57 protein-coding genes (1 of these 57 cut by a window edge) are annotated in these 55,321 nt (G+C 67.8%); 34 read left to right on the forward strand and 23 right to left on the reverse strand.

The features are described 5' to 3' along the window. Nucleotides 1-293 precede the first annotated feature (293 nt). From QZ814_RS09275 to QZ814_RS09290, 4 genes are all read right to left on the reverse strand, one after another. On the reverse strand, nt 294-2,261 hold the full coding sequence (locus tag QZ814_RS09275; protein ID WP_294331214.1) for a sialate O-acetylesterase: 1,968 nt from the start codon (nt 2,259-2,261) through the stop codon (nt 294-296). A 31-nt stretch (nt 2,262-2,292) separates the two neighbouring features. Continuing rightward, nucleotides 2,293-3,297, reverse strand: a complete 1,005-nt coding sequence (locus QZ814_RS09280) for a glycosyl hydrolase (RefSeq protein WP_294331216.1) — start codon at nt 3,295-3,297, stop codon at nt 2,293-2,295. Further along, a complete protein-coding gene (locus tag QZ814_RS09285; protein WP_294331218.1) occupies nt 3,294-4,520 on the reverse strand; it encodes a glycoside hydrolase family 27 protein in 1,227 nt (408 codons plus the stop codon). The genes QZ814_RS09280 and QZ814_RS09285 overlap by 4 nt, the downstream gene beginning before the upstream one ends. A 107-nt stretch (nt 4,521-4,627) precedes the next feature. Continuing rightward, complete coding sequence (locus QZ814_RS09290) at nt 4,628-7,897, reverse strand: TonB-dependent receptor (RefSeq protein WP_294331219.1); 3,270 nt, start codon at nt 7,895-7,897, stop codon at nt 4,628-4,630. A gap of 232 nt (nt 7,898-8,129) precedes the next feature. Between QZ814_RS09290 and QZ814_RS09295 the strand changes: the two genes are divergently transcribed. Beyond that, a complete protein-coding gene (locus tag QZ814_RS09295; RefSeq protein ID WP_294331381.1) occupies nt 8,130-9,617 on the forward strand; it encodes a tryptophan halogenase family protein in 1,488 nt (495 codons plus the stop codon). Further along, the gene (locus QZ814_RS09300) at nt 9,610-10,959 is read left to right on the forward strand and encodes a tryptophan 7-halogenase (RefSeq protein WP_294331220.1); all 1,350 of its coding nucleotides are present in this window, start codon (nt 9,610-9,612) and stop codon (nt 10,957-10,959) included. Before QZ814_RS09295 ends, QZ814_RS09300 begins: the two co-directional genes overlap by 8 nt. 88 nt (nt 10,960-11,047) lie before the next feature. Here QZ814_RS09300 and QZ814_RS09305 read toward each other — a convergent pair whose 3' ends face one another. Together QZ814_RS09305 and QZ814_RS09310 are read right to left on the reverse strand one after the other, a co-directional pair. Beyond that, the gene (locus tag QZ814_RS09305; RefSeq protein WP_294331222.1) at nt 11,048-12,424 is read right to left on the reverse strand and encodes a glutamate--cysteine ligase; all 1,377 of its coding nucleotides are present in this window, start codon (nt 12,422-12,424) and stop codon (nt 11,048-11,050) included. 58 nt (nt 12,425-12,482) lie between these two features. Beyond that, a complete protein-coding gene (locus tag QZ814_RS09310) occupies nt 12,483-13,223 on the reverse strand; it encodes a 16S rRNA (uracil(1498)-N(3))-methyltransferase (RefSeq protein ID WP_294331224.1) in 741 nt (246 codons plus the stop codon). Nucleotides 13,224-13,577: 354 nt separating this feature from the next. Between QZ814_RS09310 and QZ814_RS09315 the strand changes: the two genes are divergently transcribed. After that, nucleotides 13,578-14,144, forward strand: coding sequence for a carboxymuconolactone decarboxylase family protein (locus QZ814_RS09315; protein WP_294331226.1), 567 nt, complete (start codon nt 13,578-13,580; stop codon nt 14,142-14,144). Between the two features lie 12 nt (nt 14,145-14,156). Here the strand turns inward: QZ814_RS09315 and QZ814_RS09320 are convergent, their stop codons facing one another. Beyond that, nucleotides 14,157-14,909: an EF-hand domain-containing protein gene (locus QZ814_RS09320; protein WP_294331228.1), complete on the reverse strand. Its 753-nt coding sequence runs from the start codon at nt 14,907-14,909 to the stop codon at nt 14,157-14,159. A gap of 120 nt (nt 14,910-15,029) precedes the next feature. Here QZ814_RS09320 and ubiA point away from each other — a divergent pair, with 120 nt between their 5' ends. The 5 genes from ubiA (at nt 15,030) to QZ814_RS09345 (ending at nt 19,422) form a co-directional block, all read left to right on the forward strand. After that, nucleotides 15,030-15,962 carry a 4-hydroxybenzoate octaprenyltransferase gene (ubiA, locus tag QZ814_RS09325; RefSeq protein WP_294331230.1) on the forward strand — a complete coding sequence of 311 codons (933 nt, stop codon included), beginning with the start codon at nt 15,030-15,032 and terminating at the stop codon, nt 15,960-15,962. A 31-nt stretch (nt 15,963-15,993) separates the two neighbouring features. Further along, the gene (locus tag QZ814_RS09330; protein WP_294331232.1) at nt 15,994-17,340 is read left to right on the forward strand and encodes a metallopeptidase TldD-related protein; all 1,347 of its coding nucleotides are present in this window, start codon (nt 15,994-15,996) and stop codon (nt 17,338-17,340) included. Then, nucleotides 17,333-18,106, forward strand: coding sequence for a 3'(2'),5'-bisphosphate nucleotidase CysQ (locus tag QZ814_RS09335; RefSeq protein WP_294331234.1), 774 nt, complete (start codon nt 17,333-17,335; stop codon nt 18,104-18,106). The genes QZ814_RS09330 and QZ814_RS09335 overlap by 8 nt, the downstream gene beginning before the upstream one ends. A 64-nt stretch (nt 18,107-18,170) precedes the next feature. After that, nucleotides 18,171-18,902 carry a DUF3800 domain-containing protein gene (locus QZ814_RS09340; RefSeq protein WP_294331236.1) on the forward strand — a complete coding sequence of 244 codons (732 nt, stop codon included), beginning with the start codon at nt 18,171-18,173 and terminating at the stop codon, nt 18,900-18,902. A 199-nt stretch (nt 18,903-19,101) separates the two neighbouring features. Beyond that, nucleotides 19,102-19,422: a hypothetical protein gene (locus QZ814_RS09345; RefSeq protein ID WP_294331238.1), complete on the forward strand. Its 321-nt coding sequence runs from the start codon at nt 19,102-19,104 to the stop codon at nt 19,420-19,422. A 256-nt stretch (nt 19,423-19,678) separates the two neighbouring features. Here the strand turns inward: QZ814_RS09345 and QZ814_RS09350 are convergent, their stop codons facing one another. The 3 genes from QZ814_RS09350 to QZ814_RS09360 form a co-directional block, all read right to left on the reverse strand. Continuing rightward, nucleotides 19,679-20,755: a 5-(carboxyamino)imidazole ribonucleotide synthase gene (locus QZ814_RS09350; protein ID WP_294331240.1), complete on the reverse strand. Its 1,077-nt coding sequence runs from the start codon at nt 20,753-20,755 to the stop codon at nt 19,679-19,681. Further along, nucleotides 20,752-21,237 (reverse strand): 5-(carboxyamino)imidazole ribonucleotide mutase, encoded by a 486-nt coding sequence (purE, locus tag QZ814_RS09355; protein ID WP_294331241.1) that lies wholly within the window; start codon nt 21,235-21,237, stop codon nt 20,752-20,754. The genes QZ814_RS09350 and purE overlap by 4 nt, the downstream gene beginning before the upstream one ends. Before the next feature lie 62 nt (nt 21,238-21,299). Then, nucleotides 21,300-21,755, reverse strand: a complete 456-nt coding sequence (locus tag QZ814_RS09360; protein ID WP_294331243.1) for a DUF2721 domain-containing protein — start codon at nt 21,753-21,755, stop codon at nt 21,300-21,302. Between the two features lie 85 nt (nt 21,756-21,840). Here QZ814_RS09360 and QZ814_RS09365 point away from each other — a divergent pair, with 85 nt between their 5' ends. After that, the gene (locus QZ814_RS09365) at nt 21,841-22,953 is read left to right on the forward strand and encodes a GNAT family N-acetyltransferase (protein WP_294331245.1); all 1,113 of its coding nucleotides are present in this window, start codon (nt 21,841-21,843) and stop codon (nt 22,951-22,953) included. A gap of 66 nt (nt 22,954-23,019) precedes the next feature. Here QZ814_RS09365 and QZ814_RS09370 read toward each other — a convergent pair whose 3' ends face one another. The 6 genes from QZ814_RS09370 to lnt form a co-directional block, all read right to left on the reverse strand. Further along, entirely contained in the window at nt 23,020-23,700 is a 681-nt protein-coding gene (locus QZ814_RS09370) for a tRNA (guanine(46)-N(7))-methyltransferase TrmB (protein WP_294331247.1), read from the reverse strand. Nucleotides 23,701-23,749: 49 nt separating this feature from the next. Further along, a complete protein-coding gene (locus QZ814_RS09375; RefSeq protein WP_294331248.1) occupies nt 23,750-24,490 on the reverse strand; it encodes an EAL domain-containing protein in 741 nt (246 codons plus the stop codon). A gap of 157 nt (nt 24,491-24,647) precedes the next feature. Continuing rightward, nucleotides 24,648-25,409 carry an EAL domain-containing protein gene (locus QZ814_RS09380; protein WP_294331250.1) on the reverse strand — a complete coding sequence of 254 codons (762 nt, stop codon included), beginning with the start codon at nt 25,407-25,409 and terminating at the stop codon, nt 24,648-24,650. A gap of 93 nt (nt 25,410-25,502) precedes the next feature. Continuing rightward, complete coding sequence (locus QZ814_RS09385; protein WP_294331252.1) at nt 25,503-26,258, reverse strand: EAL domain-containing protein; 756 nt, start codon at nt 26,256-26,258, stop codon at nt 25,503-25,505. 150 nt (nt 26,259-26,408) lie between these two features. Beyond that, on the reverse strand, nt 26,409-27,620 hold the full coding sequence (metK, locus tag QZ814_RS09390) for a methionine adenosyltransferase (protein ID WP_294331254.1): 1,212 nt from the start codon (nt 27,618-27,620) through the stop codon (nt 26,409-26,411). A 73-nt stretch (nt 27,621-27,693) separates the two neighbouring features. Further along, entirely contained in the window at nt 27,694-29,253 is a 1,560-nt protein-coding gene (lnt, locus tag QZ814_RS09395; protein ID WP_294331256.1) for an apolipoprotein N-acyltransferase, read from the reverse strand. A gap of 126 nt (nt 29,254-29,379) precedes the next feature. Between lnt and QZ814_RS09400 the strand changes: the two genes are divergently transcribed. The 9 genes from QZ814_RS09400 to QZ814_RS09440 all read left to right on the forward strand — a co-directional run bounded on the left by QZ814_RS09400 (nt 29,380) and on the right by QZ814_RS09440 (nt 36,554). Continuing rightward, nucleotides 29,380-29,955: a NifU family protein gene (locus tag QZ814_RS09400; protein ID WP_294331258.1), complete on the forward strand. Its 576-nt coding sequence runs from the start codon at nt 29,380-29,382 to the stop codon at nt 29,953-29,955. 45 nt (nt 29,956-30,000) lie between these two features. Continuing rightward, a complete protein-coding gene (locus QZ814_RS09405; protein ID WP_294331259.1) occupies nt 30,001-30,594 on the forward strand; it encodes a malonic semialdehyde reductase in 594 nt (197 codons plus the stop codon). 32 nt (nt 30,595-30,626) lie between these two features. Then, nucleotides 30,627-31,268 carry a tRNA (adenosine(37)-N6)-threonylcarbamoyltransferase complex dimerization subunit type 1 TsaB gene (tsaB, locus tag QZ814_RS09410; RefSeq protein WP_294331261.1) on the forward strand — a complete coding sequence of 214 codons (642 nt, stop codon included), beginning with the start codon at nt 30,627-30,629 and terminating at the stop codon, nt 31,266-31,268. Next, nucleotides 31,265-31,744: a ribosomal protein S18-alanine N-acetyltransferase gene (gene rimI, locus QZ814_RS09415; protein ID WP_294331263.1), complete on the forward strand. Its 480-nt coding sequence runs from the start codon at nt 31,265-31,267 to the stop codon at nt 31,742-31,744. The genes tsaB and rimI overlap by 4 nt, the downstream gene beginning before the upstream one ends. A 110-nt stretch (nt 31,745-31,854) precedes the next feature. Then, nucleotides 31,855-32,271 carry a MucR family transcriptional regulator gene (locus QZ814_RS09420; protein WP_010543712.1) on the forward strand — a complete coding sequence of 139 codons (417 nt, stop codon included), beginning with the start codon at nt 31,855-31,857 and terminating at the stop codon, nt 32,269-32,271. A gap of 124 nt (nt 32,272-32,395) precedes the next feature. Continuing rightward, nucleotides 32,396-32,818: a Fur family transcriptional regulator gene (locus QZ814_RS09425; protein WP_010543711.1), complete on the forward strand. Its 423-nt coding sequence runs from the start codon at nt 32,396-32,398 to the stop codon at nt 32,816-32,818. Then, nucleotides 32,796-33,668, forward strand: coding sequence for a lysophospholipid acyltransferase family protein (locus QZ814_RS09430; RefSeq protein WP_294331382.1), 873 nt, complete (start codon nt 32,796-32,798; stop codon nt 33,666-33,668). The genes QZ814_RS09425 and QZ814_RS09430 overlap by 23 nt, the downstream gene beginning before the upstream one ends. A 161-nt stretch (nt 33,669-33,829) precedes the next feature. Further along, the gene (miaB, locus tag QZ814_RS09435) at nt 33,830-35,140 is read left to right on the forward strand and encodes a tRNA (N6-isopentenyl adenosine(37)-C2)-methylthiotransferase MiaB (protein ID WP_294331268.1); all 1,311 of its coding nucleotides are present in this window, start codon (nt 33,830-33,832) and stop codon (nt 35,138-35,140) included. A gap of 64 nt (nt 35,141-35,204) precedes the next feature. Continuing rightward, entirely contained in the window at nt 35,205-36,554 is a 1,350-nt protein-coding gene (locus tag QZ814_RS09440) for an alginate export family protein (RefSeq protein ID WP_294331270.1), read from the forward strand. A 43-nt stretch (nt 36,555-36,597) separates the two neighbouring features. On the opposite strand, the gene QZ814_RS09445 is transcribed toward QZ814_RS09440, so the two are convergent. Beyond that, a complete protein-coding gene (locus QZ814_RS09445) occupies nt 36,598-37,209 on the reverse strand; it encodes a PEPxxWA-CTERM sorting domain-containing protein (protein WP_294331275.1) in 612 nt (203 codons plus the stop codon). Between the two features lie 361 nt (nt 37,210-37,570). Here QZ814_RS09445 and QZ814_RS09450 point away from each other — a divergent pair, with 361 nt between their 5' ends. From QZ814_RS09450 to QZ814_RS09470, 5 genes are read left to right on the forward strand one after another with little or no spacing between them, the layout of a single operon-like run. After that, complete coding sequence (locus QZ814_RS09450; protein WP_294331278.1) at nt 37,571-38,575, forward strand: PhoH family protein; 1,005 nt, start codon at nt 37,571-37,573, stop codon at nt 38,573-38,575. A gap of 51 nt (nt 38,576-38,626) precedes the next feature. Beyond that, a complete protein-coding gene (locus QZ814_RS09455; RefSeq protein ID WP_294331281.1) occupies nt 38,627-38,878 on the forward strand; it encodes a type II toxin-antitoxin system VapB family antitoxin in 252 nt (83 codons plus the stop codon). Next, on the forward strand, nt 38,875-39,270 hold the full coding sequence (locus QZ814_RS09460; RefSeq protein WP_294331284.1) for a type II toxin-antitoxin system VapC family toxin: 396 nt from the start codon (nt 38,875-38,877) through the stop codon (nt 39,268-39,270). The genes QZ814_RS09455 and QZ814_RS09460 overlap by 4 nt, the downstream gene beginning before the upstream one ends. Next, nucleotides 39,270-39,779: an rRNA maturation RNase YbeY gene (gene ybeY, locus QZ814_RS09465; protein ID WP_294331287.1), complete on the forward strand. Its 510-nt coding sequence runs from the start codon at nt 39,270-39,272 to the stop codon at nt 39,777-39,779. Before QZ814_RS09460 ends, ybeY begins: the two co-directional genes overlap by 1 nt. A gap of 8 nt (nt 39,780-39,787) precedes the next feature. Next, nucleotides 39,788-40,699 carry a hemolysin family protein gene (locus QZ814_RS09470; RefSeq protein WP_294331292.1) on the forward strand — a complete coding sequence of 304 codons (912 nt, stop codon included), beginning with the start codon at nt 39,788-39,790 and terminating at the stop codon, nt 40,697-40,699. A gap of 134 nt (nt 40,700-40,833) precedes the next feature. Here the strand turns inward: QZ814_RS09470 and pgeF are convergent, their stop codons facing one another. From pgeF to lgt, 4 genes are read right to left on the reverse strand one after another with little or no spacing between them, the layout of a single operon-like run. After that, nucleotides 40,834-41,601 carry a peptidoglycan editing factor PgeF gene (gene pgeF / locus QZ814_RS09475; RefSeq protein ID WP_294331293.1) on the reverse strand — a complete coding sequence of 256 codons (768 nt, stop codon included), beginning with the start codon at nt 41,599-41,601 and terminating at the stop codon, nt 40,834-40,836. Continuing rightward, a complete protein-coding gene (locus QZ814_RS09480) occupies nt 41,598-42,101 on the reverse strand; it encodes a GNAT family N-acetyltransferase (protein WP_294331297.1) in 504 nt (167 codons plus the stop codon). The genes pgeF and QZ814_RS09480 overlap by 4 nt, the downstream gene beginning before the upstream one ends. After that, the gene (locus tag QZ814_RS09485; RefSeq protein ID WP_294331299.1) at nt 42,098-43,192 is read right to left on the reverse strand and encodes an SAM-dependent methyltransferase; all 1,095 of its coding nucleotides are present in this window, start codon (nt 43,190-43,192) and stop codon (nt 42,098-42,100) included. Before QZ814_RS09485 ends, QZ814_RS09480 begins: the two co-directional genes overlap by 4 nt. Nucleotides 43,193-43,202: 10 nt before the next feature. Beyond that, nucleotides 43,203-44,081: a prolipoprotein diacylglyceryl transferase gene (lgt, locus tag QZ814_RS09490; protein WP_294331303.1), complete on the reverse strand. Its 879-nt coding sequence runs from the start codon at nt 44,079-44,081 to the stop codon at nt 43,203-43,205. A 127-nt stretch (nt 44,082-44,208) separates the two neighbouring features. Here lgt and QZ814_RS09495 point away from each other — a divergent pair, with 127 nt between their 5' ends. The 4 genes from QZ814_RS09495 to QZ814_RS09510 all read left to right on the forward strand — a co-directional run bounded on the left by QZ814_RS09495 (nt 44,209) and on the right by QZ814_RS09510 (nt 49,406). Beyond that, nucleotides 44,209-46,452 carry a molybdopterin cofactor-binding domain-containing protein gene (locus QZ814_RS09495; RefSeq protein ID WP_294331306.1) on the forward strand — a complete coding sequence of 748 codons (2,244 nt, stop codon included), beginning with the start codon at nt 44,209-44,211 and terminating at the stop codon, nt 46,450-46,452. Then, complete coding sequence (gene hemH, locus QZ814_RS09500) at nt 46,449-47,456, forward strand: ferrochelatase (protein WP_294331310.1); 1,008 nt, start codon at nt 46,449-46,451, stop codon at nt 47,454-47,456. The genes QZ814_RS09495 and hemH overlap by 4 nt, the downstream gene beginning before the upstream one ends. A 34-nt stretch (nt 47,457-47,490) precedes the next feature. Then, on the forward strand, nt 47,491-48,213 hold the full coding sequence (gene phbB / locus QZ814_RS09505) for an acetoacetyl-CoA reductase (protein WP_294331314.1): 723 nt from the start codon (nt 47,491-47,493) through the stop codon (nt 48,211-48,213). Nucleotides 48,214-48,410: 197 nt separating this feature from the next. Further along, nucleotides 48,411-49,406, forward strand: coding sequence for an esterase-like activity of phytase family protein (locus QZ814_RS09510; protein WP_294331317.1), 996 nt, complete (start codon nt 48,411-48,413; stop codon nt 49,404-49,406). A gap of 69 nt (nt 49,407-49,475) precedes the next feature. Here QZ814_RS09510 and rpmB read toward each other — a convergent pair whose 3' ends face one another. Further along, nucleotides 49,476-49,775 carry a 50S ribosomal protein L28 gene (gene rpmB / locus QZ814_RS09515; protein ID WP_294331320.1) on the reverse strand — a complete coding sequence of 100 codons (300 nt, stop codon included), beginning with the start codon at nt 49,773-49,775 and terminating at the stop codon, nt 49,476-49,478. Between the two features lie 149 nt (nt 49,776-49,924). Here rpmB and QZ814_RS09520 point away from each other — a divergent pair, with 149 nt between their 5' ends. From QZ814_RS09520 to QZ814_RS09540, 5 genes are all read left to right on the forward strand, one after another. Further along, nucleotides 49,925-50,176 carry a hypothetical protein gene (locus QZ814_RS09520; RefSeq protein WP_294331322.1) on the forward strand — a complete coding sequence of 84 codons (252 nt, stop codon included), beginning with the start codon at nt 49,925-49,927 and terminating at the stop codon, nt 50,174-50,176. Beyond that, nucleotides 50,173-50,355 (forward strand): YqaE/Pmp3 family membrane protein, encoded by a 183-nt coding sequence (locus QZ814_RS09525; RefSeq protein WP_294331328.1) that lies wholly within the window; start codon nt 50,173-50,175, stop codon nt 50,353-50,355. Before QZ814_RS09520 ends, QZ814_RS09525 begins: the two co-directional genes overlap by 4 nt. A gap of 64 nt (nt 50,356-50,419) precedes the next feature. Beyond that, nucleotides 50,420-50,848, forward strand: coding sequence for a nucleoside deaminase (locus QZ814_RS09530; RefSeq protein WP_294331331.1), 429 nt, complete (start codon nt 50,420-50,422; stop codon nt 50,846-50,848). 62 nt (nt 50,849-50,910) lie between these two features. Then, nucleotides 50,911-51,414 (forward strand): hypothetical protein, encoded by a 504-nt coding sequence (locus tag QZ814_RS09535; RefSeq protein WP_294331334.1) that lies wholly within the window; start codon nt 50,911-50,913, stop codon nt 51,412-51,414. Nucleotides 51,415-51,477: 63 nt separating this feature from the next. Next, nucleotides 51,478-52,779, forward strand: a complete 1,302-nt coding sequence (locus QZ814_RS09540) for a hemolysin family protein (RefSeq protein ID WP_294331337.1) — start codon at nt 51,478-51,480, stop codon at nt 52,777-52,779. Between the two features lie 24 nt (nt 52,780-52,803). Here the strand turns inward: QZ814_RS09540 and QZ814_RS09545 are convergent, their stop codons facing one another. Continuing rightward, a complete protein-coding gene (locus tag QZ814_RS09545) occupies nt 52,804-54,609 on the reverse strand; it encodes an AcrB/AcrD/AcrF family protein (RefSeq protein WP_294331340.1) in 1,806 nt (601 codons plus the stop codon). A 61-nt stretch (nt 54,610-54,670) separates the two neighbouring features. On the opposite strand from QZ814_RS09545, the gene QZ814_RS09550 reads away from it, so the two are divergent. Together QZ814_RS09550 and QZ814_RS09555 are read left to right on the forward strand one after the other, a co-directional pair. Beyond that, entirely contained in the window at nt 54,671-55,090 is a 420-nt protein-coding gene (locus QZ814_RS09550) for a GtrA family protein (protein WP_294331343.1), read from the forward strand. 1 nt (nt 55,091) lies between these two features. Next, a protein-coding gene (locus QZ814_RS09555) for a class I SAM-dependent methyltransferase (protein WP_294331346.1) crosses the window boundary here: on the forward strand, nt 55,092-55,321 show its 5' end (the start). Its footprint extends 502 nt past the window's final position; the window shows 230 of its 732 coding nt (coding positions 1-230); its start codon is at nt 55,092-55,094; its stop codon lies beyond the right edge, outside the window.

Raw genomic sequence — 55,321 nt, forward strand, 5'->3', positions numbered from 1 at the left:
GATCGCCTCCAGCGCCACCTTCGCCTTAAAATCCGCGCTGTAGCGCTTCCTCGTCGTCTTCATTCCCGTTCGTTCCTCACGTCGAGATTAGCTTAGCAACCTGTTCAGTTTTCCGGGACCACCTCAAAGATCGGCCAACGAACCTGTGACCGTGCCCGCGGCGTGCGCAGCGGGTGCAAGCTCAGGCGCCGATCACTCGGGACGACAGCGGGGCAGCGCTGCGCTGGTGCACGCACGCCGAGGGGATCGCTCCCGTCCATAAAGGGCGGGAGCGGACAGGCAGCTTTTTCCTGTCAGGGATTCCCGTTTGCGGGCCCCAGCCCCGACACCGGAAGGTCGAACGGGACCGCCGGCAGATCGTCGCTGCTGTAGAGATTGACATAGGGCGCGTCGGACCAGGCGTAGCGGACATGCGTCACGTCGGGCGTGCCGGCACCACGCAGCACGACACGACCGCCGTCGACGCTGCCCGGCACGAAGCGGCATTGCGCAGCGCTGCAGGCTTCGAAGCCGATGGCGCTGTCGGCGCTATAGGTCCGCAGCCGTGCATCGGGGTGTCGGAACTGGACGACCAGATCGTTTCCCTGGCGGGTGACGCCGACGGCTTGCGGCCCGCCGGGCGCGATCGCCTCGCCATAGACGACGGCGCGCGCGGCGCGCGCGAGGCGCTCGCCGACCAGCAGCTTCTGGGTCGGATGGATGTCGAACCGATCGCCCAGGTCGAGCGTCACCGCGAGGCCGGCATGGCCATCCTGCGCTACCGCGACCGACTGCGCCTGCCGCAGCAACGCCCAGTCCGACTCCCCCGGCATGGACGCCGGCGTGCCATAGGAGGCGAGTTGCGCGACCAGCATCGGCAGCTGCGGCTGGCCCATATGGCCCCGCCAATCCTTGAAGAGCAGCGCCAGCAGTGCGCGATACTCGCTCGCCTCCGCCACGTTCGATTCCCCCTGATACCAGGCCGCGGCCTTGAAGCCGTAGCGGGCAATCGGCGCGATCATCGCATTGTACAGCGTCGAGAGGCTGGTGGGCACTTCCCAGGGCGGGATCGGCGGCTTCTTGTCCTTGAGCGGCGCGGCGAGCTGGTAGGACCAGAGGCCGTCAAGCGGGACCGCGGATCCGTCGTGCAGCTTCAGCAGATGGTTGGCTTCGGCACCGGTCGGTCCCTTGCCCCCGAGGATGCGGATCGCGATCACGTTGCGCCCGGCGTGAAGCGCGCCGGCCGGCACCGCATAGTCGCGCCAGAACCAGTCGATGTTGTTCGCGCCCGTCCAGCGCCCGTTGATCCACACCGTGTCGCTGCTGTCGATCGGCCCGAGCTGCAGCCGGTCCGCCGCCGCGGCCTGTGCCTCGGTAAGCGTCACCACCTTGCGCAGCCACACCACGCCATCGAACGATTCGAGGGCGGGGATGCCGGCGTCGCGCCAGCTGCCGCCCAGCTTCAGGCTCGGCCAGCCGCTATCGTCGAACGCAGCCGTCGACCACGCCTTGGTCGTCGCCCAGCGCGGGTCGTTGGCGCTCCACCAGCGTTCGGTGCGTGCCGCCTCCAGCGTGCGCGCGGCAGCTGCGTCGGTGGCGAGCGCCGCGAGCGAGCGAAGGCTCTCGGCATAATTGGGCAGCGTGCCCAGACTTTCGGGGCTGATCCAGCTCTGGATGGTGGTGCCGCCCCAGTCGGAATCGATGAAGCCCACCGGAATCTTCAGCCGCTGCTGCAGCGCCCGCGCCATGTAGAAGCACACCGCCGATGCTTCGCCCGCGCTGTCACCGTCGATCACCCGCCAGCGTAGCGGCTGACCGAGCTCCTCGAGCGGGGCAGGGGCACTCGCCTTTTCGACATGGGCGAAGCGGAGCATCGGCTGGGGTGCATGGGCAAGCCCGCCCCAGGCGCCGGTCGACAGGCGCGCGGGGAACTCCATGTTCGACTGGCCGCCGCAAAGATACACGTCCCCCAGCATCAGGTCGGAAAGCTGCTGCGTCTTCGCACCGGCCCGCACCGTGAGCGCGTAGGGGCCGCCGGCACCGCGCGCGGGCAGCCGCAGCTCCCAGCGGCCCTTGGCATCGGCCTTGGCGGTCGCGCTGTCGCTGCCGAAGCTGGCGGCGACCGTCTCGCCCGGCGGGGCATGCCCCCAGAGCAGGATCGGGCGATCGCGCTGGAGCACCGCATGATCGGTGAACACATTGGCGAGCAGCGGCGCTTCCTGCGCGGCGGCAGGGATCGGCGCGGCGGCCAGGCAGAGTCCGAAGAGCCAGGGTCGTTTCATGCGGTCCTCGCGAACGGGGTTCGAGCCCATGCTATTTGAAGCCGGGCAGTTCGTCTTTGGTCAGGTAGCGGGTCGAGGCGTAATAGGCCTTGAGCTGCTCGGGCGTGTTCTGCGACGGATCGGTCAGCCAGCGGGTGTGCCAGGTCATGAAATAGAGCCAGTCGGCGCCGGGACCCAGCGTCGCGGGGTCGGGAATCGGGCCGTTTTCGTGCAGGCAGATCGGCACGCTGTCGCCGACGATCGCCTTCACCGCCGCGAACATCGGCGCGAGATTGCCGTGATCCTCGACGTACAGGTCGGCGCCGGCGATATCGACCATGTCGCGCCCCGGCCAATAGGCAGGATCGACCTTCTGGCCGGCCCAGCCCAGCACCCAGATCAGATTGTCGAGCCGGTAGCGATCGACATAGTCGCGGTACATCAGCCGCCACAGCGCCTTGAACGCCTCCGGCCCATGCTTGCCCCACCAGAACCAGTCGCCGCTGAACTCGTGGAAGGGGCGCCACAGCACCGGCACGTCGGCGTCGCGCAGCACGGTGAGCAATTCCGCCGTATGCGCCATCTGCGCCATCATCGCGCGGTTCTGCCGCGTGCCGGGCGTCAGCGCCTTGGCAACGTCGAAATCCTTCTTGGAATTCTCGTAGCCGGTGCCGATGTCCGGCGCGCCCCAATGCCAGCAGATCGTGACCACGCCGCCCGAGCGGTGCCAGGCGGTGGCCCGGGCATTCACCCCCGCTTCGTCATGCGGCTCGATATAGTCGAAGCCGACCAGCGCGGGCTGCTTGCCGGTGACGCGCTGGATATAGTCGAGCTCGGTGCGCGGGCCGGCGGGGGAGAAATTCTGCTCCTGCTGACCCGTGAGCGTGCGGCGCCCATAGATCGACCAGAGATAGCGATACAGCGCCCGCGCCTTCGCGGAGGCGCGCGGATTGCTGAGCATGCCCTGTGCCGGCAGGGGGGCTGCACGCGCGGCAGCGGGGAGAAGCGCGGCGGCGGTGCCGGCGGCGAGCGCGGCGCGGCGGGTGAGGCCGGTCACGGCTTCAGCGTCAGCATCACGACGCCGTGCGGCGCCACCGTCGCGGCGATGCTGCCGCGGTGCTTGCCGAGATCGCGATGGGCCCACAGATCGCGCGCGGCGAGGTTGAGGCTCGAGGGATAGTCGAGCATCGCCCAATCGGCCCGGATCTCGGCGGGCGCTTCACCGCGGTTGAACAGCACCAGCGCGCGGCCGCCGCCTGCCAGCGGCTTCGACCAGACCTCATGGTCGCCCTCCTTCCACACCCGTCGGCCCTGGACGCCCAGTGCGTCCTGATCGATCGCGATCACCTCGCGGTTGGTGAGGATCTCGTGGGTGGCAGGCGTCATGTTCGCCACGTCGTTGCCGGCGATCAGCGGCGCGGCCATGATCGCCCAGAGCGCGAAGTGGCTGCGATATTCCACATCGGTCATGCCGCCATTGCCGACCTCGAGCATGTCGGGATCGTTCCAGTGGCCGGGCCCGGCATGGGGCCAGAGCGGCGCGTTCATGTCGACAATGTTGGTCAGGCCCCAGCTATAGCCGTGCTTGCCGGACCATTTGTCGGTGATGTCGCCGGTGGTGCGCCAGCTGTTGCCGATCTTCCGTGCCCACAGCCAGGGCTGGTTGCTGCCCCATTCGCACATCGAGAACAGGATCGCCCGGCCCGATGCCTTCAGCGCATCGGCCATGGTGGCATAGGCCTCCTCGGCATTGCGGGTGCCGGTCGAGCACCAGTCATATTTCAGATAGTCGACGCCCCAGCGCGCATATTGCAGCGCGTCCTGATACTCATGGCCCTGGCTGCCGGGGCGGCCGCCGCAGGTCTTGGTGCCGGCATCCGAATAGATGCCGAACTTGAGGCCCTTGGCGTGGACATAGTCGGCGAGCGCCTTGATGCCCGAGGGGAAGCGCGTGGCGTCGGCCTGGATGAAGCCGTCGGCGTCACGCGCGCCCTGCCAGCAATCGTCGATCACGACATAGGTGTAGCCGGCATCCCGCATCCCGCTGGCGACCAGCGCATCGGCGGTATCGTGGATCAGCGTCTCGCTGACGTCGCAGGCAAAGCGGTTCCAGCTGTTCCAGCCCATCTGCGGGGTGCGGGCGAGGCCGTTCGGCGTGCGCGCGGGATCCTGAGAAGCCGGCATATGGTTGGGATCGGGGGCGTCCTGCGCCGCGGCGGGCAGGGACGAGGCGAGCAGCGCGGCGGCAGCGAGGCCGGCCAGCAGCGGGGATCGGCGCATGGGCGGCACCTCCGAGAGAGCTGGTACGAGAGGAAGGCGTACGGCGCATCGGTCACGCCGACAAGAAAAAGGGCCCGGTGGCAGTGCTGCCCCCGGGCCCTTCCGGATCACATCGTCAGGCGAACGCTGATCGTGTACTGGCGATCGCTCTTGAAGTAGTTGCGCGGCGCTTCGAGGCCGTTCTTGTTGAGCAGATAGGTCGTCTTCGTCGTCGTATCGAGGAGGTTGGCCGCCTCGATGCCGATCTTGAAGGTCTTGGTGACCGTGTAGAACAGCGATGCGTCGAGCTGGCCCGCTGCCTGCGCATAGACCGGCAGGAACGGGAAGCAGCAGTCGCGATTGCTCAACAGATACTTGGACCGCCAGCTATAGGCCGCGCGGGCATAGAAGCCCTTGAGGTCGTAGAAGGCGGCGACGTTGACGTTGTGCTTCGACAGGCCGGCGAGCGGCAGATTGTCGTACAGGCCGGTCACGTCCATCACCGGCCGGTTGCCGTCGGCAGGCGTGTTCGCCGGCGGCGTGTTCGGCAGGCTGTTGGTCTCGACATAGGTATAGCTCGCCTGGAGCCCGAGGCCGCGCAGCGGACCCGGCAGGAAGTCATAGGTCTGCTGGTACGAAACCTCTGCGCCCTTCACCCGGCCGGTACCCGCTGCGTTGACCGGGCCGTTGCCGGTCACCGTGTAGGTCTGGCCGTTGTTGGTGAAGGTGCGGGTGAACGGCGAATTGTCGAGGATGATGTTGTCGAGCGTCTTGTAGAACAGCGTGCCGGTGAGCTGGCCGACGCGGGCGAAATACCACTCCGCCGTGAGGTCGAACTGGTTCGACTTGATCGGGCGCAGATACGGGTTCCGGCCGGTCATCGAGAAGCCGTAGAGGCCGGCGCGATTGCCGCCCGCCGGGGCGATGCCGACATAGTTGCGCAGATCGGCGAAGTTCGGCCGCGAGATCGCCTTGGAGGCGGCGAAGCGCATCAGGAACTTCGGCGTCAGGTCCAGCCGCACGTTGAGCGTGGGCAGCCAGTCGTCGAACTTCTGCTTGGCGACGTCCGCGATCGAGGAGCCGTTCGCAAACGCATAGGCATTGAGCGCATCCTGCAGCGGAATGGTGCAGAGCGCGGGCGTCGGATTGAACTGGCCGGGATTGGCCGCGACATAGGCGCAATATTGCGGGATCGTGCTCCAGCGCGGGGCGCGCGGCGTGCCGTCGGCGTTCACGCCGGCGCTGTCCGGCTGGAACACGGTGCTGGCGTTCGGGAAGGTCACGCCGCCATAGGCCTTGTCCTCGGTGTGCACCCAGCGCACGCCGATATTGCCGGTCAGCTTGGTCGCGCCGCCGAAGGGGGCGTCGACGCCGAAGTCGGAGCGGACATAGGCGGCATAGGTCCGCTCGCTGTTCCGGTAGATCTCGTTGTTGAGGAAATAGCCGTCCACCAGCGGGCTGCCGTCCGCGTTCTTGCGATCCTGCAGCGGCGTGTAGCTGCCGACATTGCCGCCCAGCTTCACCGCGTTGCGGACATAGGCCATCAGCTTGGTGTCGTCGGTGAGGATGTCGTTCGGGATATAGGCGGCGCTGGGCGGCTGGGTGACGGTGCCGCGCAGGAAGTTGTCGAAGGTCAGCACCGAGGTGGGGCCGGCCTGGTTCATCGACACCGCGCCCGAGGGATATGCCCAGTTGGCCGAGATCGAGCCCCAGTTGTTGTAGTCGTCCGTCCGCACGGTCTGCGAGCGATCCGAATAGCGCGCCCCCACGCGCAGCTTGCGCAGGAACGAGGTGTCGCTCACGTCATATTCGGCATCGCCCTGGAAGGCCCATTCATGGCCGTCGTTCTTCGCGCGATTGACCATCGCGTCGTTGAGGAAGATCGCGTTGCCGCTGCTGAAATAGGTCGCGGTGTTGAAGCCCGGCGTCACGAACTTGATGTCGGGGATGTCCTTGGTGCGATCGATCGAGATCTGCGCGAAGGAATTGCCGTCGACGGTGGCGTCGTAATTGTTGGTCGACGACGCGACATACTGGCCGTCGAAGTTGAAGCGCAGCCGGTCGGTCGGGCGCCACTTGACGTTGAACGAGGCGTCCTGCGTGATCGAGCGGGTAACGAAGTTCCGGTTGGTCAGGTTCAGCGTGTAGCTGTTGTCGACGAACTGCGGCAGCGCATTGGCATAAGCCGGCGTACCCGATGCGTTGACGTACCAGCCGCCCGGCGAGACCGCGCGACCGAAGGTGCCGGTCTGGGCGAGGCCGTTGCTGTCATAGGTGGGCGCGGTGGTGCCGTACGGCATCACGGTGGTGATGTCGCCGTACCAGTTGGCCGCCTCCAGCGTGTGGTCGATCCACGCTTCGCGGCTGTCGGCACGCAGATATTGCGCGGTCACCAGCAGCGAGCGATCGGCATTCTCGAACTGCGTCGCGGCGGAGATGCCGATGCGCTCGCGGTTGAAATGCTGGTCGCGGAAGCCCGGCCCGAGCGGGGTGTAGACGCTGCTCTTGCCTGCCGGCACCGGATAGGTGTCGAACAGCGTGGTTTCATAGGCGGTACCGGCGTTGATCGTATGGCCCTCGCCCGGATCCTGCTTGCCGTTGCCGTTCTTGTCGTCGTTCTGGCGCGGCAGCCAGCCCGAAAAGTAGATCGACTGGCTTTCTGAGCGGATCTGCGAATAGGTGCCGCCCAGCAGCACGCCGATGCGGCTGCCGCCCGGGGTGGTGAACTGCTTCGAGACGAGGCCGACCACGGCCGGGGCGCCGCGCTTTTCCCGGTCGCCGATGTTCATCGACGCGGAGAAATAGGCGAGGTCCTTGGTGCTGTCGAACGGCTTGCGGGCATTGATGCTCACCGTGCCGGCGATGCCGCCCTCGATCATGTCGGCAGTGAGGTTCTTGTACACCTCGATCGAGCCGACCAGTTCGGACGGCACGTCGCTGAAGCCGATCTCGCGGCCACCGCCCACGGCGAAGGTGTCGCGGCCGTTGAACTCGCTCTTCACATAGTTGAGGCCGCGGACGACCACGCCCGAGCCCTGCACCGAGAAGTGCTGCGAATCGGTGGGCGAGGCGAAGCGGCTGATCGCGACGCCGGGCACGCGCTGCAGCGCTTCGTTCACCGAGCGATCGGGCAGCGCGCCGATATCCTCGGCGGTGATCGCATCGACAACGGTGTCGGAATTGCGCTTGATGCTCTGGGCGCTTTGCAGGCTGGCGCGGATGCCGGTGACAACGATGTCGTCGCCGGTCGTCTGCGCGGGCGTGTCGGACTGTGCGGGTGCGCCGGCCGTGTCCTGCGCGACGGCCTGCATGGGCGCGAGCGCCAGCACGATCAGCGAGGCGGTGCCGGCGAGCGAAAGGATAGTGGTGCGCGAAAGGCGCGCGCGTGCGTCGATCATGGGTCCCCTCCAAATCGTCCGCTCTGGTTCGATGGCAGCGGTGTTGGCACCGGCGCTTCCAAGGCGGGTGCCCATGTTGTTGCAAAGCGTTGCCCCGGTACGCAATACAAAAACGTATTTGATTGATTTAATTAATGCCCGCAAAAGCGGCAAAATTGCGCAATTCGCGCGCAGTGTTGCGGAAATGTCATAGGGGAGGACGGCGTTGGGCGAGCCGGACAAGCGACAAGTCGTGATTGTCGGGGGCGGTACGGCGGGGTGGATGACCGCGGCGGCGCTGGTCCATCAGCTCGGCCCGCTGGTTTCGGTGCAGCTGATCGAGTCGCCGGAGATCGGCATCGTCGGCGTGGGCGAGGCGACCTTCCCGCATCTGCGCCTGTTCCTGCGCCGGCTGGGCATTGACGAGGCGGCGTTCATGGCGGCCACCAGCGCCACCTACAAGCTCGGTATCGTGTTCAACGATTTCGGCGCGTTGGGCGAAGAGTATATGCATGGTTTCGCCGGCCTGGGGGAGCCGCTCGCGGGCATACCGTTTCACCATTACTGGCTGCGGATGCACGGGAACGCGCCCGGCGCTGCGATCGGCGACTATTCCATTGCCGTGGCGGCAGCGCGTGCGCGGCGCTTTCATCCGCCCTGTGCCGAGCTGGGGGGCGATGGCGCGTTCAGCTATGCCTATCAGTTCGACGCCACCCGCTTCGCGCCCTTCCTGCGCGACTTTGCCTGCGCGCTTGGCGCCAGGCGTATCGAAGCGAAGGTGTGCCAGGTGGAGCGCGACGGCGGCAGCGGCGACGTGGTCGCGCTGCACCTCGCCGACGGATCGCGCATCCAAGGCGACCTCTTCATCGACTGTTCGGGCTTTCGCAGCCTGCTGCTCGGGCAGACGCTAGAGGAGGATTGGGAGAGCTGGAGCGACTGGTTGCCCTGCGACCGCGCGGTGGCCATGCCCTGTACCCCGCCTGCGGGCGAGATCGAGCCGTTCACGCGGGCGATTGGCATGTCGGCGGGCTGGCGCTGGCGGATCCCGCTCCAGCACCGCCTCGGCAATGGCTATGTGTTCAGCAGCACCTATCTCAGCGAGGACGCGGCCACCGCCGAGCTTGCGGCCGTGCTGGAAGGCGAGCCCTTGGCCGAGCCGCGGATCCTGAAGTTCAGCCCAGGCCGGCGGCGGCGAGCTTGGTCGCATAACGTGATCGGCATCGGGCTGGCTTCGGGCTTTCTCGAGCCGATGGAGTCGACCAGCATCTATCTGGTGCAGGTGGCGATTGACTGGCTGCTCGAGCTGTTCCCGCTGGATGGTGTCGACGCGCGGGACCAGCAGATGTTCAACGGCTTGATCGACTTCGAATATGCGCGGATCCGCGACTTCCTCATCCTCCATTACCATGCCACGCGCCGCGACGATTCGCCCTTCTGGAACCGCATGCGGACGATGGCGGTGCCGGATAGCCTGGCCGAGCGGCTGGCGTTGTGGCGTCAATCGGCCCGCGTCGCGCATTATGGCCGAGGGCCGTTCCTGGAGCCGAGCTGGGTTTCGGTGCTGCTCGGGCAGGGGGTTCGACCGCAGGGCTGGGATGCACGTGCGCAGCTGCCGGACGCGACGCGGCTGGGCAGTGCGATGGCACACCTGAAAGAGAACATCGACTGGCGCGTGGCGTCGATGCCGGGGCACGCCAGCTATTTGCAGGCAGTGACGGGAGCGGCAGCGTCCCATGGTTGAGATCAGGCCTCTTTCCCATGTCGCCGTCGTCGGGGGCGGGACGGTCGCGTCGCTCGCAGCGATCGCGCTGGCGCGATCGCTGCCGGTGAGCAGAATATCGCTCGTTCCCTGCGCGATCCCCGGCGAAGCTTTGGCCGATCATGCGGTATCGGGCGGCGCCGCCCTGCAGCGTCTGCATGCGCGCATCGGCATCGGCGATCCCTTGCTGTTTGCCCGCGCGGGCGCGACGCCCTGGCTGGCGACGCGCTATCGGGGCTTCGGCCATGTCGGCGACTTCTTCGTAGGCCACGGCGTTGCCGCGCGGGATCCGGCGGGTGGCTTCGCCGCGGAGCCCTCCCTGGCATCGCTTCTCGCAGCGCAGGAGCGTTGGCTGCTGCCGGAACAAGAGGGGAGCGGCGCGCTGGACCTATTGCTTCGGTTCGATTTGGACGCGTATCGCGCAGGCCTGCATGCCCTGGCAGAGCAAGCGGGCGTGCATGTCACCCTGCCGGCCGTGGCATCGGGTGTACCCGGCCTGCGGCTTGAGAACGGAAAGACGCTCGAGGCGGATCTTGTCGTCGACGCAACGGGCAGCGGGTGGGTTCGAGCCGGGCAGCCGCACGCGACGTGGCGGGACTGGGGGCAGGATGCGCAGCTGCAGCGGCTATGCCGCTCCTCCGCGTCGGTGGCGATGCGCGCGAGCCTGAGCGACACGGTGACGAAGGTGGGAGCAGGCTATTGGATGGAGCAACCGGGCCGCCACCAAACATCGTGGATGGCCTGTTGGGCGGATGCCCAGGACGACGCGCGCATGCAGCGTGCCCTGGAATCGGCGAGCGGCACGCGCGTCTCGGAGCCGATCGCCTTTCGGCCCGGGCGCCTGGACATGCCGTGGCAGGGGAACGTCGTGGCGATCGGGGATGCGGCGGTGCGCCTCGCCCCATTGGGCAACCTGAACCTGCACTTGGCAGCGGCACAGATCCTGCTGTTGCTGGATCTACTGCCCAGAGAGGCATCGCCCTTCGCGGAATGTGCCGAGTTCAACCGGCGGGCGGGCCTGCTTGCCGATGACGCGCAGGATTTCGTGCGCTGCCAGCAGCGGAAAGAGGGCTCGGCGTTGCTGGCGCAGCGGGTGGACCAGTTTAGCCGGCGCGGCTGGATACCCGAACTGGCGGAAGGGTGCATACCAGCCGACAATTGGGCACAGCTGCTGATCGGCTTGGGCGTCAAGCCGGGAACATTGCCCCGTCTGCAAGCACTGCCCGAGGAGGAGGTGCAGCGTGCCGCACGCGCGCGAGAAGCTACGCGAGCGAGGCTCCTATCAACGGCGCACTTATTCGGATCTGACCAATCGAATTCATGACATAGGTGCGGGGGCCGTCCACGCCATCACGTCAGTGGCGGCCTGCCGACACCCGCGGCAGCGCCGCGGGGGACCGGAAATCCGGCGCCTAGAACTTCGCCTCGCCATAGACGCGGGTGATGTCGCCCTGCCAGTCGCCATGGTAGCGATCGAGCAGGATCTGCGCCGGCACCTTGCCGGTCCGCACGATCTCGCGCAGCGGATCGAGGAAGCCGGATTCATTGTCGCCCGAGCCGTTGAGACGGCCGCGTGCCTGGAGCCCCGCGCCCGCGATGTCGAGCACCTCCCCGGCGATGTCCGCCAGCTTGCCGCCACCCGGCAGCGGCGCGTCGAGCGCCAGCTTCGGCACCGCGCTGCGCAGCGCCTCGCGGCCTTCCATCGACCAGCCCTTCACCAGATCCCAGGCGGCATCGAGCGCGCCCGAGTCGTAGAGCAGGCCCACCCACAAGGCCGGCAGCGCGCAGATGCGCCCCCAGCGGCCGCCATCGGCGCCGCGCATCTCGAGGAACTGCTTCATCCGCACTTCGGGGAAGGCGGTGGAGAGATGGTCGGCCCAGTCGTCCATCGTCGGCAACTCGCCCGGCAGCACCGACAGCTCGCCCTTGAGGAAGTCGCGGAAGCTGAGGCCCGCCGCGTCGATATATTTGCCGTCGCGGTAGACGAAGTACATCGGCACATCGAGCGCATAGTCGGCATAGCGCTCGTATCCGAAGCCGTCCTCGAACACGAAGGGCAGCATGCCGGTGCGCGCCGGATCGGTGTCCGACCAGATATGGCTGCGATAGGAGAGATAGCCGTTGGGCTTGCCCTCGGTGAAGGGCGAGTTGGCGAACAAGGCGGTCGCCAGCGGCTGCAGCGCCAGCCCGACGCGGAACTTCTTCGCCATGTCGGCTTCGCTGGCATAGTCCAGGTTGACCTGGATCGTGCAGGTCCGCAGCATCATGTCGAGGCCCATGCTGCCCACGCGCGGCATGTGGCGCAGCATGATCTCGTAGCGGCCCTTGGGCATGATCGGCAGCTCGGCGCGGGTCTTGTCCGGCCACATGCCCATGCCGAGGAAACCGATGCCCAGGCGATCGCCGACGGCCTTCACCTGCTTCAGGTGGCGGCCGGTTTCGGCGCAGGTGTCGTGAAGATTTTCCAGCGGCGCGCCGGAGAGCTCGAACTGGCCGGCCGGCTCGAGGCTGATCGCGCCGTCGGGGCCGGAGAGCGCAATGATGTGCTCGCCCTCGTAGATCGGCTTCCAGCCGAATTCGGTGAGACCGATCAGCAGCGCATGGATGCCGCCGCGCTCCTCATAGCTGGGCGCGCGGTGGCTGCCGTCCATCCAGTAGACGAACTTCTCGTGCTCGGTGCCGATGCGCCAGCGCTCCGCCGGCTTTTCGCCCTTGGCGAAATATTCCACCAGCTGGGCGCGATCCTCGATGACCGCCGCGGTCTTGGTCGAAACGGTCTTGGTGCTCATTTTCGCGCCCTTAGCGATGCCGGCGAAACGACGCCAGCGGATTTTTGTACCGGTCGGTTTACCAGTCGCCCGCGGCTCCCATCCACAGGCTCACCGCCGCCGCCGCCGCGGTCTCGGCGCGCAGGATGCGGGGGCCGAGCGCGATGCCGATGGCTTGCGGAACGGCGCGGATCGATTCGCGTTCCTCGGCGTCGAATCCGCCCTCGGGGCCGACCAGGATCGCAGCTGGGCCGGGGTGGGCGCGCATCGCTTCTAGCGCGGGCACGCCGCCGGTTTCATCCGCGAAGAACAGCGCGCGGTCCGCCGGCCAGTCGCGGAGCAGGGCGGGAAGCTTCACCGGCTCGACCAGCTCGGGCAGGGCGGTGCGGCCGCATTGCTCGGCAGCCTCGATCATGTGGCTGCGCAGCCGATCGAGGTTGAGCCGGTCGATCACGGTGCGGCGGGTGAGCACCGGCACGAGGCGGGCGACGCCCAGCTCGCACGCCTTTTCCGCCACCCAGTCGATGCGGCCCTTCTTGATCGGCGCGGCGCAGAGCCAAAGGTCCGGCACGTTCTCGTGCGGCCGGAGCTGCTCGGTGATCTCCAGCGTCAGGTCGCGCTTGCCGATATCGCGGGCGATGCCGAGCCATTCGCCGCTGCTCCCGTCGAACAGCTTCACCGCCTCGCCGGGCTTCAGCCGCATGACCGAGCCGAGATAATGCGCCTGCGGGCCGTCGATCCGGCGCAGGCCGGGCTCGAGCGGGCCCTCGACGAACAGGCGGGGGGCGGATTGCGGCGGCCAGGCGGGGGTTGCGGGCATGAAAGCGCTGTAGCCGGGGGCGGGCGGTTTCGTCCATGCACCTCGATCCGCCCCTGGAAGGCAGGGCTCTCGCTTAGGAGGGCACGGGCCAGCAGCCTCTCAAAAACCATCGTCATTCCCGCGAAGGCGGGAATCCATTGCCCTGTGCGCTGGGGAAAAGAATCTCGCCGCCAGTGCCAATGGATTCCCGCCTTCGCGGGAATGACGGCGTATTTTGCGATGTGCGATAGCCCTCCCCTTCCCGGGGGAGGATCCCTTGCCCCATCCTCGCGTACGATGGCGCGGAGCCTATCGGCTGTTGTAGCATTTGTGCAGCGCGGCACGACCGCCGCGTCCAGCCGAGGATTGCACCTTATGCGCCTGCCGCTCCTGCACCCCGATCAGCTCAGCGACACCCAGAAGCCGCTCTACGACGACATGAAGCGCGGAATCTCGTCCAACTTCAACGCCTTCGTCGCAGTGGGCGAGGACGGCAGCCTGATGGGCCCGTGGAATCCCTGGCTGCACGAGCCGCGGATCGGCGGCGCGATCTGGGAGCTGACCAAGGCGATGTCGATGGAGGCGACGCTGCCCGATCCGGCGCGGCAGATCGCGATCCTCGTCACCGGCGCGCATTTCGATGCCGCGTACGAAATCTACGCGCATGTCGCCGTGGCCGAGGAAGAGAAGATGTCGCCGGCGCGGATCTCCGCCATCTGCGCCGGGCTCAAGCCGACCGATCTGAACGAGCAGGAAAACGTCGCGTTCGACGTCGCCTATGCGCTGGTGAAGGGGGGCGTGCTGCCCGAGCCGTGCTACCGGCTTGCGGTCGATACCTTCGGGCAGCACGGCGCGAACGAGCTGATCTATCTGGTCGGCCTCTACAGCCTCGTCTCCGTGACGCTGAACGGGTTCAACGTGCCGGTGCCCGAGCGCGAGTGACGGCCGGGGGCGTCAGCCCCCGTAGCCGCCGCCCATCTGGCCACCCATGCCGCCGCCCATGCCGCCCCCGCCGCGATGGCCCCCGCCACCGCCGCGGCGGCCGCCACCTTCGCCCGGGCCGCCACCGCGCCCGCCGCGACGCTTCATCGCGCCGGGGTGGAGGTCGGGCAGCTCGGCCTTGGTGATCTTGCCGTCATGGTTGGTGTCGAGCAGGTCGAAGCGGCGCTTGGCGGCGCTCATGAACTCGATCGGCGTCACGCCGCCGTTGAGGCTCGAATCCGCTGCCGTCACCGGCTCGGGGCTGCCGAGATAGTTGAAGCGGGCCAGGCCGCTGAGCACGCGGGTGGAGCCGATCTCGGCGGCCTTCACCTGGCCGTCGTCGCCCATGGTCGGGCCGCCCATCTCGAATCCGCCGCCGCGCGCTTCCGGCGCCAGCACGGTCTCGTAATATTCGATGTCGGCGGGGTCGATCTCGCCATCGCCCTTGCGGTCGAGCACCTTGAACCAGCGCATCGCGTCGTCGCGGAACTCGTCGAGGGTCAGCGCGCCGTCATGGTTGGCGTCGGCGCCGTCGAACCAGGCATCGGCGGGAGACTTGCCATCGGGCTGCCCGCGGAACGGTTCGCCCATCGGGCTGACGAACAGGCCGCGCGGACGCGGGCCGCCGGGACCACCGGGGCCCCCCGGTCCGCCCGGCGGCGGCGGGCCGTCCTGCGCCTGCGCGCCGCTTGCCAGTACCAGCAACAATCCGGCCAACCCCAGCATCCGCATCTTCCAAACCCTCCGCCCGAAACTCGATTCGTCTCGCTAGCTAGCGATTGTCGCAGGATTGTGCCCGAAAATTTCGGCTTGGGCACGGGTGGGCGCTTGTGGCAGCAGGCGGGCATGACCGGCGCCACCCCCATCGTACCCGATACCGAACATCGCGGCCTCCTCGGCCTGCTGCCCCGCGGCTGGCGGCCCTATGCGCTGCTCGCGCGGTTCGACCGGCCGATCGGCTGGTGGCTGCTGTTTCTCCCCTGCGCCTGGGGGGCGCTGCTTTCCGGCCTGCCCGAGGGGGGCTGGTGGCGGATCGGCGCGATGCTGCTCGGCGCGATCGCGATGCGCGGCGCGGGCTGCGTCTATAATGACATCGTCGATCGCGACCTCGACGCGCAGGTGGAGCGCACCCGCAGCCGGCCGCTCCCCAGCGGCGCGGTCTCGGTGCGCGCGGCCTGGACCTGGCTCGCCGTGCTGCTGGCGATCGGCCTCGGCGTGTGGCTGGCGATGCCGCTGCCCGCCAAGCTCTGGTCGCTGGCGACGCTGCCGGTGGTCGCCGCCTATCCGTTCATGAAGCGCATCACCTGGTGGCCGCAGGCGTTCCTGGGCATCGTGTTCGGATCGGGCGCCGTCGTGGGCTTCGTCGCCGGCGATCCGCAATCCGCCTTTGCGAGCCGGATCGGCGCGCAGTGGTGGCTCTATGCCGGCACGATCCTGTGGGTGATCGGCTACGACACCATCTACGCGCTGCAGGACGTGGAGGACGATGCGATCGTCGGCGTGCGGTCTTCGGCGCGGCGGATGGGCGGGCAGGTCCGGGCCGGGGTGGGGCTGCTGTACTTCGTAGCGCTGTTCCTTTGGGGCGAGGCGCTGTGGACGGTGCGGCCCGATCCGCTGGCGCTGCTCGCGCTGCTGCCGGTGGCGGTGCATTTCATCTGGCAACTGGCCACGCTCAAGCCTGCCGACGGCGCCAATGCGTTGCGCCGCTTCCGGGCCAATCGCGACGCGGGCTTGCTGATGCTCGCCGCCTGCGCCGTGGTGGGGCTTTCCGGACTTTGATTTTGCGCCCCCGCACCCCTAGATCGCGGGGATGCTGAACAACGAACAGGCCCTGGAGCGCGCCGCCGACGCCGTGGCGCGTGCCCGCCGTGCCGGGGCCGATGCCGCCGACGCCGTCTTCTCCGCCGATCGCTCGCTTTCCGTCTCCGTCCGGATGGGCGCGCTGGAGGATGTCGAGCGCTCCGAAGCCGAGGAGCTGGACCTGCGGGTCTTCGTCGGCAAGCGCTCGGCCAGCGTCTCGACCAGCGACCTGAGCAGCGACGCGATCGCCACCCTGGTCGAGCGCGTGGTCGCGATGGCGCGCGAGGCACCCGAGGACCAATGGGCCGGGCTCGCGCCCGAGGACCGGCTGATTCACGGCACGCCCCCGCATCTCGACCTGGACGACGGCGCCGAAGTGGAGCCCGCCGCATTGAAGGCGCGCGCACTCGCCGCCGAGGAGGCCGCGCGCGCCGTGCCCGGCGTCACCAATAGCGAAGGCGCGGGGGCAGGCGCCAGCCGGGTGCAGCTCGCGCTCGCCACCAGCCATGGCTTTGCCGGCGCCTATGCCCAGTCGAGCCACGGCATCTCGGCCAGCGTGCTCGCCGGCAGCGACGGCGCGATGGAGCGCGACTATGCCCACCATTCCGCCCGCCACGCCGCAATGCTCGACTCGCCCGAGGCGATCGGGCGGCTGGCCGGCGAGCGGGCGGTGGCGCGGCTGAACCCGCGCAAGATCCCCAGCGGCGCGATGCCGGTGGTGTTCGATCGCCGGGTTTCCTCAGGGCTGCTCGGCCATCTGATCGGCGCGATTTCGGGGGCGGCGATCACCCGCAAGACCAGCTTCTTGCTCGATGCGCTGGGCACCCAGGTGTTCGCGCCGGGCGTGACGATCTGGGACGATCCCCATCGCCCGCGCGGCATCCGCTCGCGTGCCTTCGACGGCGAGGGGCTGCCGGTCAGCCGCATGCAGATCGTGCGCGAGGGGATGCTGGAGACCTGGCTGCTGGAGAGCGCCGCCGCCCGCCAGCTCGGGCTGGAGCCGACCGGCCATGCGACGCGCGGCGGCGGCGGGGCGCCCGGGGTCTCGCCGAGCAATCTCTATATGGAAGCCGGCCATGTTCCGCCCGAGACGCTGATCGGCGAGATCGACCATGGCCTGTATGTGTTCGAGCTGATCGGCCACGGCGTCAACGGCGTGACCGGCGACTATAGTCGCGGCGCGGCGGGCTTCCTGATCGAGAAGGGCGAGATCACCGTTCCCGTTTCCGAAATCACGATCGCGAGCAACCTCAAGGACATGTTCCGGGCGCTCACCCCGGCGAACGACCTCGAGTTCCGCTATGGCATCAACGCGCCGACGCTCCGTATCGACGGGATGACGATCGCCGGTGCCTGAGCTCGCCGCCGAGATCGCGGCCATCGCCGCCGAGGCGGGGCGCCATGCGATGGCGCGCTGGCAGAGCGATTTCGCGCGCTGGGAGAAGGCGCCCGGCAACCCGGTCTGCGCGGTCGACCTCGAGGTGGACGCGCTGCTCCGCGACCGGCTGGGGGCGCTGCTGCCCGATGCCGGCTGGCTTTCCGAAGAGACGGTGGACAATGCCGACCGGCTGGCGCTGTCCCGGCTCTGGGTGGTCGACCCGATCGACGGCACCCGCGATTACTTACGCGGGCGGCCGGGCTGGGCAGTCTCGATCGCGCTGGTGGAGGATGGCCAGCCGGTGATCGGCGTGCTCGACGCACCGGCACGCGGCGAGGTGTGGACGGCGCGGGCCGGGGCGGGCGCGTGGCGAAACGGCGTGGCACTGCGTGCGGCCGAACGGGCCGAGCTACCCGGCGCGCGCGTGCCGGCGGACCAGCTGCCCAAGGTCGACCGCGATCTGGTGATGGTCCCGAAGCCCAATTCGATCGCGCTGCGCATTGCGATGATCGCGGCGGGCGACGCCGACCTCGTCGCGACGCTGCGCTGGGGGCATGAATGGGACATCGCCGCCGCAGTGCTGCTCGCCCGCGAGGCGGGGGCGGCGGTGACCGATGCGCTGGGGCAGGCGCTCGGCTTCAACACGCCCGCGGGTGAGGCATACGGGGTGCTGGCGACGACGCAAGGCATCCACGCCGCAGCGGTGGCGCGGCTGGCGGATCGGGTGGAGCCGGGGAAGCGGTAGGTATCGCTATCCATTGCTACATTGCGTCGTTGCGATCGACTTCCGTCCGCTTCATAGTTGTTGAGTGCCGGAATTTAGCGACTACATTGTCTTTGCGGATGAGAGTGGAGACCACGGCCTTCAGTCGATTGATCCGCAGTTTCCCGTTTTTGCCTTGGTCTTCTGTATATTCGATAAGGGCATGTATGCTGAAAAGGTTGAGCCAGCCTTTCGCAGATTGAAGTTCAAATATTTTGGCCATGACGCTGCCATTCTGCACGAGCGTGAGATACGCAAGCAGGAGCCGCCATTCGCTTTCTTAAGACAGGATGCTGCTCTCCGGGCGGGATTCATGGCGGATGTCAGTGCGGTCATGGCCGACGCTCCGTTTCGCGCATTTTGTGCGGTGATCGACAAAATGCGCCACAAGGCGCGGTATGTGAATCCTTGGAATCCCTACGAAATTGCAATGCAATTTTGTATGGAGAGGCTCAGCGACACGCTGATGCGCGAAGGTCAGGAAGGGCGCTTGACCCATGTCCTGTTCGAAGGAAGAGGACGGGAAGAGGATCGTCAGCTGGAATTGGAATTCCGGCGGATCGCTCAAAATGGCAAGCAGTGGGGACGGCGTTCCATTGACTTCATACGAACGCCGCTCGAACCTCTTTTCGTACCCAAATCGGCCAATCTCGCAGGGCATCAGCTCAGCGATCTTATCGCAAGACCGATTGCGCTTCGTGCCCTGCGGCCAGACCAAGCGAACCGGGCTTTCGATACCATCAAGGATCGCGTGTCCGCCCTGACGATCTTTCCTTGATCAAAAAACAAAAGGGCCCCGGAAACCCGAAGCCCTTTTGTCGACCGGGAAAGCCCAATCCTTGCTCGATATGTAGGCTAAGAGCCTTGTGGATACAAGCAGCAGCCCTGCTGCCGCTTCACCTGATCGCCATGCCCCACCGGCGGACGGCCAATCCCGCCCTCTGTGCCTTCGCGGCGTAGCGTGCTAGCGACGCCCCATGTCGAAATCCCTGAGCACCAGCGGTGCCATCGATCTGGATGGCGTGACCTATGATTGGCGTCTGCAGCGCGAGCCCCATCTGTCGGACGACGAGGGCTGGAAGGGTATGACCATCGCGGTTGCCCAGCAGGGTGCCAAGCGCGAGGCCTGGCTGGAATTCCCGGCGCCGAAGCGGCTGCTCAAGGGGCTGCCGCGCGGCCGTCTCCAGCTCGACGACGCGACGATCACGCGCTGCGTCCGCTCCGCGCTGTCGGCCGGTTGGGATCCGCTGTCGCGGGGCAAGCCCGAGGTGTTCGTCGTCGATTCGGAAGGCAATTGAGCGGTTCCCGGCGCGGCGGGGCGGCTATGACCGGCGCTTGCACTTCGGCCTTTGTTCCCTACATGTTCCAAGGCCTTTTGGCTGCCGCTCTTTGACCCTGTCGGTGCATCGTCTGGCGCGCGCGTGTATGCGCGTGTGCCTAAACTTCCTAAACTTCGGGCCGGGTGCGTCGGGCACAAGAACCATCCGCCCCGTGCCGAAACCCGCGCACAGGCCTAAACTTCCTAAACTTCCAAACGTCACGCCGGGTGCGGCATCAGCCCCGCTTCACCCGCGTGACATGCCCCATCTTCCGTCCCGGCCTCGCCTGGCCCTTGCCGTAGAGGTGGAGATGGGTGCCCGGTTCCGCGAGCAGTTCGGGCCAGCGGTCCGCCTCGTCGCCGATCAGGTTTTCCATCTCGACATGGCTGCCGGTCAGCGCGGTCGAGCCCAAGGGCAGGCCGCAGATCGCGCGGACATGGTTTTCGAACTGCGAGGTCTCGGCGCCCTCGATCGTCCAGTGGCCGCTATTGTGGACGCGCGGCGCCATTTCGTTGAACACCGGGCCGTCCGGGGTCGCGAAGAACTCGCAGGTCAGCACGCCGATATGGCCGAGCGCCTCGGCGACGCGGCCGGAGAGCGCCGCGGCCTCGGTCCAGTGGCGGGCGATCTCGGCCGGGGCGGGCAAAGTGGAGCGGGCGAGAATGCCGTCCTTGTGCTCGTTCCAGGGCGGCGGATAGCTGGCCAGCGTCCCGTCCAGCCCGCGCACGGTGATGATCGAGAATTCGTGGCTGAAGGTGACGAAGCCTTCGAGGATCGCCGGGCGCTCCCCGATGGCTGCCCAGGCCGCCTCTGCCTCGGACGCGTCGTGCAGGCGCACCTGGCCCTTGCCGTCATAGCCGAGCCGCAGCGTCTTCAGGATCGACGGCGCGCCGATCCGGGCGATCGCTTCGTGCAGTTCGTCGCGGGTGGTGACCAGCGCCCAGGGCGCGGTGCGGCCGCCGAGTTCCGCCACGAACGACTTCTCGTTGGCGCGGTCCTGCGCGATCTCCAGGCTCTTGGCGCCGGGGCGGACCGGCACCTTGGCGGCGAGATGCGCGACGGGGGCGAGCGCCACATTCTCGAACTCGTAGGTGATCACGTCGGCATGGGACGCGAGCTCGTCGAGCACGATATGGCTGTGATAGTCGGCGCGGGTGAAGCTGGAGGCGGTCTGCGCCGCGATGCTCTCCTCGTCGGGGGCGAGGACATGGGTGCGATAGCCGAGATTGGCGGCCGCGATCGCGATCATCCGGCCGAGCTGGCCGCCGCCGAGGATGCCGATGGTGGAGCCCGGGGGGAGCACGTCGCTCATGCCGGTTCCTCCGCGACGCTGTCGGTCTGGGCGGTGCGCCAGGCGATCAGCTTTTCGGTCAGCGCCGTGTCCGATGTGGCCAGGATCGCGGCGCCGAGCAGCGCGGCGTTCTTGGCGCCGGCCTTGCCGATCGCCAGCGTGCCGACCGGAATGCCGCCGGGCATCTGGACGATCGAATAGAGGCTGTCGAGCCCCTTCATCGTCTTGGATTCGACCGGCACGCCCAGCACCGGCAGGTGGGTCATCGCGGCCGCCATGCCAGGGAGGTGCGCCGCGCCGCCGGCGCCGGCGATGATCACCTTCAGCCCGCGGTCCGCCGCGCCGGTGGCATAGTCATAGAGCCGCTGCGGGGTGCGGTGGGCGGAGACGACCTTGGTCTCGTGAGGGACGCCCAGCTCCTCCAGGATCGACGCGGCGTGGCGCATCGTCTCCCAATCGGAGGTGCTGCCCATGATGATGCCGATAAGAGGTGCTTGCGCCATTGCCTGCCCGACCGTGGAATGGAAGCGGGGTGTTAGTCAGGCAGGGCGCTCAGGGCAATGGGTCACGAATCGAGTTCGAGCAGTTCCTCGCGGACGTGAATCGCCTTCAGCGACATCCGCACCTCGACCAGGAAGTAGAGCAGCCCCGCGATCAGCAGCAGCATCGACAGGATGAAGGCCAGCGCCACCCAGATGCCGACGTGGAGATTGGCGAGCCGGGAGACGAACATCAGCGCCACGACCATGCAGATGGCGAGCGCGCTGGCGGTGCACAGGAAGATGGCGTTGTTGATCACCGAGATGCGGCGATCGATGATCCGCAACTCCCAGACATGCCGGTCATGCTCGGGGCCGCTGGAGCGGGGATGGAGTTCCTCGATCACCCGCGCACGGTCGACGATGCGGGCGAGGCGGCCGACCATCGTGTTGAGGAAGGCGCCGATGCCGGCGAGCAGGAACACCGGTGTGATCGCTGCCTGGATCGTTTCCGAGACGGTGGAGAGATAGGGGCCTTCCATGCGACGCTGTATGCAAGCGGGCGTGCACTGCTTGCAAGTGTGCGCTGCACCGGATGGTAAGGGGTGCGGGTGTAGCAATGCGCCGATGCGCCTGTCTGCCCGCCCCCGTCCCCGTCGATCCGCCCTTGGCGAGGAGGTCGAGCCGGGTGGGAAGACGGTCCAGCTGTCCTGCGTGCCGGACCTTGCGCCCGCGCTCGACACTGTCGCCGAACGGTCGGCCGAGACCCACCGCTTCCTGCGGTACGGCTGGTATGCCGCAGCCCTGGCGGCGTATGGCGGCACCGCAAGGACGCTGGTGGTGGGAGAGGCAGGCCTGTCCGTGGCGGCGCTGCCCCTCGTGGACAAGGGCCCCCGCTGGCTCGGCCTGGCGGAGATCCCCGGCTGCTATTGGCCGTTTCGCAGCTTTCCTGTGGCGGAAGGCGCTAGTCCGGCCGCCGCGGAGGCGTTGCTTGCGGCGCTGGCGCGCCAGGTGCGGGCGCTACGGATCGGTCCGATTTCGGACGACGATCCGGCACTGGCCTGGCTGAAGGTGCAGGCGCTGGCGCAGGGATGGACGGTCCTCGATCGCTTCGTCGCGCACTGCTACCTGCTCGATATCGGCGTGCCGGCGGCCGAGGGCGGCTGGCCACGCGGATCGACGCTGCGCAAAAATCGCTATTTCGAAAAGCATCTGGCGCGCGAAGGCAAGTTGGACTGGACCTGGGGAAGCCTTCGCTTCGACGACCTGGCGGATATCGAACGCCGTAGCTGGATCGCCAGTCGCACCGACGGCCGCGACGCCAAGTTCACTGTGGACGGTCACGGCGCCTTCTTCGGCGCGGCGGCACGCGACCCGGTAGTGGCCGGGATGATGTCCGCGGCGGTGCTGCGGATCGACGGACGGCCGATGGCCTTCTCGTTCGATCTCGTCACTGGCGCGCGCAGCTATGCGATCGCGAACAGCTATGATCCGGAACTTGCGCGGCATTCGCCGGGCAGGGTGCTCCAGTACCGCAATCTTGCCCGCGCCAGGGAGCAGGGCGTGCGACTGGTCGATTGGGGCGCGGGCGACAGCGGCTACAAGCGAACCATGGGCGCGGTGCAGGGGCCGGCGCTGCGCGACTGGATTTTCGTGCGCCCCGGTCTGGCCGGGCTGGCCGCGCGATGGCTGCGGGGCGCATGGCGCCGCTCCGGTCAGGACGAGGGCGTGTCGGCCTGAGCGGCTCGGCGCCCCCGCCGTCGACCCTCTGGTAAGGTCTCGGTTCGCTAGCTCCGCTGACCGGGTTCAGACCCGGACATAGCGAAAATACCAGACTTCATGCCCCTGGCGCCGGGCCTTGCGTTCGTAACGCGTTTCCGGCCAGTCGGCAGGGCGGGTGAGAAAGTCCTGCGCGGTCTGTGCCTGCCAGACGAAATCCTTGCGCTGGCCCATCACCATCATCGCCCAGCGGCAATAAGTGGGGTCGTCGGTGCCGAGGCGGAACTCGCTGCCGGGCTTGAGCTTGGCGGCGATCAGGTCGAGCGGGCCGTGATTGACCATGCGCCGCTTGGCGTGGCGTGCCTTGGGCCAGGGGTCGGGGTGGAGCAGATAGGCGCGGCTGAGGCTCGCATCGGGCAGCCGCTCGATCACCTCGAGCGCATCGCCCATGTGCAGGCGGACGTTCGAAAGCGCACCGTCGCGGATGTGGTTGAGCGCGCCGACCACGCCGTTGAGGAAGGGCTCGCAGCCGATAAACCCGTGGGTTGGCCGCATCGCCGCCTGACCCGCGAGATGCTCGCCGCCGCCGAAGCCGATCTCGACCTCCAGCGGGCGATCGTCGCCGAACAGTGTCTGCGCATCGAGCGGGCCGGTTTCGGGCACGCTCACCTGCGGCAGCAGCTCCTCGACAAGCGCGGACTGGCCCTGGCGGAGCTTGTGGCCCTGGCGGCGGCCATAGAGACGACGGATGGTGGTAGGATCAGCCATGGGGCGCAGCGCATAGTCGCCCGCCTGCGTGCTGGCAAATCGGGGCTTATCAGGCGGCGAGGCGGGCCGGGGCCACGGGCGCGCCCCAGCGACGTACCGGGCGGGTATAGCGGCGGACGCGCGGCTCGGTACGCAGTGCGCCCTGAAAGTGGCGAAGCCCGACGGCGATCGCGGCGGACTGCTCGGCTTCTTCGGTAGGCGCGGGTGCCGTGACAGTGACGCCCATGCCTTGCGCGAGGCGCATCACGCCTTCGACGAGGCGGGCGCGGGCGGGCGCGGTGTCGAGCCGGTGGGCGAGCGCCGGGGCCAGACGGATCAGCCGCGGCGAGCAATGCGCCAGCAGGCCGAGCGCCAGCGGACCGGCGGCGAAGTCGCCGAGGCCGACCATCATGCCGCGATCGGTGCAGGCGGCGATCATCGCGGCGGCGGCATCGCGGTCGGCGGATTCGTCGGCGCTCACTTCGACGACGACGCGGTCGAGCGGCAAACGGTGGCGCAGGGCGGCGCGGAACAGGTGGGTGAGCAGGCGCTCGGGGGCACCGGCATGGACCTGAACGGGCACGATCAGCAGCGTACCGGTATCGGCAAGCCCGGCATTCGCGGCAGCGGCGAAGGCATGCTCAAGCCGGATCGCCTCCAGTTCGGCGCGAACCGGTCGCGGCAGGATGGCGTTGACGACATGGAATGCCTGTGCGGGGGCGTGAATGGCGGCGTGCCAGGCGAACGGTTCCGCGCTTCCCTGTGCCGTCAGCGGCTGCAGATCGATGCGAAGGTTCATCGTGTTGGCCATGTTCTTTGCTCCGATACCCGATTCTTCCGAACCTGAAGAATAGGTAACCAAAGCCGTCGCTCCGGCCCATTCCGTGCATCGCCCCAGCGGATTCGCCCCGATCGGGATTCTACGAAGTTTGCCTTCGCGATTCGCCCGATTCGGAGCGATTCCCGCCTCAGGCGGCGGCGTTGAGGCGAAGTGCCGGCGCCGGCAGGGCACCGACCTGGGGCAGTGCGATCAGATCGCCCTGCATCAGCACCACCTCCAGCATGCGCAGCCGATCATGTTCTGCGCGAGTCGAGACGCCTTCGGCAATCAGCCGGATCCGACCTTTCTTGGCGACCTCCACCACCCGTTCGACCACGATTCGCTTGGCCCAGCTGCTGCACAGGCTGTGTACCAGCTCGGGGGCCAGCTTCAGCGTGTCGGGGGTGAACGCCGAGACGAGATCCAGCCCCATGTCGCCGGCGCCGAAATCATCGAAGGCGATCAGAAAGCCCAGCTTGCGATAGGCCTTCATCAGCCCCAGCATCTTGTCGCTTTCCAGATGGTCGCGGTCGCTGAACTCGAAAACGAGCTCCCGGGCGGGAAACCCCAGGCGGCGGACGATGCGCAGCATCCGATCGGCATCGGCGTCCGGGTCGGCGATGTAGCGCGGCATCACCTTGATCGCGAGGCGCGTGTGACGTTCGGTGATACCGAGTGCCATTGCCTGTTCGATCGCCGCGACGCGGCAACGCAGATCGAAGGTGGCGCGCTTGTCCTCGGGCAGCGTCTCGACGAAGGCGGCCGGGCCTTCCCCCTCCGGACCGCGGAACGTCGCCTCATAGGCGGTAACGATCAGGGTGGAGGTGTTGACGACCGGTTGGAACGCCATCGCGAACCAGTCCCGGGGTATGGGTTCCTGGCGGGGAACGGGGACGATTGGGTCGAGCACGGGGGATCTCCACGCTGGATCCCCTTGCCAGAACGCTAGTCCAGAAACCTTACCCGAGCGTTGACGCTGCTGCCGGGGCAACCCCCGATCCGGTTACGCCGCAGCGGCCGGGCGGACGATGCGCGTGGCCGGCAGTGCGCCCGGCAGGGGCGATCCAACCAGTTCCCCTTGCACGTGAAAAATACCCAGGCTGCGCAGGCGCTGGAGCACGTTTTCCTGCTCCACGCCGTCGGCGATCACCCGCATGCCGCGGTCGCGCAGCCGGGGTACCAGCTCTTCCAGCATCAGTCGGCGGGACCAGCTGGAGTCGATTCCGTTCACCAGTTCCGGATCGAGTCGCACCATCGCTGGGCGATACCGCACGCACGCGGTATAGCCGACCGGATCATGGCTGAGCCCGACAAAGGCGGTGAGGCTGCCGGCGCGGCGATGCCCTTCGACCAGATCGGCGAGATGCTGCCCGGCCAGATCGGCAAAGCCGTGAACGCCGAAGATCATCCGTTCGGGTACCAGTCCGGTGCGCCGCCCCGCCTCGGTCGCAGCGGCGAGCGACGCCAGGGCGGGCGCGGCGCCGGGCGAATAGATCGGGATCAGCAGGCGGGCGACCATCGTGCCCAGCCCCGCGGTCATCGCGCGGTACACGGCGCCCGCGGCAACCCGGCGATCGAGCTCGGCATGGCGTTCAGGGGGGATCTGGGCGAGGATCTCGTCGCCCTCTTCGCCGTCGGGGCCGCGCAGCAGCGCCTCATAGGCGAACACGCGCCCGCTGACGACGTCGTGAACCGGTCGAAACGCCAGGTGCAGACCCGGGCTCGCCGCGGGTTGCCAGTCCTCTTCGTCGAGAACCATCCGTCACTCCTCCACTGCCCCGCATTAACCATGGCGGGATCCGACTCGTCTTATAGGTCGGCGACGAAACGAGCGGACGGCGCGTGCATGAAAAAGCCCCGCGCGGCAGGTGCCGGCGGGACCTTTTCATCTTCGGATCAGGAAGACCGATCAGGCGGCGAGCGCGGCCTTCAGGTCCTCGACCAGGTCGGTGCGCTCCCACGGGAAGAAATCGCCCTCGGGCTTGCGGCCGAAATGGCCGTAGGCCGCGGTCGGCTGGTAGATCGGCTTGTTGAGGCCCAGGTGCGTGCGGATGCCGCGCGGGGTGAGGCCGCCCAGCTTCTCGATGCCCTGGATCGCCTGCTCGATCTTGTCGTCGCCGACGGTGCCGGTGCCGTGGGTGTCGACATAGAGCGACAGCGGCTTCGACACGCCGATGGCGTAGGCGAGCTGGATCGTGCAGCGCTTAGCGAGGCCGGCCGCGACGATGTTCTTGGCGAGATAGCGGGTGATGTACGCCGCCGAACGGTCGACCTTGGTCGGGTCCTTGCCGCTGAACGCGCCGCCGCCATGCGGGCTGGCGCCACCGTAGGTGTCGACGATGATCTTGCGGCCGGTCAGGCCCGCATCACCGTCCGGGCCGCCGATTTCGAACGAGCCGGTCGGGTTGATGTGGTACTCGGTCGCATCCGAGAGCAGCTCCGCGGGGAGTATCTCGGCGATCACCTTCTTGACATAGGCGTGGAGCTCGGCTTCCTTGTCGCCGGTGTCGTAGCCCGGCGCGTGCTGGGTCGAGACGACGATCGCGGTGGCGGCCACCGGCTTGCCGTTGTCGAAGCGCAGGGTGACCTGGCTCTTGGCGTCCGGCTCGAGGAACGGCGCCGCGCCCGAGTGGCGGTCGGCGGCCATGCGCTCGAGGATCTTGTGGCTGTAGTCGAGCGTCGCCGGCATCAGGTCCGGGGTCTCGTCGCAGGCGAAGCCGAACATGATGCCCTGGTCGCCGGCGCCTTCGTCCTTGTTGCCCGAAGCGTCCACGCCCTGCGCGATGTGCGCGGACTGGCCGTGCAGGTTGTTCTCGAAGCGGAAGGTCTGCCAGTGGAAGCCCGACTGCTCATAGCCGATGCGCTTCACCGTCTCGCGGACGGTCTTTTCGATCTCTTCCTGGGCGCCTGGGGCCCATTCGCCTTTCTCGTAGACGCCCTTGCAACGGATCTCGCCCGCTAGGACGACCAGCTGGGTGGTGGTCAGCGTCTCGCAGGCGATGCGGGCTTCGGGATCCTTCGACAGGAACAGGTCGACGATCGAGTCGGAAATCTGGTCGGCGACCTTGTCGGGATGGCCTTCGGAAACGGACTCGGACGTGAAGAGATAGTTGGAACGCATGTAAATTCCTCAGGTTGGGAAGGATCGCCGGGCCGTTGCCATGCCCATATAAAGCTTTCCTTATATGTGCTCCCTAGCGGGCCCACCGCCGATTGGCAATCGCGAACAATCCGCAGAGCGCCGCGACGAGCAGCACCATTCCGTTGCCGAACTTGGAGAACAGCGTGGGTGCCAGCGCGTGCGGCATCGGCAGGCGGATGGCGCCGGCCTGCCCTGCCGGCACGGTGCCGAGCAGGCGGCCATGCCCGTCGATCAGCGCCGAGATGCCGGTGGGGGTGGCGCGCAGGATCGGCAGGCCTTCCTCGATCGCACGGAGGCGTGCCTGGGCGAGATGCTGCGGCGGCCCCCAGCGGCCGAACCAGGCGTCGTTCGACGGGTTGAACAGGAAGTCCGGCCGGTGTGCCTCATCGACGATCTGGCCGGAGAAGATGATCTCGTAGCAGATCTGGATCCCGGCATTGCCGAAGCCGGCGACCGGCAGGGCGCGGGGTCCGGGGCCGGAGAGATAGTCGACATCGCCCATCACCAGCCGGGCAAGGCCCAGCGGCGCGAGCAGCGTGCGCATCGGCAGATATTCGCCGTACGGCACCAGATGCGCCTTGTCGTAGCGGCCGCCGAGCATGCCGTCGGGGTCCAGCGCCCAGACCGAGTTGCCGGCGCCCCGCAGCCGGTCGTTGCGATCGAACTCGAGCGCGTTGCCGCCGATCAGGGCGCGGTCCCATGGGCCCAGAACGGCTGCGATGCGCGCGCGGACCAGGCGTGGATCCTGCCGGTACCACGGCGCGGGATAGCCATCCTCCACGAAGTAGTCGACCATACCCTCGGGCCACACGACCAGGCGCGGCAGCATGCCGGGCTTGCCGCTCAGGTCGAGCATGCGGGTGAGGAGGAACTCCGCATAGTCGGGGCGGCTCACGGCGTCCTGGCCGATATTGGGTTGGACGATCACCACCTCGGTGCCGCTTGCGGTGCTGAGACAGCGGATCCGGTCGCAGCGGTCCGACCAGCCGAGGTTGAGCGCGAGCAGCGCCAGCGCCGCGACGAGCAGCGGCCGGTATTGACGCTGTGCGGCCAGATAGAGGGTGCCAGCGATAGCGATCGTCACGCCGGAGAGCGCGTAGGTGCCGATCAGCGTCGCGAGGTTCCGGACGCCCGGCACCGGCACCCACAGTACTGCGAGCGGGTTCCATGGATAGCCGGTGAACACCCAGCCGCGCAGCCACTCGGTGACGATCCAGGCGGCGCCGGCGGCGAAGACATAGCCGAGGTCCGGCTCGATCCAGCCGGACCTGGCCTTCACCTTGCGCGCGAACAGCCAGGCCGCGCCCATCGCCACTGCCGGATAGAGGGCGAGGTACAGCGCGAGCAGCACGACGGCGAGATAGCCGAGCGCGGGGGGCATCTTGTCCTGAAAGTCGAAGGCGTGCTGTATCCAGTTGTCGCCAACCGTGAAATGGCCGAGCCCGAACAGCCAGCCGCGCAGCAGCGCGCGCGGCAGTGTTGGCGCCGCATAGACGAGCGCGAACAGGCCGGCGAAGCAGAGCAGGGCGAGCGGCCACCATTCGAGCGGCGCGAACCCGGTGGCGGAGACGAGGCCGAGGACCAGCGAAGCGAGCAACGGACGGCTAAACATCGCCGGCGGCCTACACGATGCACGCGGCAAGGGGGAGGGGCTTGAGAAGTGCCGTCTCTCCGCAGCAACGCAGCGTTTCCCTTGCGCCCGCTTGATCCCGCGCAAGGACGCGCCCATGTGAGCGCCATGCTGATCGAGACCGAAGCCACGCCCAACCCCGCAACGCTCAAGTTCCTGCCCGGCAGGATCGTGATGGAAGCGGGTACCCGCGACTTCGCCAGCCCCGAAGAGGCCGAGGCGTCGCCGCTCGCCACCGCGCTGTTCGCGCTGGGCGACGTGACCGGCGTGTTCTTCGGCCGCGACTTCATCTCGGTTACCGTGGCACCCGGCGTCGAATGGTCGGTGCTCAAGCCCGACGTGCTCGGCATCCTGCTCGATCATTTCTCGGCCAACATGCCGCTGTTCATGGCGGGGTCGGCCGCCGGCTTCAGCGTGCCGCCGGAAAGCGCCGATTTCGGCGACAATCCCGAGGATGCCGATATCGTCGCGCAGATCCGCGAGCTGATCGACACCCGTATCCGCCCGGCGGTCGCCAATGACGGCGGCGACATCGTCTACCGCGGCTTCAACGAGGGCAAGGTCTATCTGCAGATGCAGGGCGCCTGCTCGGGCTGCCCGTCCTCGACTGCGACGCTGAAGGGCGGCATCGAGCAGTTGCTCAAATATTACGTTCCCGAAGTGACCGAAGTGCGCGCGATCTAACGCGCACGTCGTCCAACCCTTCCCAGCACGAAAGGACTGCAGCCCATGGGCCAGCCGCTCAACGACGTCGCCCTCGACACGATCTTCCGCACCGCGCGCAGCTATAACGGCTACACCGATCAGGCGGTGACGCAGGCCGATATCGAGGCGATCTACGATCTGCTGAAGATGGGCCCGACCTCGGTCAACCAGCAGTCGGCGCGGTTCGTCTGGGTGCTGAGCCAGGACGGCAAGGACAAGCTTGCCAGCTTCGCCAGCGGCAGCAATGCCGAGAAGATCCGCATGGCGCCGGCCAGCGTGATCATCGGCTACGACATCAATTTCCACGAGCATCTGCCCGAGCTGTTCCCGCACGCGCCCGAAGCCAAGAACTGGTTCCCGACCGAAGAAGGGCGCCGCGAGCAGGCATTCCGAAACTCCTCGCTGCAGGGCGCCTATTTCATCATCGCGGCGCGCGCACTGGGCTTCGATACCGGCCCGATGTCGGGCTTCGACAACGGCAAGGTCGACGAGGCGTTCTTCGGCGACCAGCCAAACGTGAAGTCGAACTTCATCTCGACGCTGGGGGTCGGCGATCCCTCGACGATCTTCGCGCGGTCGCCGCGTCCGGCGTTCGATCAGTTCAACACGGTGATTTGACCTGTCCCCGATTCTTTGGCTAGCGCGGGGCGATGGCTGACGCCCCGCGACTTCTTGTGATCGAAACCGCCACCGCCGCCTGCTCGGTGGCGTTGCTGGCGGGCGGCTCCGTGCTGGCAGAGCGGCACGAAATCGTCGGCCGCGGCCATGCCGAGCGGCTGGTGCCGATGATCGGCGAACTGCCGGGCGGAGGGCGTGCCGATGCGATCCTGGTCGATGTCGGCCCGGGCAGCTTCACCGGCGTGCGCGTGGGACTCGCCGCCGCGCGCGGCCTGGCGATCGGCTGGGGCGTACCGGTGCACGGTTATTCTTCGCTCGCGCTGATCGCTGCGGCTGGTTTCGCCTCCGATCCGGACCTGGATCGGCTTTCCGTCGTGCTCGAAGGCGGCCACGGCGAAGTATTCGTCCAGCATTTTGCTGCCCCGCTGCTCGATACCGGACCGCTTGCCTCCTTGCGTCCCGAGGCGGCGCTTGCCGGCCTCGATGGGCGGACGGCGACCGGCAGCGGGGTGCGGCACCTGGCCGCGCTTTGCGAGGGGCTGGACCTGCGCGAGGCGCTGCCGCGCGCCGCCGATGCGGTGCTGCTGCCACCGGATTTCACCAAGCTGCCGCCGCGCCCGCTCTATGGCCGCGGCCCGGACGCCAAGACGCTCGCGGAGCGCGGGCTCGCATGAACGCTGCCGCACCCCAGCCGATCGAACTGCGCGAAGGTGGGGTGCAGGATCTTCCGTCGGTCTGCCGCATCATGCAGGCAGCCTTCGATCCCGCCTTCGGGGAGGCCTGGACCCAGCCGCAATGTATGGGGATGATGGCGCTTACCGGCGTATGGCTGCTGGTCGCCAGCATCGACGGGCGTGACTGCGGCTTTGCCATGGCGCGCGCGATGCTCGACGAGGCGGAGCTGCTGTTGCTGGCAACCGACCCCGGCGCACAGGGGCGCGGCGTCGGCGGTGCCTTGTTGCGAGCGGTCATTGCGGAATCGCGCAATCGTCGCGCTACCAAGCTGCATCTCGAAGTCCGCCAAGGCAATGCTGCCATTCGACTCTACCACCGTGTCGGCTTTGAAAAGGCAGGGGAACGGCGTGGCTATTATCGCGGTACTAACGGTCAGACGTTCAATGCTCTCACTTTGGCACGCGCACTGGGATAAAATTTGATCGACTTGCGACTTGATCTCTTGCCAACCGTTGTGCTTCGGACGATAGAGCGAGTCAGGTGACAGCAAACAATAGTCACCGTTAATGGGTCGAAAGGAATATCATGGAAGCTTCATCTGAAATTCAGGAAACGTTGATCGCGCTGACCGCTGATATTGTCGCTGCGCACGTCAGCAACAACAGCGTCGCGGTTTCGGACCTTCCGCAGCTGATTTCGAACGTCCACGGCGCGCTCAGCGGTCTCGGCACCGTGCAGCCGGAGCCGGAAGTGAAGCAGGAGCCCGCCGTTTCGGTGCGCGCTTCGGTGAAGCCGGACTATATCGTCTGCCTCGAAGACGGTAAGAAGCTCAAGATGCTGAAGCGCCACCTGATGACGCACTATCAGATGACTCCGGAACAGTATCGCGCCAAGTGGAACCTGCCGGCCGACTATCCGATGGTCGCCCCGAACTATGCCGAGCAGCGCCGCAGCCTGGCGAAGAAGATCGGTCTCGGCACGAAGCGCCGCAAGACCCGCTGATCCGTCCACCCCAGGACAGCAAATCGAACGCCGGCCCGGACCCCGTCCGCGGCCGGCGTTTTCGTGTTGCGGGATCCGGAGGCTTGCTCTTTTCCGCTGACGCTTATGGCGCTACAGCGGTGTCATGGCTCGCAAGATCGATCTCGAAGCGCTCTGTCACGAAAAGGGGCTGCGCATCACCGAACAGCGCAAGGTGATCGCGCGCGTATTGTCCGACGCGGACGATCATCCCGACGTGGAAAAGGTGTATGAGCGCGCCGCCGCGATCGATCCAGGCATCTCGATCGCCACCGTCTATCGCACCGTCCGCCTGTTCGAGGAGGCCGGCATCCTCGATCGCCACGATTTCGGCGACGGTCGGGCCCGCTACGAGCCGGCGCCCGAGGCGCATCACGATCACCTGATCGATGTCGAGAGCGGCAAGGTCATCGAGTTCGTCGATCCCGAGCTGGAACTGCTGCAGAAGCAGATCGCCGAGCGGCTGGGCTTCCGCCTCGTCGACCACCGCATGGAACTGTATGGGGTTGCGCTCGACCGCAAGAACTGAGCGCGCCCGGCGGCGCCGCGAGGAGGCGACCCAGGGGCTGCCCACGCGGCTGACCGGCACCGAGCTGGTCCGCCTGTGGTTTCGCGTCGCGCGGCTGGCGCTGGCGCTGCTGGTGCACGTGCCGCTCCATTATCTGTTCCGCCTGGTGCGGCTGCCCTCGCCCTGGCCGCGGCTGTTCCTGGCCAGCGCGGCGCGGATTGCCGGCGCGAAGGTCAAGCGTGTCGGCACACCGCTGAAGCGGGACGTGTTCTACGTCTCCAATCACATCAGCTGGATCGATATCCTCGCCCTCGGGGGCGCAAGCGGCACCGCGTTCGTGGCCAAGGCCGAGATCGCCGCGTCGCCGCTGGTCGGCTGGCTCGCGGGGCTCAATCGCACCGTCTATGTGAAGCGCGAGAACCGCATGGGCGTCGCCGAGCAGATCAACCAGCTGCGCGATGCACTGGCCGAGACCTGGGCGGTCACCATTTTCCCGGAGGGCACGACGACCGACGGCAAGTCGCTGCTGCCGTTCAAGACGCCGATGCTGCGTGTGCTGGAGCCGCCGCCGCCGGGCGTGATGGTGCAGCCGGTGATGCTCGATTACGGCGCAGCGGGCGAGGACATTGGCTGGATCGGGCAGGAGCGGGGGCTCAACAATGCCAAGCGGGTGCTGGCGCGCAGGGAGCGCTTCCGGCTGCGCGTCCATTTCCTCGAGCCGTTCGACCCCCGCGATTTCCCCGGCCGCAAGGCGATCGCGGCGGAAAGCCGGCGGCGGATCGAGGAAGCGCTGGTCCGCACGCTCGGCCAGCCGCTGCGGCCGTTCCGGTTTGCCGATGAGCCGATCGGGTACAGGACGCCGGCGCCCTGATACCGGTCATCCCAGCGAACGCTGGGATCTCCCACAGCCGCGCTGTACCGGCGTCGCCTGGCCTCGAAGAGACCTCAGCTTTCGCTGGGGTCACGGCAATGGGCTAGGCAGAAGCCAAGGCCTGTTTCTCGCCACCATTTCCGCGTATAGGCGCGCCGATCATGACCACCCCCAAGACCTATCACGTCAAGTCGTACGGCTGCCAGATGAACGTCTATGACGGCGAGCGCATGGGCGAGCTGATGGCCGCCCAGGGACTCGTCGCCGCCGAGGCGGACCAGGCCGATCTCGTCGTTCTCAACACCTGCCACATCCGCGAAAAGGCGACCGAGAAGGTCTATTCCGAGATCGGCCGCCTCAAGCTGCGCGAGGCCGGTAAGCCGATGATCGCGGTTGCGGGCTGTGTCGCCCAGGCCGAGGGCGAGGAAATCGCCCGCCGCGCCAAGGTGGACGTGGTGGTCGGCCCGCAGGCCTATCACAACCTTCCCGATCTGGTCGCCAAGGCCGCGCAGGGCCAGCTCGGGCTCGACACCGACATGCCGATCGCCAGCAAGTTCGGCAAGCTGCCCATGCGCCGCAAGGTGGGCGCGAGCGCGTTCCTCACCGTGCAGGAAGGCTGCGACAAGTTCTGCACCTATTGCGTCGTGCCCTATACCCGCGGCGCCGAAGTGAGCCGCCCCTATGCGGCGATCGTCGACGAGGCGAAGGCGCTGGTCGATGCCGGTGCGCGGGAGATCACGCTGCTCGGCCAGAACGTCAATGCCTGGGGCGATGACGACGGTCGCGGCCTGCACGACCTGATCATCGCGCTCGATCGTATCGAGGGGCTGGCCCGCATCCGCTACACCACCAGCCACCCCAACGACATGGCCGAGGGGCTGATCGAGGCGCATGCCTCGGTGCCCAAGCTGATGCCGTTCCTCCACCTGCCGGTGCAGGCGGGCAGCGACCGCATCCTCAAGGCGATGAACCGCAGCCACACCCGCGATTCCTATCTGCGCATCCTCGAGCGCGTTCGTGCCGCGCGGCCGGACATCGCGCTGTCGGGCGACTTCATCGTCGCTTTCCCCGGCGAGACCGAGGCCGAGTTCGAGGAGACGCTGCAGCTGGTCGAGGCGGTCGGCTATGCCCAGTGCTTCAGCTTCAAATATTCGCCGCGCCCCGGCACGCCGGCGGCCGAGCTGGTCGACCAGTATCTGCCGGCCGAGGTTGCCGACGAGCGGCTGCAGCGGCTGCAGGCGGCCCTTGCCCGCGATTCGCAGGCGTTCAATGCGGCCAGCGTCGGCCGCCGTTGTTCGGTGTTGATCGAGCGCGTCGGCCGCCGTCCCGGCCAGATGATCGGCAAGTCGCCCTGGTTGCAGTCGGTCCATCTGGAGACGAGTGCGAAGATCGGCGACCTGATCGAGGTGGAGCTGATCAGCGCCGGGCCGAACTCGCTGGCCGGTCGCGAACTTGTATCGGTTTCCGCGTGACCGGCCGCCTGCCCCTCGCCTAGAAGCGTATCGCCGCCCAAGCGGCTGAAAATGGGGGGCGAAAATGAAGGAGCGGGCATGCGGCCTGATCGTGGTGCTGGCGGCTGGAACGGCGGAGCTGGCCCATGCCCAGGGCGTGCTGCCGCCGCCGGCCGAAGGCCTGACCTTCGCGGCCAGCGAGCGCGTGCGGTACGAAGCCATCGACGGACAGGCCCGGGCCGGATTCAACCGCAGCGACGACCTCGTCGATTTCCGTACGACGCTGCTCGCCCGCTATCAGCACGGGCCCGTGAGCGTGGTGGGCGAACTGTGGGATAGCCGCGTCTATGGCGGCAACCGCCGCTCGCCGGTGACGACGGGCGAGGTCAACACGCTGGAGCCCGTCCAGGCCTATGTGCAACTCGACCTTGGCGATATGCTGGGGCGCGGATCGAAGCTGAAAGTGCAGGCGGGGCGCTTCCTGCTCAACCTGGGCGCGCGGCGACTGGTCGCGGCGGATGACTATCGCAACACCACCAACGGCTATACCGGCCTGCGCGCCGACTGGAGCAAGGGGGGCTGGGCGGCGACCGCGATCTACACCATGCCGCAGCGCCGCCGGCCCGACGATATCGATGCACTCCTTTCCAACCAGCCCGCGATCGACCGCGAAGGCTCCGCATTGGTGCTGTGGGGCGGGCTGCTCAACCGGGCGAGGGCGATCGGTCCGGCGCTGGTCGAGACCAGCTATTTCCACCTCGGCGAACACGATACGCCCGGCCGACCGACTCGCGACCGCTCGCTCGACACGGCCAGTATCCGCATCGCCCGCGATCCCGCGACCGCCATGGTCGATTACGAGGTGGAGGTGATCGGCCAGACCGGGTCGCTGTCGACCAGCCTTGCGGCGGGCGCACCCCGCCAGCAGGTGCGGGCATGGTTCGTCCATGGCCGTATCGGCTATAGCTGGGCGGGGGCGTGGAAGCCGCGGCTGCTCGCCGAATTCGACTATGCGAGCGGAGACGCGCCCGGCGGCAGCTATGGCCGCTTCGACACGCTGTTCGGCATGCGTCGCGCCGATCTCGCACCGGCCGGGCTCTACAATGCGATCGCGCGCAGCAACGTCGTCGCGCCCGCGCTGCAGGCCGAGGCGGCGCGAGGCCGCACCGATGTGACGCTCAGCTATCGCCCGATGTGGCTGGCGGCGCAGACCGATGCCTTTTCCAGCACCGGCGTGCGCGATGCGCGCGGCCGTGCCGGCGATTTCGCCGGGCACCAGCTCGATGGGCGGATACGCTATCGCCTCAGCAAGGCGGTGCGGCTGGAGGGCGACGTGGTGCTGCTCGCCAAGGGCCGCTTCCTGCGCGATGCGCCCAACGCCCCGCCGGGGCGCTGGACGAAATATGTCGCGTTCAACCTGTTGGCGGCGCTGTGACACAGGTCCCGGGCGGCCTGGCCGCCCGGGACCTGACGCGCCTTCAGGCCAGCGCTGCGGGGCGCTTGCGGCGGGTGCGGATCGCGCCGCCGGCGAGGCCGAAGCCGCCGATCATCATGGCCCAGCTGGCCGGCTCCGGCACCGCGCCGCCGGTGACACCGGTCAGGCGCACGCCGAGGGCATCCGTGTCACTAAGGCGGAGCCAGCCATTGTCGCTGTTGCCGCGCAGATAGGCGACCAGCGGATCGGCCGCGCCGTTCGGCATGAAGCTCTTGTTTTCATCTGCTGCCGAGAAGACGACCCAATAGGTGCCGGGGTCGAGCTTCCAGTTCAGCGAGTCGCTGCCCTGCCAGCCGATCGTGCCGGTGTTCACGAAGCTGGTGGAGTGGAGCAGCGTCGCGGGCACGAAATCGATCTCGCTGTAGATATTGGCCGTGAGGCGTGCACCTTCGTTGCCGCCGATCCAGCCGAAGACGCCGTTCACCGTCGTCGCATTGTTCAGCTCGAAGAAGCCGGCGATCGCGCGGGTCGAGGTGATCGACCTGGCATCGAAGATCGTGGTAGAGCCGGGCCCGGTGTCGATGATCGTGTCGGCCTGGGCAGTGCCCGTCCAGGCGAGCGTGGCGGCGGCAACAGCCGCGAGAGCGATCTTCATTCTTCTATCCCTCGAAACAAACTACTGGGGTCCTTCTACAGGGAGAGCGTTCGGCGCTCGATCACGGCATTGCGGCGATCCGTCTCATGCTCATGGAAACGCGTCTCACACCTGTCCCGAATTGACCGGATCGGCGCTGCGCGCCCGTCTTTCCCCGCCGGTACGCCTGTGCCGCGCGAGTGTCGCAACCGCGTCACACCCGTGCGGCATTGTGCGAACCTGCGATCACCCCCTGTGCATCGCCGTTTCCGTCTGTCATCTTGTCTGTCGACATGCGCCAAGGAACCTCTGCACCATGCCAAGGTTTGCCCCTCCGGGGCCGCATGATCCCCGCGCCCGCCGCCAACCTCGAAAGGACCGCATGAGCCGCAAGCCTGTCCCCGCCCAATCCGGCGAACGTTCCCGGGTAGAGGTTACCTTCGACAAGCCCCAGCTCCTGCCGCAGCTCTTCGGTGAGTTCGATTCCAACCTGCTGATGCTCGAGGAGCGGCTGGGCGTGTACATCCACGCGCGTGGCCAGCGGGTGGTGATCGAAGGCGGCACCGAGGCGGTGGCCCATGCCCGCGAGGTGCTCCAGGAACTGCACAGCCGGGTGATCCGCGGCGAGGACGTCGATGGCGGGCTGATCGACGCGGTGATCGCGATGTCGAGCGAACCGATGTTCACCGGCATCGTCCGTGCCGAGCCGGTGAACGGGGGCCCCAAGCCCTCGATCATGATCCGCACGCGCAAGAAGACGATCGTGCCGCGCTCGGTGACGCAGACGCATTACATGCGCGAGCTCGCCTCGAACGACCTGATCTTCGCGCTCGGGCCGGCGGGCACCGGCAAGACCTATCTCGCCGTCGCGCAGGCGGTGGCGCAGCTGATCACCGGCAGCGTCCAGCGGCTGATCCTGTCGCGCCCGGCGGTGGAAGCGGGCGAGCGGCTGGGCTTCCTGCCCGGCGACATGAAGGAGAAGGTCGACCCCTATCTCCGCCCGATCTACGACGCGCTCTATGACTGCCTGCCCGCCGAGCAGGTCGAGCGGCGGATCGCCTCGGGCGAGATCGAGATCGCGCCGATCGCCTTCATGCGCGGGCGTACGCTGGCCGATGCCTTCGTCATTCTCGACGAGGCGCAGAACACCACGCCGATGCAGATGAAGATGTTCCTCACCCGATTCGGCCAGAACAGCCGGATGGTCATCTGCGGCGACCCCAACCAGACCGACTTGCCCGGCGGGCCGAGTGCCTCGGGGCTGAACGACGCCGTCCACCGTCTCGAGGGCGTGGAAGGCATCTCGATGGTGCGCTTCGGGGTGGGCGACGTGGTGCGCCACCCGATCGTCGGCCGCATCGTCGCAGCCTATGAGGGCGAAGGTTGAAGGCCGGGATATCCCGGCCTACATTTGGGATATCCCTTTCGGAGGCGCGGCGTGGCATCGCTCTACATCAAGGATCCGGACACCGCGGCGCTTGCCGCCGAGGTCGCGGCTGCGCTCGGCACCACCAAGACCGAGGCGGTGCGCGACAGCCTGTTGCGGCGCAAGGCTGAGCTTGAGGCCAAGGGCCGGGCGCAGGACGTGCTCCGCAAGCTCGCCGCGCATCGCCGTGCCCATCCGTTGCCGCCGCCGACTGGACTGCTTGCCGACAAGGCCTTTTTCGACGAGCTGTGGGGCGAGTCTTGACGCTGTTCGTCGACGCATCGGCGATGGTCGCGATCATTGCCGAGGAACCCGAGCGTGATCGGCTGGTGGTCGAAGCGGTCGAGGGCGCGCCGGCGCTCTGGTCGGCGATGGCGGCCTGGGAAACCGTCGCGGCGCTGTCGCGTTCGCGCGAAATGGATATTACCGCGGCACGCCAGGAAGCCGCGCTCTACGCCGATCAGCTCGGGATGACGCTGGTGCCGATCGGCGCGCGCGAACTGGAGCTGGCGCTCGATGCCTATCAGCAGTTTGGCAAGGGCCGCCACCCCGCCGGACTCAACATGGGCGATTGCTTCGCCTATGCCTGCGCCAAATCCCATGATGCGCGTCTGCTCTACAAGGGCGACGATTTCTCCGAGACGGACCTCGCCTGATGCTTGACGTTGCCGCCCTCCCCGAAGCGCCCTGGCCGGACGGCGACTGGGAAGCGCTTGCGCTCCGCGCAGCCGAAGCCGCGATCGCGCAGACGCCCTATGCCGACTGGACGGGATCGCCGAGCACGATCGAAGTCGCGGTGCGCTTCACCAGCGACGACGAAGTCCACACGCTCAACCGCCAGTATCGCGACAAGGACAAGCCGACCAACGTGCTGTCCTTCCCGATGATCCAGCCCGATCTGCTCGATACCGTCACCCAGAACAGCGATGATGGCGAAGTATTGCTGGGCGACATCGTGCTTGCGCACGGCGTCTGTTCGGCCGAAGCGGGCGAGCGCGGCATTTCCGTGGACGATCATGCCACGCATCTGATTGTCCATGGCATGCTGCATCTGCTAGGCTATGACCATATCGAGGATGGCGAGGCGGAAGCCATGGAGGCGATGGAACAGGCGGCCATGGCGGCGCTGAACCTGCACGATCCCTATCCCGTACGCGAGGATTGAACACCAACATGAACGAGGGCCCCAGTACCGGCTCGCCCGAACACCGACACGAAAACGGCGGCATCTGGCGCAGTTTGCGCGCCCTCCTGTTCGGCGAGGAACAGGAAGAGACGCTGCGCGAGCGGCTGGAAGAAGCCATTGACGAGCATGAGAGCGACGGCGGTACCCCGCCGGCCGGCGATCTCGCCCCGATCGAGCGACAGATGCTCAAGAACCTGCTGCATTTCGGCGAGCGGGATGCCGGTGACGTGGGCGTGCCACGGGCCGACATCATTGCCGTCGAGGAGCAGACCAGCTTCGCCGATCTCGTCCAGCTCTTCGCCGAGGCGGGGCACAGCCGCCTGCCGGTCTATCGCGAGGAGCTCGATACGATCATCGGCATGGTCCATATCAAGGACGTGTTCGAGATCCTCGCCAAGGGCGAGGCGCACCCGCCGAGCATCGCCGGGCTGATCCGCCAGCCGCTGTACGTGCCGCAATCGATGGGCGCGCTCGATCTGCTCGCCCAGATGCGGGTGAAGCGCACCCACCTCGCCATCGTGCTCGACGAATATTCGGGCACCGAGGGGCTGATCACGATCGAGGACCTGATCGAGGAGATCGTCGGCGAGATCGAGGACGAACATGACGAGGCGCCGGCCGCGCTGATCGTGCCGATCGACGGCGGCGGCTGGGAAGCCGATGCCCGGGCCGAGCTGGAGGACGTCGCCGAGACGGTCGACCCGCGCCTGGCCGAGGTGGAGGAGGATGTCGACACGATCGGCGGCCTCGCCTTCGTGCTTGCCGGCCATGTGCCCGCGGTGGGCGAATGCCTCGAGCACGACAGCGGCTGGAAGCTCGAGGTGATCGACGCAGACGAGCGCAAGGTGAACCGGCTCCGGCTGCATCCGCCCGAGGTGCGGGTGGAGGACGCGGCGTAAGGCCAAGCCGGATGGACGGCGACTCATGCGCCACCGTCATGCCAGCGCACGCTGGCATCTCCCGCAGGAGCGCGGTTGCGTTGTCGCCCAGCCCCGGGGAGACCCCAGCGTTCGCTGGGGTGACGGCAAGGGGATTACCCGGGAATCCCGATCAGGCTGATCTGCCGGCCATAGTCCGGCTCCAGCCGATGCGTCGCGCGGCGGAAGCTGAAGAAGCGGTCCTCATTGGTATAGGTATCCAGCCCCAGCGCCTCGATCGTGCGCAGCCCGGCCAGCGCCAGCCGGTGGACGACATAGGCCTCCAGGTCGAACTGGAAATGCTCGGGCCGGCCATCGGCGAAGAAGCGTTCATTGGCCGGGTCCTGCGCGCAGAAGTGCTGGAAGAAGCTGGCATCCACTTCGTAACTGGCGCGCGCGATGCAGGGGCCGACCGCCGCCGCGATGGCCTCGCGGCGCGCGCCCAGCGCCTCCATTGCAACGATCGTCGAATCGGTGACACCGCCAATCGCACCCTTCCACCCGGCGTGGGCGGCGGCGACGACGCCCGCCTCGCGGTCGGCGAACAGCACCGGCGCGCAGTCGGCGGTAAGGATTCCGAGTAGCAGGCCCGGGCGGTCGGTCACCAGCGCGTCGGCGCGGGGGCGCAGATCCTCGTCGAACGGCGCGATCACCGTCACCGCGTCCGCCGAATGCACCTGGTAGACGGTGACCAGCCGCGCGCCCGGCAGCACCGCCTGCACCGCCAGACGGCGGTTCTGGGCGATGGCGGCAGGATCGTCGTTCGACCCGGTGCCGACATTGAGCCCGGCGACCATGCCGGTCGAGACGCCGCCGGCGCGACCCAGAAAGCCGTGCGGCAGGCCCGCCAGCGCGCGGGCGCGGATGGGGCTGATCTCGCTCACAGCGCCCGCCGCATCAGTCGATCCTCATCGGCATGGTTGCCCACCATGAAGGCATAGGGTCCGTGATCCTCAAAGCCGTAGCGCGCGTAGAAGCGCTTGGCGCGGTGGTTGTCGGTATAGACGGAAAGCCAGATCTCGCCGGCACCGCGCGCGCGGGCGGTAGCGAGCGCCCAGTCCATCAGCGCCTGCGCCGCACCGCTGCCCTTGGCGCGGTCGAGCAGATAGAGCTGGCGCAGTTCGATGGCCGGGCCCTCGGGCGCGGCCGGCAGGCTGATCGGGCCGAGCTTGCAATAGCCGGCGATGCCCTCGGCATCCTCGATCACGCGAAACGCGAAGGCAGGATCGGCAATCTCGGCGGCCCAGCCTTCCACGGTGAACCTGGCGAGGAAGGTGGCGAGGTCTTCGGCCGAATAGAGATGTGCGAAGGTCGCCTGGAAGCTTGCCCGGAACACCGCGTCGATCGCGCCAGCGTCCGCAGGGGTGGCGTCGCGGAAGGTCATGCGAATCCCGCCGGCACCGGCCAGCCGGGCGCGGTGATCGCCAGCACCTTGAACAGCGATCCCATCTGGTCGTCCCCCACCAGCCGATTGCGATCGGCGGCGATGGCGTCGCCGCGCTCAGGCGCAACCCGGGCCAGCGCGCGGGCGCGCTCGTCGATGCCGAGCGCCTTGAGGAAATCCCCCTGCGTCACCGGGCCGTGGACCGCCAGCCCCTCGGCGTCGGCTGCTTCCTTGAGCGTGCCGAAATCGACATGGGCGGTGAGGTCCGCCTCGCCCGGCGCGTCGAACGGATTGGCGAAGGCATGGCCGCGCACCGCCTGCAGCGTGTCGCCGATCGCCGGGCCTTTATAGCCATAGTCGATGATCAGCGCCGCGCCCCCTTGCGCCAGCAGCCGCTGGGCGAGCGCGCGGAGCAGCGCGACGCTGGCCGGCGACGTTTCGAGAATCGACCCGGGGGCGGCGTCGCGCAGTGCGGGCGGAATCACGGGATCGAATCCGCGATCCCCGGTGACCGGCAGGAACAGTGTGTCCTGGCAGGCGACCAGCCGCTCGCGCCAGCCTTGCGCGGTATGCACCAGCTGGCGGATCGGCAGTGCGTCGAAGAATTCGTTCGCGATCACGAGCAGCGGCGCGTCCTCGGGCAGACCGACCAGATCGAGATGCCATTCGGCGTGCGGAACGCGTTCCTTCTGCGCTGCGCGCAGCACCGGGCTGGTCTCTAGAAAGTCGACCGGAGGCGTGAACCCTGCCTTGCCCGCCGCGCGCAGCGCGTCCGACGCCAGCGTGCCGCGGCCGGGGCCGAACTCGACATAGCGGGCGGTCTCCGGACGGCCGGCGCGGTCCCACAGGTCGGCCAGCCACAGGCCGATCAGCTCGCCGAACATCTGGCTGATCTCGGGCGCCGTGGTGAAGTCGCCGCGCGCGCCCAGCGGATCGCGGGTGCCGTAATAATGCGCGTTGGCTGCCCCCATGAACTGCGAAAGCGGGATCGGGCCGGCCAGCGTGATCGCCCGCGCCAGCCGCTCGGGCAGCGCGGGCTCGGCGGCGTTGTCGCGGCGTTCGTCGGGCTTGGCGTCGAGAGGGTTGGTCATCGCAGGTCCGTCAGGCGACGCTGGGCCCGGTGATCGCCTCGATCCGCTTGCGGCGGCCGGGGGCGGTCGCGATCAGGAACAGGCCGCCGGCGATCATCGGCAGGCACAGCCACTGGCCCATGTGCAGGCCGGTCAGGTCGACCAGCCAGACGAGCTGGCGATCGGGTTCGCGGAAGAACTCCACGAAGAATCGGCACATGCCATAGCCGAGCAGGAAGATGCCGGTGAGCTTGCCGGGCTGGTAGCGCGAATCGGTGCGCCAGAAGAAGAACCACAGCACCACGAACAGCAGCAGGCCTTCCAGCCCCGCCTCGTAGAGCTGGCTCGGGTGGCGCGCCGGCTCGGGCAGGCCGGCGGCGACGGTGCCGCGGAACACGATCGCCCAGGGCACGTCGCCGGGCTTGCCCCACAGCTCGCCGTTCACGAAATTGGCGAGGCGGCCGAAGAACAGCCCGAACGGCGCGCAGCAGGCGACATAATCGTGGATGCGCAGCCAGTTGAGCTTGTGCTGGCGGGCCAGCCAGATGATCGCCAGCGAGGTGCCAAGCACGCCGCCATGGAAGCTCATGCCGCCTTCCCACAGCATCAGGATCTGCAGCGGGTTGGAGAACATCTCCGGCGCGTAGAAGATCACATAGCCGAGGCGGCCGCCCAGGATGATGCCGAGCGTCGCGTAGAAGACGAGATCGTCGGCGTGGCGCCGTGCCATTGGCGCGCCGGGGGCGGCGAGCAGCTTCATCAGGTACAGCCAGCCAAGCAGGATGCCGCTGATATAGGCCAGCGAATACCATTTGATCTGAAAGAAGCCGAGATTGATCGCCACCGGGTTGAGGTGGAGATCGGCGTAGTGAAGATGTCCGCCGGCAGCGGCAAGCAGGGTGGGCAGCACGGTAATCCCCGGCGTGAGAAACAATCGGCCCCGCGATAGAGCCAAAATGCCGCAAACCCAAGGGGGCGATGACGGTGATCGAAAGCCCATGCTGGCGTGGCGCTGCGGGGCACGATAGAGCGGGGCGATGGCTGGCCCTTCCGCACCCCGTATCCGGATCGACCGACGCAGGCTGTTGATCGGTGGCGGCGCCGGGCTGGGGCTGGTGGTCGCCTGGGGACTGTGGCCGCGCAGCTATGCGCCGAACCTGACCGCCGGCCCCGGCGAGAGCCTGTTCGGCGCGTGGGTGAAGATCGGCAAGGACGGGCAGGTCCGCGTCGCGGTGCCGCAGGCGGAAATGGGGCAGGGCGTCTACACTGCGCTTCCCCAGATCCTCGCCGACGAACTGGGGGCGGACTGGGCGCTGGTCGGCGTCGAGCCCGCGCCGCTCAACCCGCTCTATGCCAATCCGCTCGCGGCGCAGACCTTGTTCGCGCCGGCCCTGGCGCGCCTCCCCGAAAAGGTGCAGCGCAGCCATGCCGCGCGTGCCGACCTGATGCTGACGGCCTGTTCCACCTCGATCCGTACCTTCGAGGACGATCTTCGCCAGGCGGGTGCGGCGGCACGGGTGCTGCTGTGCAAGGCGGCCGCGCGGCGCTGGGGCGTCGATTGGCAGGCCTGCGGCACGGCCGGTGGTGCGGTGATCCATGGCAGTCAGCGCCTCGGCTTCGGCGAACTGGCGGCCGAGGCGGTGCGCGAGAAGGCGCCGGCACAGCTGCCCTTGCGCGGGGGCGAGGGCGGACGGCTCTATGGGCAGCCGCTGCCCCGGCTCGATGCCCCCGCCAAGCTGGACGGCAGCGCCAACTTCGCTGCGGACGTGCGGCTGCCGCACCTGGTGTTCGCCGCGATCCGCCAGGGGCCGATCGGCGAGACTGAGCTGGTCCATGTCGACCGCGCGGCGGCCAATCGCGTGCGGGGCATGCTTTCGATCGTCACCACCAAGCAATGGGTGGCGGCCGTGGCGACCAACGGATGGGCAGCGGAACGTGCGCTCCAGGCGATGCGGCCGCGCTTTCGCAATCCTGCGACGGTGATCAACGACGACAGCATCGACGCCGCGCTCGACGCCGCACTCGCCGGGGACGGCACCCGCATCGAGGCCAAGGGGGATCTTTCCGCGGAGTTTCGCGGCGCGCGGGTGATCACGGCGGACTATCGCGTCGGCCTCGCCCCGCACGCGCCGCTGGAGCCGATGACCTGCACGGCGGACTATGCCCATGGCCGGCTGGCGCTGTGGCTGCCCACCCAGGCGCCGGGCCTTGCCCGTGCGGCGGCGGCCAAGGCGCTGGGGATCGATCCGGCGCGGGTGACGGTGCATGCGATGCTGGGTGGCGGCTCGTTCGGCGAGAAGCTGGAGGTCGATGCCGCAGTACAGGCGGCGCTGATCTCGCAGGCGGTGCAGCGCCCGGTGCAACTCACCTGGTCGCGCGACGAGGATCTGCGGCGCGATCGTTTCCGCCCGGCGGCGGCGGCCCGTCTCACCGCGAAGCTGGGGCAGGGCGGGACGGTCAGCGCCTGGCTCGCCAAGATCGCGGCACCGTCGACGGGGCGCGAGCTGGCGTCCCGGCTGCTGGCCGGCGACGCGATTGCGGCAGCGGCGCTGGCGATGCCGGGCAAGGGCGACGCATCCGCCGTGGAGGGCGCGTCGCCGGCCTATGCGATCCCCAATCTCGCGGTCGATCATCACCCGGCAGACATCGGCGTGCCGACCGGTTATTGGCGCTCGGGCGCACACAGCTATACCTGCTTCTTCGCCGAGAGCTTCGTCGATGAGCTCGCGCATGTGGCCAACCGCGACCCGCTGTCGTTCCGGATGGCGATGCTCGGCAATCAGCCGCGCCTCGCACGCTGCCTGCAGACCGCGGCCCAGCTTGGCGGCTGGCAGGGCGGTGAGCCGGGAAGCGGGCAGGGACTCGCCGCCCATGCCTTTCGCGGATCGTACATCGCCGTGATGGCCGAGGCGCACCTGACCCCGCAGCGCGAAATCGTCGTCGAGCGCCTCGTCGCGGCAGTCGATTGCGGGCGGGCAGTGAATCCCGATCTCGTCCGCCAGCAGATCGAAGGCGGGCTGCTCTTCGGCCTCGCTGCCGCGTTGGGGGCGGCGACCACCTTCAGCGAGAACATCGCCGATGTGCAGACGCTCGCCGAACTCAACCTGCCGACGCTGGCGAGCACCCCCGACATCACGGTCGAGATCCTGCCCAGCGGGTCGGACCCCGGCGGGGTGAGCGAGCTGGCCGTGCCGCCGACTGCGCCCGCCATCGCCAACGCGCTGCAAACCGCCACCGGCACGCGCTTCCGGCGCCTGCCCTTGCTATCGGACGCCGAATGACCCTGCCTGCCGACCACCCCAAGATCCCGCCGGCCCGCGTGGGCGTGCTGCTGGTCAATCTCGGTACCCCCGACGCGCCCGATGCCGGCGCGGTGAAGCGCTATCTGGGCGAGTTCCTGTCCGACCGCCGCGTGGTCGAAATCCCGCCGCTGCTGTGGCAGCCGATCCTGCGCGGCATCATCCTGCGCACCCGGCCGAAGAAATCGGCGCATGCCTACGCCCAGGTGTGGCGCGAGGACGGCTCGCCGCTCGCCGCGATCACCAAGGCGCAGGCGCGCGGGCTGGAGGGCGCGTTCGGGCCGGGCGTCACCGTCCTCCACGCCATGCGCTACGGCAAGCCCTCGGTCGGCGAGCAGGTCGCGGCGCTGAAGGCGCAAGGGTGCGAGCGGATCCTGGTGGCGCCGCTGTACCCGCAATATTGCGCGGCGACGACGGCGACCGCCAACGACGTCGCCTTCGCTGCGCTGATGGCGATGCGCTGGCAGCCTGCGCTGCGCACCCTGCCGCCTTATTATGACGACCCCGCCTATATCGACGCGCTGAAGACGAGCGTCGAGGAAGGGCTCGCAGGCCTCGACTTCACCCCCGATGCGGTGATCGCCAGCTTCCACGGCATGCCGCAGCGGACATTGGCGCTGGGCGATCCCTATCACTGCCATTGCCGCAAGACCGGCCGGCTGCTCGGCGAAGCATTGGGCCGCGAGCTGATCGTTACCTTCCAGTCGCGGTTCGGCCGCGCCAAGTGGCTGGAACCGGCAACCGACACCATGCTCGAAGCGCTTCCCGCCAGGGGCATCCGGCGCGTGGCGATCGTCTCCCCCGGTTTTTCCGCCGACTGCCTGGAAACGCTCGAAGAACTGGCAATTCGAGGGCGCGAAAGCTTTCTGGAGGCGGGCGGCACGAATTTCGCATATTTGCCTTGTCTCAATGATAGCGCGACGGGCATGGGGTTGCTCCGACAACTAATCGGGCGCGAACTTGCCGGCTGGGTGGACCCCGCCTAGCCATTTCTTGGGTTTGATTTGGAGAGGAAGGCACATGGCACGTGTAGCGATCGTCACCGGCGGCACTCGCGGGATCGGTGAAGCGATCAGTCTGGCGCTCAAGGACGCCGGCATCACCGTCGCGGCCAATTATGCCGGCAATGACGAGAAGGCGGCGGCCTTCAGCGAGCGCACCGGCATCAAGGCGTACAAGTGGGACGTGGGCGATTTCGACGCCTGTGCTGCCGGCGTGCAGCAGGTGGAAGCCGAACTCGGCCCGGTCGACATCGTCGTCAACAATGCCGGTATCACGCGCGACGGCACCATCCTGAAGATGAGCCGCGAGATGTGGGAAGACGTGATCCGCATCAACCTGGGCGGCTGCTTCAACATGGCGCATGCCGTGTTCCCGGGCATGCGGACGCGCAAATGGGGGCGCATCGTCAACATCGGCTCGATCAACGGCCAGGCCGGCCAGTACGGCCAGGTGAACTACGCCGCCGCCAAGTCGGGCATCCACGGCTTCACCAAGGCGCTGGCGCAGGAAGGCGCGCGCTTCGGCGTGACGGTGAACGCGATCGCCCCGGGCTATATCGATACCGACATGGTCGCGGCGGTGCCGGCGGACGTGCTGGAGAAGATCGTGGCGAAGATCCCGGTCGGCCGGCTTGGCCAGGCGCACGAGATCGCCCGCGCAGTGGCCTTCCTCTGCGCCGAGGAGGGCGGCTTCGTCACCGGGTCGACGCTGTCGGTCAATGGCGGCCAGCACATGTACTGAACGAACAAGGGGGCCGGATCCTTGCGGTTCCGGCCCCCAACGGCTCTCGATACGCTACGCGAGAGCAAGTGTACGCGTACAACACAATCGGGATAGGCGGGTTCCCTTGACCGAACCCTGAACGGCTTGGTTATTTGTCGTTCATCTTCGCGGGTGCAGCACTGGCGGTCGGCGCGAGAGACGCTAAGAAACGGGACATGCGCTTTCGGCTTCGCCTGTTCGCCCTTCCGCCGCTGGCGCTCGCCATTTCTTTTCTCACCGCTTCGGGGAAGGACCTGCGCACCCCGCTGGACAACCGTCCGGTGATGGATGCGGTGCAGGTGCCGCTGGCGCCCGGCGATCCTGCCCGGCACACGGTGGGGCGCCTGCGCTATCTGGGGGGTGTTCGCCTCACCAGTCCCGATCTCGGCTTTTCCGGCTTCTCGGCGTTGAGCGTGGTGGGCGATCGCTTCACCATGCTCAGCGATCGCGGGAACCTGGTGCGGTTCCGGATGGGCAGCGACTGGCGCCCGTTCGACATCCGCTTCGCGGATCTGCCGGACGGACCCGGTCTGGGATCGGTGAAGGGCGATCGCGACTCGGAATCGCTCGCCCGCGATCCGGCCACGGGGCAGTTCTGGATCGGCTTCGAATCGCACAACGCGATCTACCGCTACGATCCTGGGTTCACGCGGGGGCTGGGGGATGCCGCGCCCAAGTCGATGGCGCGCTGGCCGCAGAATGGCGGACCGGAATCGATGGTGCGGCTGTCGGACGGGCGCTTTCTCGTCATCGGCGAAACTGCGCGTCCGATTGGCGGCCAGCGGGACCAGCGCGAAGTGCTGCTGTTTCCGCACGATCCCACCCTCGGCAATCCGCAGCCGATGCGATTCGCCTATGTGCCGCCGGCCCACTATGATCCCAGCGATGCCGTGCAGCTGCCCGATGGGCGCCTGCTGGTGCTGGTGCGGCGATTCGCCGTCCCCTCGCTGTTCACGGTCAAGATCGAACTGGTCGATATCCGCGGCGTACAGCCGGGGCAGGTGCTGCGCGGCACCGAGATCGCCGATCTCTCGCCGCCGCTCCAGCACGACAATTTCGAGGGTCTGGCGGTGCAGCGCGAGGGCGATTCGCTCGTGCTGTGGATGGTCTCGGACGATAACGAGCAATGGTGGCAGCAGACGCTGCTGCTCAAGTTCCGCCTGGATCTTTAGCCCCGCACAAACGGAAAAACCCGCCACTGCGGGTGCAGTAGCGGGCCAAACCGTTGACCTGAAGAAGGATCAGGCCGCTTCGGCGGTGCCGGCGGTCGCCTTGCGCACTTCGCGCTTCAGGCGACGGGCGCGCAGCGAGAGATCCTCGTCACGCGACTTCAGCAGCCAGTTGTCCAGGCCGCCGACATGCTCGACCGAACGCAGGCCGTGCGTCGAGACGCGCAGGCGGATGCTCTTGCCGAGCGAATCGGAGATCAGCGTGACGTTCTGCAGGTTCGGCAGGAACGTACGCTTGGTCTTGTTGTTGGCGTGGGAAACATTGTGTCCCACCTGCCGGCCCTTGCCGGTCAGCTCGCAAATGCGCGACATCGCTTCAAATCCTGAGTTGGGCAGAAAGCCGGAAAGGCCGCGCTGTTAGCGTCGATACGCGTTGCAGTCAACCGATTCACTTGGAAAGGCCGCGCAACCCGCACGCCGCCGGGGCGTTGGGCAGGTGAAACGAATAGGAGGAGATTGGGATGCGCGCAATCCTTGGGTTGCTGGGCGTGCTCGTTTTGGTCGCGGTCGTGCTGATCGCGCTGGGCTTGCTGAATGTCGATGTGCGGGGCGGCAAGCTGCCCACGGTGTCGGCCGAAACGGGCAAGGTGGCCGTCGGCGAATCGAACAGCACGGTACGGGTGCCGACCGTCGAGATGAAGGACAAGCAGGTGAAGCTGCCGACCATCGACGTCCAGAAGGCGCCGGAAGCGACGGCGACGCCGGCGAAGTGACTCCGCGTCCGGCCCGAATCGCGGCGGCGGCGCTGCTGCCGCCGCTGGGCGTGTATCTGGAGGAAGGGGCGGTCCGCCCCTTCCAGCTTGCCTGTGGGCTGACGCTGCTCGGGTTTCTGCCAGGCGCAGGCTATGCGCTGTGGCGCCTCTTCCAGCGCCGGAAGCTCATGTCGGCCTGAGCACAGGTGACCGGGGCCGGCGCTGCGGCTAAAGCCCGGGGCGATGTTTCCGCTCCCTCCTCCCATGCGCGCTGCGCTCGCAGCCGCGGAAGCTGCCGCAGCCGCTGGCGAGGTCCCGGTGGGCGCCGTGGTGATGCTCGGGGGCGAGGTAATCGCTACCGGCGCCAACGCTCCCCGTCGCCTGCACGACCCGAGCGCCCATGCCGAGATGCTGGCGATTCGCGCCGCGGCACAGCTGCTGGGCCGCGATCGGCTGGAGGATTGCGATCTGTGGGTCACGCTGGAGCCCTGCGCGATGTGCGCCGGCGCCATCGCCCATGCCCGCATCGCCCGGCTCTATTACGGCGCGAGCGATCCCAAGGGCGGCGCGGTGGAGCATGGCCCCCGCCTGTTCGGCCAGCCGACCTGCCATCACCGCCCCGAAGTCTATGCCGGGATCGGCGAGGCCGAGGCGGGGGCGTTGCTGCGCGCCTTCTTCCGCAGCCGGCGGTAAGCTGTGGCGCACTGGCCGCCATGGCGAAGTTGCGCTAGCGTCGGCAAAACAGGAGAGGGCCGATGCTGCGCTGTCTTACCGCGATCCTGCTATTGTTGCCGGTTGCCGCCGGCGCCGCCGAGAAACCGGTCCTCAGCTGGGGCAAGCCCGGCGTGACGCTGGAGGCCTATCGCGCGGATGCCGTCGCCTGCGGCCGGCAGGGCTATTATCTCGACGTCTCGAGCACCGAAGCGGCCAAGGTGTTCAAGGACGCCTCCCGGCAACTCGAAAACAACGAAGCACGCCTCAGCATGGTCGGAGGCGATGTCGATCGCGCAATGCAGGTCGCCAATGATTCGGGCCGCATCGTCGAGCGCACCCGTCCGGCCGAGCGGATGAAGCAGGTGCGCACGCTGCTGCAGGACACGGTGGCAGATTGCCTGCGTGCGCGAGGCTATACCCAGTTCGCGCTGACGCACGACCAGCAGCACTATCTGCGCACCCTCCGGTTGGGCTCGCCGGAGCGGCACGCCTATCTCCACAGCCTGGCGAGCAACCCTACGGTTCTGGCGGCGCAGCACCTGTAAAATCGGATCGCACTGCAAAAGGTTGTGAACCGGGGCCCGCTCCGGATATGAGGGCGGTGCACCATGAGCGCACCTTTTCCCTGGATCGACGTAGCGATCATCTTCGTGCTGATCGCGATCAACGGCATTTTCTCGATGTCGGAGCTGGCAATCGTCTCCGCCCGCCCGGCGCGGCTGGAGGCGCTGGCCCGGCTCGGCAATCGCGGCGCCAAGACCGCGATCGAGCTGGCCGAGGACCCCGGCAAGTTCCTCTCCACCGTCCAGATCGGCATCACGCTGATCGGCATCGTCGCGGGTGCCTATTCGGGCGCGAGCCTGGGCGAGCCGGTCGCCAAGCGACTGGAAGCATTCGGCCTTTCCGTCGAGTTCGCGCATACGCTGGGGATCACGCTGGTGATCGGCCTCACCACCTTCTTCTCGTTGGTGGTGGGCGAACTGGTCCCCAAGCAGTTCGCGCTGCGCTCGCCCGAGCCGATCGCCGCGGCGATGGCGCTGCCAATGCGCTGGCTCTCCTGGGGCACCGCACCGGTTGTCTGGCTGCTCGATTCGTCGAGCGCGCTGGTGTTCCGCCTGCTGCGGTTGAAGCGCGAATCGGAAAACCGAGTCACGGCCGAGGAGCTGCACCTGATCGTGGCCGAGGCGAGCAAGTCCGGCGTGATCGAAGAGCATGAGCGCTCGATCATTTCCGGTGTCGTGCGCCTGGCCGATCGGCCGGTGCGCGAAGTGATGACGCCGCGCACCCAGGTCGACTGGCTCGATGTCGATCTCGATGGCGCCGGCATCCGCGAGGAGCTGCTCGCCACCCCGCACACCCGCCTGCCGGTGGCGGAAGGGTCGATCGACGCGGTGATCGGCGTGGTCCAGGCGCGCGACATCGCCGCCGCGCTGTTCCGCGGCGAGCCGCTCGATCTGCGCAAGCTGATGCGCAAGGCCCCCGTGCTGCCCGACCAGGTCGACGCGATGGACGCGCTCACCGCGCTCCGCCAGGCCGAGGTGCCGATGGGGCTTGTCCATGACGAATATGGCCATTTCGAAGGTATCGTGACGCCGGCCAATTTGCTGGCGGCGATCGCGGGCGAATTCGCCTCCGATTCGGAGCCCGGCGACAATCCCAACATCGTCCAGCGCGAGGACGGCTCGCTGCTCGTCGCCGGCGCGACCCCGGCCGACCAGCTCGCCGAGCGGCTCGGCATCGATCTGCCCGAGGACCGGGACTATGCCACCGTGGCGGGTCTGGCGCTGGCGGTCCTCAAGCATCTGCCGGCCGAGGGCGAGGTCTTCGCCGAACAGGGCTGGCGCTTCGAGATCGTCGACCTCGATGGCCGCAAGATCGACAAGCTGCTGGTCAGCCGCGGCGCCGGCTGAGGCGTCGCCGCCAGGGCGATGGCCTCACTTGCTGTCGTAGCGGATCTTCCACAGCTTGTACGGCGACCCGTCCGCGAGCGGCACCGGCTCGAGCCAATCGGGCACCTGCCCCTTGGCCAGCTGCGCGTAGAAGCCCACGGGATTGCGTGCGCGGTAGACGGTCGTCTCTGCCATGTTGGGGCAGAGCAGCAGATAGGCGGCCTTGTGCCGCGCGGCGATCGGGCGGAAGCCCTCCGCCGTGCCGGTGAAGGCGTGGTGGACGTCGAGGATCGCCTGGCCGTTGCGGTGATAGGGGCCGGCCACCGCATTGTGGTGGGTCACCACAATCAGCCGGGGCCCGAGATCGACCTGGGTGAACATCGTCGTTGCCGGAATCGCATCGAGCGTGCGGAGCTGTGAGGTGCGGGTGCAGGCGATGTTTGCCTGACGCACCTTGTCGCTACCCGCCTTGGCGCCGTTCTTCGCCGCCCACGGCATCTTCACCCCGCTCGCGGCGATGCCCACGCCGACAAAGGCGAGCAGCGCCACGCCGATCCGCGCCCAGAGCGGGCCGCGCTGGAGCAGCAGCGGCACGAGAATCCAGATCAGGGCGGTGATCCCCGGCACGGCGAGCAGCTGCGCTCCCGGCGCCGCGCGCATCTGCCAGAGCAGCATGGCGCCGGCGAAGGCCGTGAACAACGCGATCGCGACCCAGCCGACCAGCATCGGCGTGCGCCGTGCGTTCCACACGGCGAGCAGCGCGCCGATCAGCCCCAGCACGGCGACGATCGCCACCGGTACGGCGGTGTCCGCCGGGTGCCGGTAGATCGGCCGCGCCTCGCGCACATTCGACAGCCAGACGCGGTAGAGCTCGTCCGAGACCTGCTCGGGACGCCCCAGGCATTGCGGGAAGAAATGGACGAAGCCGGCGACGATCACGCCGCCCGCCACCGCCGCCAGCGCCAGCCGCACCAGCCGCGAGGTGGGGTTGGCGAGCGTCAGCGCCACCAGCAGCGCACCGGCGGCGACCAGCACGCTGAGCCAGACCGGGGTCAGCGCGTCGCAGCGCATCGCCTGGTTGGCGTAAGACGCGAAGGCCGCGAAGCCGATCGCCGAGCCGCCGCCGAGCGTCAGGCCATAGACCATCAGCCTGGGCCGCTCGCCCGCGTCCCAGACCCAGCGCAGGGCCAGGATCGCCCCTGCCATCGCGCAGAAGGGGAGAAGCTCGAGCCCGATCGACAGCGAGAAGGCGCTCGCCAGCCCGACGACCGCACCACCGCGGGCGCCCTTTGGATCGGCGATGCCGGCGACGGTGATCGCCAGCGCGGCGAGCTGCCAGCCATGATGGTCGATCCGCAGCGGCGCATACATCGGCAGCGTCGTCGTGCAGGCGGTGACCAGCAGCACCAGGGCGATCGGCCAGGCGAAGGGCGAGACGAGGCGGCGGACGGTGAGCGACAGGCCGGTCATCGTGATCGAAAGCGGCAGCAGCGGCGCGATGCCGCACGCCCATTTCTCGGCGGTCGCGGTGCCGAGGAAGGGCTTGAGCAGCAGGATCAGTCCGGCGATCGGCAGGTCGACGATGCGCGACCAATGGATGTCGAATCCGCCCAGCGCCGGGTCCATCCGGTACTGGCGCAGATCGTACCAGCCCTGTCCGGCGAGCAAGGCACGCACCTGCATCAGCCGCATATTGTCGTCGGTATCGCCCAGCGTCAGCCAGTAGATGTTCCCCTGGCGCTGCTGGAGGAACCACACGACCACACAGGCCCAGGCGACCAGCGTCCAGCCCAGCCAGTGGCGGTCGAATTCGTCTCGAAGGCGGAAAAGCCGGGTAGGGATGGGCGTCAAAATCGCTTTCCTCGGATGCTGGCGCGCATTAGGGCGGGGCAGGGTCCAAGGGCAAGCGAGAGTGACGGCGGTACTGCATAGGATTGAAACACTGCTGGAAAAGCAGGTGGTGCAGCAGCTGATCCGCTTCGTGATCGTGGGCGGCCTGTCGACGGTGGTGTACGCGGGCGTCTATTGGCCGCTTGCCACCTATGTGATCCCACCGGTGCTGGCCTCGGTGGCGGGGTTTCTCGTCGCGGTGGTGTTCGGCTATGTCTTTCACAGCCGCTGGAGCTTCCAGGGGCACGGCGCCGAGCAGAATGCGGCGCTCAAAGTCAAGTTCTTCGTCGTGCAATCGGCGGGCATGCTGATGAACGCCGGCTTCACCTGGGTGCTCACCGGCCCCTGGGTCCATGGCCCCACCTGGTGGCCGCTGGTGCCGGCGGTGTTCGTCACGCCCTTCGCCACCTTTGCACTCAACCGTTTGTGGGTTTTCGGCTGAAATGGATCGCATCGTTTACGACCGCATGGCGGCGCATGACTCCACCCATTGGTGGTATCGCGCCCGCCGCGACATCCTGGCCGACTATCTCGCCCGCTACGGCGCGGTGCCGAAGAACGCCAGGATTCTGGAGATCGGCTGCGGCACCGGGCACAATCTGCCGATGCTGGGCGCGTTCGGCGAGGTCGACGCGATCGAGATCGATCCCGCGGCGCGCGAAATCGCGAGTGC

Source organism: uncultured Sphingomonas sp. (assembly GCF_913777625.1).
Lineage (GTDB): Bacteria > Pseudomonadota > Alphaproteobacteria > Sphingomonadales > Sphingomonadaceae > Sphingomonas.

Bases quoted from the DNA above. Each gene is read 5' to 3' on its own strand.
- QZ814_RS09370 (WP_294331247.1), bottom strand. From the start codon at position 23,700: ATGGCTGATCCTACCACCATCCGTCGTCTCTATGGCCGCCGCCAGGGC.
- tsaB (WP_294331261.1), top strand. From the start codon at position 30,627: ATGGCTGACGCCCCGCGACTTCTTGTGATCGAAACCGCCACCGCCGCC.
- QZ814_RS09285 (WP_294331218.1), bottom strand. From the start codon at position 4,520: ATGCGCCGATCCCCGCTGCTGGCCGGCCTCGCTGCCGCCGCGCTGCTC.
- QZ814_RS09540 (WP_294331337.1), top strand. From the start codon at position 51,478: ATGAGCGCACCTTTTCCCTGGATCGACGTAGCGATCATCTTCGTGCTG.
- QZ814_RS09495 (WP_294331306.1), top strand. From the start codon at position 44,209: ATGGCTGGCCCTTCCGCACCCCGTATCCGGATCGACCGACGCAGGCTG.
- phbB (WP_294331314.1), top strand. From the start codon at position 47,491: ATGGCACGTGTAGCGATCGTCACCGGCGGCACTCGCGGGATCGGTGAA.
- QZ814_RS09345 (WP_294331238.1), top strand. From the start codon at position 19,102: ATGTCGAAATCCCTGAGCACCAGCGGTGCCATCGATCTGGATGGCGTG.
- metK (WP_294331254.1), bottom strand. From the start codon at position 27,620: ATGCGTTCCAACTATCTCTTCACGTCCGAGTCCGTTTCCGAAGGCCAT.
- purE (WP_294331241.1), bottom strand. From the start codon at position 21,237: ATGGCGCAAGCACCTCTTATCGGCATCATCATGGGCAGCACCTCCGAT.
- QZ814_RS09350 (WP_294331240.1), bottom strand. From the start codon at position 20,755: ATGAGCGACGTGCTCCCCCCGGGCTCCACCATCGGCATCCTCGGCGGC.
- hemH (WP_294331310.1), top strand. From the start codon at position 46,449: ATGACCCTGCCTGCCGACCACCCCAAGATCCCGCCGGCCCGCGTGGGC.
- lnt (WP_294331256.1), bottom strand. From the start codon at position 29,253: ATGTTTAGCCGTCCGTTGCTCGCTTCGCTGGTCCTCGGCCTCGTCTCC.
- rpmB (WP_294331320.1), bottom strand. From the start codon at position 49,775: ATGTCGCGCATTTGCGAGCTGACCGGCAAGGGCCGGCAGGTGGGACAC.
- QZ814_RS09360 (WP_294331243.1), bottom strand. From the start codon at position 21,755: ATGGAAGGCCCCTATCTCTCCACCGTCTCGGAAACGATCCAGGCAGCG.
- QZ814_RS09305 (WP_294331222.1), bottom strand. From the start codon at position 12,424: ATGAGCACCAAGACCGTTTCGACCAAGACCGCGGCGGTCATCGAGGAT.
- QZ814_RS09405 (WP_294331259.1), top strand. From the start codon at position 30,001: ATGGGCCAGCCGCTCAACGACGTCGCCCTCGACACGATCTTCCGCACC.
- ubiA (WP_294331230.1), top strand. From the start codon at position 15,030: ATGACCGGCGCCACCCCCATCGTACCCGATACCGAACATCGCGGCCTC.
- QZ814_RS09320 (WP_294331228.1), bottom strand. From the start codon at position 14,909: ATGCTGGGGTTGGCCGGATTGTTGCTGGTACTGGCAAGCGGCGCGCAG.
- QZ814_RS09530 (WP_294331331.1), top strand. From the start codon at position 50,420: ATGCGCGCTGCGCTCGCAGCCGCGGAAGCTGCCGCAGCCGCTGGCGAG.
- QZ814_RS09440 (WP_294331270.1), top strand. From the start codon at position 35,205: ATGAAGGAGCGGGCATGCGGCCTGATCGTGGTGCTGGCGGCTGGAACG.
- QZ814_RS09520 (WP_294331322.1), top strand. From the start codon at position 49,925: ATGCGCGCAATCCTTGGGTTGCTGGGCGTGCTCGTTTTGGTCGCGGTC.
- QZ814_RS09375 (WP_294331248.1), bottom strand. From the start codon at position 24,490: ATGGCCAACACGATGAACCTTCGCATCGATCTGCAGCCGCTGACGGCA.
- QZ814_RS09365 (WP_294331245.1), top strand. From the start codon at position 21,841: ATGCGCCTGTCTGCCCGCCCCCGTCCCCGTCGATCCGCCCTTGGCGAG.
- QZ814_RS09400 (WP_294331258.1), top strand. From the start codon at position 29,380: ATGCTGATCGAGACCGAAGCCACGCCCAACCCCGCAACGCTCAAGTTC.
- QZ814_RS09510 (WP_294331317.1), top strand. From the start codon at position 48,411: ATGCGCTTTCGGCTTCGCCTGTTCGCCCTTCCGCCGCTGGCGCTCGCC.
- QZ814_RS09445 (WP_294331275.1), bottom strand. From the start codon at position 37,209: ATGAAGATCGCTCTCGCGGCTGTTGCCGCCGCCACGCTCGCCTGGACG.
- miaB (WP_294331268.1), top strand. From the start codon at position 33,830: ATGACCACCCCCAAGACCTATCACGTCAAGTCGTACGGCTGCCAGATG.
- QZ814_RS09420 (WP_010543712.1), top strand. From the start codon at position 31,855: ATGGAAGCTTCATCTGAAATTCAGGAAACGTTGATCGCGCTGACCGCT.
- QZ814_RS09290 (WP_294331219.1), bottom strand. From the start codon at position 7,897: ATGATCGACGCACGCGCGCGCCTTTCGCGCACCACTATCCTTTCGCTC.
- QZ814_RS09275 (WP_294331214.1), bottom strand. From the start codon at position 2,261: ATGAAACGACCCTGGCTCTTCGGACTCTGCCTGGCCGCCGCGCCGATC.
- QZ814_RS09300 (WP_294331220.1), top strand. From the start codon at position 9,610: ATGGTTGAGATCAGGCCTCTTTCCCATGTCGCCGTCGTCGGGGGCGGG.
- ybeY (WP_294331287.1), top strand. From the start codon at position 39,270: ATGCTTGACGTTGCCGCCCTCCCCGAAGCGCCCTGGCCGGACGGCGAC.
- QZ814_RS09425 (WP_010543711.1), top strand. From the start codon at position 32,396: ATGGCTCGCAAGATCGATCTCGAAGCGCTCTGTCACGAAAAGGGGCTG.
- QZ814_RS09315 (WP_294331226.1), top strand. From the start codon at position 13,578: ATGCGCCTGCCGCTCCTGCACCCCGATCAGCTCAGCGACACCCAGAAG.
- QZ814_RS09535 (WP_294331334.1), top strand. From the start codon at position 50,911: ATGCTGCGCTGTCTTACCGCGATCCTGCTATTGTTGCCGGTTGCCGCC.
- QZ814_RS09480 (WP_294331297.1), bottom strand. From the start codon at position 42,101: ATGACCTTCCGCGACGCCACCCCTGCGGACGCTGGCGCGATCGACGCG.
- QZ814_RS09485 (WP_294331299.1), bottom strand. From the start codon at position 43,192: ATGACCAACCCTCTCGACGCCAAGCCCGACGAACGCCGCGACAACGCC.
- rimI (WP_294331263.1), top strand. From the start codon at position 31,265: ATGAACGCTGCCGCACCCCAGCCGATCGAACTGCGCGAAGGTGGGGTG.
- QZ814_RS09385 (WP_294331252.1), bottom strand. From the start codon at position 26,258: ATGGTTCTCGACGAAGAGGACTGGCAACCCGCGGCGAGCCCGGGTCTG.
- QZ814_RS09310 (WP_294331224.1), bottom strand. From the start codon at position 13,223: ATGCCCGCAACCCCCGCCTGGCCGCCGCAATCCGCCCCCCGCCTGTTC.
- QZ814_RS09450 (WP_294331278.1), top strand. From the start codon at position 37,571: ATGAGCCGCAAGCCTGTCCCCGCCCAATCCGGCGAACGTTCCCGGGTA.
- QZ814_RS09470 (WP_294331292.1), top strand. From the start codon at position 39,788: ATGAACGAGGGCCCCAGTACCGGCTCGCCCGAACACCGACACGAAAAC.
- QZ814_RS09330 (WP_294331232.1), top strand. From the start codon at position 15,994: ATGCTGAACAACGAACAGGCCCTGGAGCGCGCCGCCGACGCCGTGGCG.